Annotated in this window: 55 protein-coding genes (2 of these 55 running past the window's edge); 9 read left to right on the top strand and 46 right to left on the bottom strand. The window is 71.6% G+C overall.

The genetic code is table 11. The annotated features are described in order from the left end of the window. From N8I86_RS27235 to rpsB, 7 genes are all read right to left on the bottom strand, one after another. Positions 1-134, bottom strand: the 5' portion of a protein-coding gene (locus N8I86_RS27235) for a hypothetical protein (protein ID WP_073890046.1). 55 nt of this gene lie to the left of the window's left edge; 134 of the gene's 189 nt are visible here — the first part of the coding sequence; the start codon lies at positions 132-134; the stop codon falls past the left edge of the window. 89 nt (positions 135-223) lie between these two features. Beyond that, positions 224-1,456, bottom strand: a complete 1,233-nt coding sequence (locus tag N8I86_RS27230) for a cytochrome P450 (RefSeq protein ID WP_123436526.1) — start codon at positions 1,454-1,456, stop codon at positions 224-226. Positions 1,457-1,791: 335 nt separating this feature from the next. Then, the gene (locus tag N8I86_RS27225) at positions 1,792-2,922 is read right to left on the bottom strand and encodes a phosphatidate cytidylyltransferase (RefSeq protein WP_263278912.1); all 1,131 of its coding nucleotides are present in this window, start codon (positions 2,920-2,922) and stop codon (positions 1,792-1,794) included. Continuing rightward, on the bottom strand, positions 2,922-3,479 hold the full coding sequence (gene frr, locus N8I86_RS27220; RefSeq protein ID WP_073890041.1) for a ribosome recycling factor: 558 nt from the start codon (positions 3,477-3,479) through the stop codon (positions 2,922-2,924). The genes N8I86_RS27225 and frr overlap by 1 nt, the downstream gene beginning before the upstream one ends. Before the next feature lie 184 nt (positions 3,480-3,663). Beyond that, a complete protein-coding gene (gene pyrH / locus N8I86_RS27215) occupies positions 3,664-4,422 on the bottom strand; it encodes a UMP kinase (RefSeq protein WP_073890040.1) in 759 nt (252 codons plus the stop codon). Between the two features lie 203 nt (positions 4,423-4,625). Next, positions 4,626-5,462, bottom strand: coding sequence for a translation elongation factor Ts (tsf, locus tag N8I86_RS27210; protein WP_073890039.1), 837 nt, complete (start codon positions 5,460-5,462; stop codon positions 4,626-4,628). Between the two features lie 151 nt (positions 5,463-5,613). Next, on the bottom strand, positions 5,614-6,531 hold the full coding sequence (gene rpsB / locus N8I86_RS27205) for a 30S ribosomal protein S2 (protein ID WP_073890037.1): 918 nt from the start codon (positions 6,529-6,531) through the stop codon (positions 5,614-5,616). 273 nt (positions 6,532-6,804) lie between these two features. Between rpsB and N8I86_RS27200 the strand changes: the two genes are divergently transcribed. Next, positions 6,805-7,413, top strand: a complete 609-nt coding sequence (locus N8I86_RS27200) for a M23 family metallopeptidase (RefSeq protein WP_263278911.1) — start codon at positions 6,805-6,807, stop codon at positions 7,411-7,413. Positions 7,414-7,548: 135 nt separating this feature from the next. Here N8I86_RS27200 and N8I86_RS27195 read toward each other — a convergent pair whose 3' ends face one another. The 17 genes from N8I86_RS27195 to N8I86_RS27115 form a co-directional block, all read right to left on the bottom strand. Then, positions 7,549-8,106 carry a TetR/AcrR family transcriptional regulator gene (locus N8I86_RS27195; RefSeq protein ID WP_073890033.1) on the bottom strand — a complete coding sequence of 186 codons (558 nt, stop codon included), beginning with the start codon at positions 8,104-8,106 and terminating at the stop codon, positions 7,549-7,551. 84 nt (positions 8,107-8,190) lie between these two features. Beyond that, positions 8,191-9,033: an RNA polymerase sigma factor WhiG gene (whiG, locus tag N8I86_RS27190; protein ID WP_073890031.1), complete on the bottom strand. Its 843-nt coding sequence runs from the start codon at positions 9,031-9,033 to the stop codon at positions 8,191-8,193. A gap of 322 nt (positions 9,034-9,355) precedes the next feature. After that, positions 9,356-10,516 carry a DNA-processing protein DprA gene (dprA, locus tag N8I86_RS27185; protein WP_073890029.1) on the bottom strand — a complete coding sequence of 387 codons (1,161 nt, stop codon included), beginning with the start codon at positions 10,514-10,516 and terminating at the stop codon, positions 9,356-9,358. Further along, a complete protein-coding gene (locus N8I86_RS27180) occupies positions 10,513-12,138 on the bottom strand; it encodes a YifB family Mg chelatase-like AAA ATPase (protein WP_263278910.1) in 1,626 nt (541 codons plus the stop codon). The genes dprA and N8I86_RS27180 overlap by 4 nt, the downstream gene beginning before the upstream one ends. A gap of 1 nt (position 12,139) precedes the next feature. Further along, complete coding sequence (locus N8I86_RS27175) at positions 12,140-12,535, bottom strand: YraN family protein (protein ID WP_107423619.1); 396 nt, start codon at positions 12,533-12,535, stop codon at positions 12,140-12,142. A 58-nt stretch (positions 12,536-12,593) separates the two neighbouring features. After that, entirely contained in the window at positions 12,594-12,902 is a 309-nt protein-coding gene (locus N8I86_RS27170; RefSeq protein WP_003965949.1) for a DUF2469 domain-containing protein, read from the bottom strand. Between the two features lie 56 nt (positions 12,903-12,958). Further along, a complete protein-coding gene (locus N8I86_RS27165) occupies positions 12,959-13,477 on the bottom strand; it encodes an NUDIX hydrolase (RefSeq protein WP_073889965.1) in 519 nt (172 codons plus the stop codon). Beyond that, a complete protein-coding gene (gene lepB / locus N8I86_RS27160) occupies positions 13,467-14,249 on the bottom strand; it encodes a signal peptidase I (protein WP_073889964.1) in 783 nt (260 codons plus the stop codon). Before lepB (N8I86_RS27160) ends, N8I86_RS27165 begins: the two co-directional genes overlap by 11 nt. A gap of 120 nt (positions 14,250-14,369) precedes the next feature. Further along, on the bottom strand, positions 14,370-15,377 hold the full coding sequence (gene lepB, locus N8I86_RS27155) for a signal peptidase I (RefSeq protein ID WP_073889961.1): 1,008 nt from the start codon (positions 15,375-15,377) through the stop codon (positions 14,370-14,372). Continuing rightward, positions 15,265-16,359: a signal peptidase I gene (gene lepB / locus N8I86_RS27150; RefSeq protein ID WP_073889960.1), complete on the bottom strand. Its 1,095-nt coding sequence runs from the start codon at positions 16,357-16,359 to the stop codon at positions 15,265-15,267. Before lepB (N8I86_RS27150) ends, lepB (N8I86_RS27155) begins: the two co-directional genes overlap by 113 nt. Then, complete coding sequence (lepB, locus tag N8I86_RS27145) at positions 16,352-17,053, bottom strand: signal peptidase I (RefSeq protein WP_073889957.1); 702 nt, start codon at positions 17,051-17,053, stop codon at positions 16,352-16,354. The genes lepB (N8I86_RS27150) and lepB (N8I86_RS27145) overlap by 8 nt, the downstream gene beginning before the upstream one ends. A gap of 45 nt (positions 17,054-17,098) precedes the next feature. After that, the gene (rplS, locus tag N8I86_RS27140; protein WP_073889956.1) at positions 17,099-17,449 is read right to left on the bottom strand and encodes a 50S ribosomal protein L19; all 351 of its coding nucleotides are present in this window, start codon (positions 17,447-17,449) and stop codon (positions 17,099-17,101) included. Between the two features lie 134 nt (positions 17,450-17,583). After that, positions 17,584-18,417 carry a tRNA (guanosine(37)-N1)-methyltransferase TrmD gene (gene trmD / locus N8I86_RS27135; protein ID WP_073889954.1) on the bottom strand — a complete coding sequence of 278 codons (834 nt, stop codon included), beginning with the start codon at positions 18,415-18,417 and terminating at the stop codon, positions 17,584-17,586. Further along, the gene (gene rimM, locus N8I86_RS27130; protein WP_073889953.1) at positions 18,417-18,965 is read right to left on the bottom strand and encodes a ribosome maturation factor RimM; all 549 of its coding nucleotides are present in this window, start codon (positions 18,963-18,965) and stop codon (positions 18,417-18,419) included. The genes trmD and rimM overlap by 1 nt, the downstream gene beginning before the upstream one ends. Positions 18,966-19,047: 82 nt before the next feature. Continuing rightward, entirely contained in the window at positions 19,048-19,287 is a 240-nt protein-coding gene (locus tag N8I86_RS27125; protein ID WP_003973401.1) for an RNA-binding protein, read from the bottom strand. A 5-nt stretch (positions 19,288-19,292) separates the two neighbouring features. Beyond that, on the bottom strand, positions 19,293-19,712 hold the full coding sequence (gene rpsP, locus N8I86_RS27120) for a 30S ribosomal protein S16 (RefSeq protein WP_020942484.1): 420 nt from the start codon (positions 19,710-19,712) through the stop codon (positions 19,293-19,295). A 330-nt stretch (positions 19,713-20,042) separates the two neighbouring features. Then, a complete protein-coding gene (locus tag N8I86_RS27115; RefSeq protein ID WP_073889951.1) occupies positions 20,043-20,639 on the bottom strand; it encodes a hypothetical protein in 597 nt (198 codons plus the stop codon). 521 nt (positions 20,640-21,160) lie between these two features. Between N8I86_RS27115 and N8I86_RS27110 the strand changes: the two genes are divergently transcribed. Next, positions 21,161-22,048: a class I SAM-dependent methyltransferase gene (locus N8I86_RS27110; RefSeq protein WP_198960330.1), complete on the top strand. Its 888-nt coding sequence runs from the start codon at positions 21,161-21,163 to the stop codon at positions 22,046-22,048. Here the strand turns inward: N8I86_RS27110 and N8I86_RS27105 are convergent. The 7 genes from N8I86_RS27105 to nsdA all read right to left on the bottom strand — a co-directional run bounded on the left by N8I86_RS27105 (position 22,045) and on the right by nsdA (position 32,322). Continuing rightward, positions 22,045-22,539, bottom strand: a complete 495-nt coding sequence (locus N8I86_RS27105) for a hypothetical protein (protein ID WP_073889948.1) — start codon at positions 22,537-22,539, stop codon at positions 22,045-22,047. The genes N8I86_RS27110 and N8I86_RS27105 overlap by 4 nt on opposite strands. Before the next feature lie 129 nt (positions 22,540-22,668). Beyond that, complete coding sequence (gene ftsH, locus N8I86_RS27100) at positions 22,669-24,600, bottom strand: ATP-dependent zinc metalloprotease FtsH (RefSeq protein ID WP_073889947.1); 1,932 nt, start codon at positions 24,598-24,600, stop codon at positions 22,669-22,671. Between the two features lie 92 nt (positions 24,601-24,692). Next, positions 24,693-26,240 carry a signal recognition particle protein gene (gene ffh / locus N8I86_RS27095; RefSeq protein ID WP_263278909.1) on the bottom strand — a complete coding sequence of 516 codons (1,548 nt, stop codon included), beginning with the start codon at positions 26,238-26,240 and terminating at the stop codon, positions 24,693-24,695. Positions 26,241-26,324: 84 nt separating this feature from the next. After that, entirely contained in the window at positions 26,325-28,775 is a 2,451-nt protein-coding gene (locus N8I86_RS27090; RefSeq protein WP_263278908.1) for a [protein-PII] uridylyltransferase, read from the bottom strand. A gap of 45 nt (positions 28,776-28,820) precedes the next feature. Continuing rightward, entirely contained in the window at positions 28,821-29,159 is a 339-nt protein-coding gene (locus N8I86_RS27085; RefSeq protein WP_073889940.1) for a P-II family nitrogen regulator, read from the bottom strand. Further along, the gene (locus tag N8I86_RS27080) at positions 29,156-30,499 is read right to left on the bottom strand and encodes an ammonium transporter (RefSeq protein ID WP_073889939.1); all 1,344 of its coding nucleotides are present in this window, start codon (positions 30,497-30,499) and stop codon (positions 29,156-29,158) included. Before N8I86_RS27080 ends, N8I86_RS27085 begins: the two co-directional genes overlap by 4 nt. Before the next feature lie 344 nt (positions 30,500-30,843). Beyond that, positions 30,844-32,322, bottom strand: coding sequence for a transcriptional repressor NsdA (gene nsdA / locus N8I86_RS27075; RefSeq protein ID WP_123436540.1), 1,479 nt, complete (start codon positions 32,320-32,322; stop codon positions 30,844-30,846). A 457-nt stretch (positions 32,323-32,779) separates the two neighbouring features. Here nsdA and N8I86_RS27070 point away from each other — a divergent pair, with 457 nt between their 5' ends. Next, positions 32,780-33,442, top strand: a complete 663-nt coding sequence (locus tag N8I86_RS27070; RefSeq protein ID WP_073889935.1) for a bifunctional DNA primase/polymerase — start codon at positions 32,780-32,782, stop codon at positions 33,440-33,442. Positions 33,443-33,553: 111 nt separating this feature from the next. Here N8I86_RS27070 and ftsY read toward each other — a convergent pair whose 3' ends face one another. Next, complete coding sequence (gene ftsY, locus N8I86_RS27065; protein ID WP_073889932.1) at positions 33,554-34,765, bottom strand: signal recognition particle-docking protein FtsY; 1,212 nt, start codon at positions 34,763-34,765, stop codon at positions 33,554-33,556. 170 nt (positions 34,766-34,935) lie between these two features. Between ftsY and N8I86_RS27060 the strand changes: the two genes are divergently transcribed. Further along, a complete protein-coding gene (locus N8I86_RS27060; protein WP_073889931.1) occupies positions 34,936-36,387 on the top strand; it encodes a cytosine permease in 1,452 nt (483 codons plus the stop codon). Positions 36,388-36,534: 147 nt separating this feature from the next. After that, positions 36,535-37,506, top strand: a complete 972-nt coding sequence (locus tag N8I86_RS27055) for an LLM class flavin-dependent oxidoreductase (RefSeq protein ID WP_263278907.1) — start codon at positions 36,535-36,537, stop codon at positions 37,504-37,506. A gap of 277 nt (positions 37,507-37,783) precedes the next feature. Here N8I86_RS27055 and N8I86_RS27050 read toward each other — a convergent pair whose 3' ends face one another. From N8I86_RS27050 to N8I86_RS27035, 4 genes are all read right to left on the bottom strand, one after another. Next, entirely contained in the window at positions 37,784-39,202 is a 1,419-nt protein-coding gene (locus N8I86_RS27050) for a sugar porter family MFS transporter (RefSeq protein WP_073889928.1), read from the bottom strand. Between the two features lie 228 nt (positions 39,203-39,430). After that, positions 39,431-43,027, bottom strand: a complete 3,597-nt coding sequence (gene smc, locus N8I86_RS27045; RefSeq protein ID WP_263278906.1) for a chromosome segregation protein SMC — start codon at positions 43,025-43,027, stop codon at positions 39,431-39,433. 244 nt (positions 43,028-43,271) lie between these two features. After that, on the bottom strand, positions 43,272-43,475 hold the full coding sequence (locus tag N8I86_RS27040; protein ID WP_031167290.1) for a hypothetical protein: 204 nt from the start codon (positions 43,473-43,475) through the stop codon (positions 43,272-43,274). 393 nt (positions 43,476-43,868) lie between these two features. Continuing rightward, entirely contained in the window at positions 43,869-44,150 is a 282-nt protein-coding gene (locus N8I86_RS27035) for an acylphosphatase (RefSeq protein ID WP_073889923.1), read from the bottom strand. A gap of 180 nt (positions 44,151-44,330) precedes the next feature. On the opposite strand from N8I86_RS27035, the gene N8I86_RS27030 reads away from it, so the two are divergent. After that, complete coding sequence (locus tag N8I86_RS27030; RefSeq protein ID WP_263278905.1) at positions 44,331-45,494, top strand: CAP domain-containing protein; 1,164 nt, start codon at positions 44,331-44,333, stop codon at positions 45,492-45,494. A 151-nt stretch (positions 45,495-45,645) separates the two neighbouring features. Here N8I86_RS27030 and N8I86_RS27025 read toward each other — a convergent pair whose 3' ends face one another. Both N8I86_RS27025 and N8I86_RS27020 read right to left on the bottom strand, forming a co-directional pair. Continuing rightward, complete coding sequence (locus N8I86_RS27025; RefSeq protein ID WP_073889920.1) at positions 45,646-45,927, bottom strand: hypothetical protein; 282 nt, start codon at positions 45,925-45,927, stop codon at positions 45,646-45,648. A gap of 163 nt (positions 45,928-46,090) precedes the next feature. Then, complete coding sequence (locus N8I86_RS27020) at positions 46,091-46,675, bottom strand: flavodoxin family protein (protein ID WP_073889918.1); 585 nt, start codon at positions 46,673-46,675, stop codon at positions 46,091-46,093. Positions 46,676-46,781: 106 nt separating this feature from the next. On the opposite strand from N8I86_RS27020, the gene N8I86_RS27015 reads away from it, so the two are divergent. Beyond that, positions 46,782-47,177 (top strand): winged helix-turn-helix transcriptional regulator, encoded by a 396-nt coding sequence (locus tag N8I86_RS27015; RefSeq protein ID WP_123436548.1) that lies wholly within the window; start codon positions 46,782-46,784, stop codon positions 47,175-47,177. Here N8I86_RS27015 and mutM read toward each other — a convergent pair. From mutM to rsmD, 7 genes are all read right to left on the bottom strand, one after another. Then, a complete protein-coding gene (gene mutM, locus N8I86_RS27010) occupies positions 47,150-48,010 on the bottom strand; it encodes a bifunctional DNA-formamidopyrimidine glycosylase/DNA-(apurinic or apyrimidinic site) lyase (RefSeq protein WP_073889915.1) in 861 nt (286 codons plus the stop codon). The two genes, N8I86_RS27015 and mutM, sit on opposite strands and share 28 nt — an antisense overlap. 87 nt (positions 48,011-48,097) lie before the next feature. Beyond that, positions 48,098-48,928: a ribonuclease III gene (gene rnc / locus N8I86_RS27005; RefSeq protein ID WP_073889914.1), complete on the bottom strand. Its 831-nt coding sequence runs from the start codon at positions 48,926-48,928 to the stop codon at positions 48,098-48,100. Positions 48,929-48,936: 8 nt separating this feature from the next. Beyond that, on the bottom strand, positions 48,937-49,110 hold the full coding sequence (gene rpmF, locus N8I86_RS27000) for a 50S ribosomal protein L32 (RefSeq protein ID WP_003951102.1): 174 nt from the start codon (positions 49,108-49,110) through the stop codon (positions 48,937-48,939). A 2-nt stretch (positions 49,111-49,112) separates the two neighbouring features. Continuing rightward, positions 49,113-49,763 carry a YceD family protein gene (locus tag N8I86_RS26995; protein ID WP_073889912.1) on the bottom strand — a complete coding sequence of 217 codons (651 nt, stop codon included), beginning with the start codon at positions 49,761-49,763 and terminating at the stop codon, positions 49,113-49,115. Positions 49,764-49,902: 139 nt separating this feature from the next. Beyond that, on the bottom strand, positions 49,903-50,994 hold the full coding sequence (locus tag N8I86_RS26990; protein WP_073889910.1) for an ATP synthase F0 subunit B: 1,092 nt from the start codon (positions 50,992-50,994) through the stop codon (positions 49,903-49,905). Between the two features lie 57 nt (positions 50,995-51,051). After that, positions 51,052-51,531, bottom strand: coding sequence for a pantetheine-phosphate adenylyltransferase (gene coaD, locus N8I86_RS26985; RefSeq protein WP_073889907.1), 480 nt, complete (start codon positions 51,529-51,531; stop codon positions 51,052-51,054). Between the two features lie 26 nt (positions 51,532-51,557). Then, on the bottom strand, positions 51,558-52,145 hold the full coding sequence (gene rsmD, locus N8I86_RS26980) for a 16S rRNA (guanine(966)-N(2))-methyltransferase RsmD (RefSeq protein WP_073889905.1): 588 nt from the start codon (positions 52,143-52,145) through the stop codon (positions 51,558-51,560). A gap of 192 nt (positions 52,146-52,337) precedes the next feature. Here rsmD and N8I86_RS26975 point away from each other — a divergent pair, with 192 nt between their 5' ends. Further along, entirely contained in the window at positions 52,338-52,865 is a 528-nt protein-coding gene (locus N8I86_RS26975) for a hypothetical protein (RefSeq protein WP_263278904.1), read from the top strand. Between the two features lie 22 nt (positions 52,866-52,887). Here the strand turns inward: N8I86_RS26975 and recG are convergent, their stop codons facing one another. Continuing rightward, entirely contained in the window at positions 52,888-55,107 is a 2,220-nt protein-coding gene (gene recG, locus N8I86_RS26970) for an ATP-dependent DNA helicase RecG (protein ID WP_073889901.1), read from the bottom strand. A 210-nt stretch (positions 55,108-55,317) separates the two neighbouring features. On the opposite strand from recG, the gene N8I86_RS26965 reads away from it, so the two are divergent. After that, positions 55,318-56,165: the start of an HSP90 family protein gene (locus N8I86_RS26965; protein WP_263278903.1), read on the top strand. 988 nt of this gene lie beyond the right edge of the window; the window shows 848 of its 1,836 coding nt (coding positions 1-848); it begins with the start codon at positions 55,318-55,320; the stop codon falls past the right edge of the window.

Genomic DNA, 56,165 nt, shown 5'->3' with positions numbered 1-56,165 from the left:
CCGGCGATCTCGGCGGCCACGAGGGTCACCTTGGCCACGACGCGGGCCCAGCGTGGGCCGCCCCGCTCCGCCCACACCACGCAGACGCATCCGCCGATGACGAGCGCCAGGACGCCGAGCAGCACAACGATCATTTCTCCCCCACCTGTGCGATCAGGCTCGTGCTGTCATGCCGGAAGCCTTGGTCGTTCCGGCAGACGCCGCACGTGCGTGATCGGTTCCCTCACCAGGTCACGGGCAGGGTCCGGGGACCGCGGATCAGGCCCTGGCGCTGGAACTCGACCTCCTCGGGGGGCACGGCCAGCCGGATCGCCGGGAAGCGGGTGAGGACCGAGCCGATCATGACCTCGGCCTCCATGCGGGCCATGATGGCGGCCAGGCAGTGGTGCGGGCCGTGCCCGAAGGCCAGATGGGCGGCGGTCTCGCGGTCGAAGTCCAGGCTGTCGGGGTCGGCGAACACGTCCGGGTCCCGGTTGGCGGAGACGTACGCGTTGTAGACCACGTCGCCGGCCCGGATCAGCTGGCCGCCCACCTCCACGTCCTCGGTGGCGACCCGGGGGATGCCGACGCCGTTGCGGTGCGGGACGTAGCGGAACAGTTCGTCCACGGCCCGGGGCAGCAGTTCCGGCTCACGGCGCAGCCGGTCCATGTGCCCGGGGTGGGTGAGCAGCGCGTACATCATCGAGCCGCTGTTGTTGCGGACCGCGTGCCCACCGCTGACCTGGATCGCGGTGGCCAGGGAGATCGCCTCGTCGTCGGTGATCTCGCCCGAGGCCGCGGCCTGCGCCAGCACTCCCGCGAGGTCCTCGCGGGGATCCTCGCGGCGCTGCTGGAGCAGTTCGACGATCCGGGCCCGGGTGGCCTTCGCGGCCTCGGCGGCGCGTTCCTTGGACTCGACGCCCGCCGACAGCAGCGCCTCGCCCGTCTCCGCCCAGCGGTGCCAGTCCTTCTCGTCGACGCCGAGGAAGTCACGGATCACGGCGATCGGGAACGGCCCGTGCAGGTGCTCCATCAGGTCGGCCGGTGCGCCGGCGCGTTCCATCGCGTCCAGCAGTTCGGCGGCCCGGTGCTCGGCCAGCGGCCGCAGCCGCTGCATGCTCCTGCCGGTGAACGCACGCGCCACGACCCGGCGCAGCCGGTTGTGCCGGGGCGGGTCGATGTACTGCAGTCCCGCCGTCTGCGAGGCCACCGGCACCGGGCGCATGGTGGTGACGTCGCGGCCGACGACCTCCTCGCGGGAGAAGCGCGGGTCGGAGGTGACGAAGCGGACGTCCTCGTAGCGGGTGACCAGCCAGGCGTACCCGTCGCCGTGCGCGAGCCTGATCCGGGTGACCGGCTCCTCGCGCAGCACCTCGTCCAGGAAGGGGTCGGGGTCAAGCGCGGGCAGATCGTCGACGGGCCAGAACCTCACCGGCGGCGGAGGCGGGGCCGGGGCCGGAGCTGGGTCGAGAGGCATCGGGCACACTCCCTGCGGCGGGCTGCGGCGGCGGACACGCCGCCCTGCCAGGGAGTCTGCCGCGCACCGGCTCCGGTCGCCGACTTGTAATGCGGCATCCGGGTGCCGCCGGCTCCGCCCCGGGGAGCCCTCCGGTACGGCCCTGTGAGCGGCCGACCGCCGTGACCGTCGCCGGGGTGCGCGGCAGAAACAGGTGCCTCGGGGCCCCGGACGCGACGACGGGCCCCCGCCCTGTTCAGGACGGGGGCCCGGAAGCCGTACGACGTGCGGGTGGCAGTCTCGTGCCGGCTCAGGCGGAGCCGGTACGACGTGCGGGCCGGCAGCCTCGTGCCGGCTCAGGAGCCCACGAAGAGGACCATCAGCAGCCACACCACCGGCGCGGTCGGCAGCAGGGAGTCCAGCCGGTCCATGATGCCGCCGTGACCGGGGAGCAGGGTGCCCATGTCCTTGATGCCCAGGTCACGCTTGATCATGGACTCGCCCAGGTCGCCCAGGGTGGCGCTGGCCGCGACCGCGAGCCCCAGCAGCAGGCCCTGCCACCAGGCGCCATCGTCGATCAGGAACTGCATGCACAGCGCGCCCGCGACCATGGCGAAGGCCACCGCGCCGAGCAGACCCTCGCGGGTCTTGCCGGGGCTGATGCGCGGGGCGAGCTTGTGCTTGCCGAAACGCCAGCCGACCGCGTACGCACCCGTGTCGCTGACGACCGTCAGCAGCAGGAAGGTGAGGACCCGCCAGGGGCCGTCGTCGGCGGTGAGCATCATCGCGACGAAGGTGGCGAGGAACGGCACGTAGAACGCGGCGAAGACGCCGGCCGTGACGTCCTTGAGATAGCCCTCCGGCGGTTCGGTCATGCGCCAGACCAGGACCGCGAGGGCGGTCAGGGCCATGGCGACCCACGCCCCCTCGGCACCGCGCGCATAGCCGGCGACCACCATCGCCGCACCGCCGACCGCGAGCGGCACGAGCGGCGCCTTGATGCCCTTGCGCTCCTGCAGCCTGCTGGTCAGCTCCCACAGACCGACGACGACGGCGATCGCCACGACACCGACGAACACGGCCTTGACGACGAACAGGGACGCGACGATCACCACACCGAGCCCGACGCCGACGCCTATGGCCGCGCTCAGGTCACGGCCCGCGCTCTTCTTCTGCGGCGCTGGCGCCGGCTGCGGGGCGTCGGGCATGGGCTCCGGATTCTGGGTCTCGGCCGGGACGGGCCGGTCCTGGAAGGTCTCGTCTCGGAACAAGGGACCGCCCAGCCGAGCGGCCCCCCGGTCGTCGTCCTGGTCCCCGCCGAACTCGGGTACCTCGGGCACGATGGGCATGGGGCGAGTCTGGTGCGCCTCAGGCGCATCGTACGTGGGACCCGCCGGGGCGGCCCCCTGGACAGGTCCACCGTCGGTGGACCCCCAGTACCCGGCCTGCCCCGCGTACGGCGGTGCCCCCCAGGAAGAGTCGCTCATCAGACTTCGAGCAGCTCCGATTCCTTGTGCTTGAGGAGCTCGTCCACCTGGGCGACGTACTTCGCCGTCAGGTCGTCGAGTTCCTTCTCCGCACGGCGGCCCTCGTCCTCGCCGACCTCGCCGTCCTTGATCAGCTTGTCGATGGCGTCCTTGGCCTTGCGGCGCACGGAGCGGATGGAGACCTTCGCGTCCTCACCCTTGCCCTTGGCGACCTTGATGTACTCGCGGCGGCGCTCCTCGGTCAGCTCGGGGAACACCACTCGGATGATGTTGCCGTCGTTGCTGGGGTTGACGCCCAGGTCGGAGTCGCGGATCGCCTGCTCGATGTTGCGCAGCGCGCTCTTGTCGAACGGGGTCACGACCGCCATGCGCGGCTCCGGCACGGAGAACGAGGCCAGCTGGTTGATCGGCGTCGGGGCACCGTAGTAGTCGGCCACGATCTTGTTGAACATCGCCGGGTGCGCACGGCCGGTGCGGATCGCGGCGAAGTCCTCCTTGGCGACCACGACGGCCTTCTCCATCTTCTCCTCGGCCTCGAGGAGGGTCTCTTCGATCACCACTTGCTCCTGCGTGTCTTGAGTGAGGCCCGGCCGCGGTTCCTCGATCGGAGCGGCGGCCGGCTGCGTCGCGTCTTCTTCCTGCACGGTTCCCGACCGGCAGGACATTGTCCATCCCCCGGCCAGGGTGCGTCCCGTCCGTCCCTCGGACAGGTGGCGCTCCCGGGTGGCGGGGTCGTGCCGGTCAGTCCCGGCTGCCCTGCTCACCCACCAGCGTGCCGATCTTCTCACCCTTGACGGCGCGGGCGATATTGCCCTCCGCGAGAAGCTCGAACACGAGGATCGGGAGCTTGTTGTCGCGGCACAGGGTGATGGCCGTGGCGTCGGCGACCTTGAGGTCCCGGGTGATGACCTCGCCGTAGCCGAGGGCGTCGAACTTGACGGCGTCGGGGTTGGTCTTGGGGTCGGAGTCGTAGACCCCGTCCACGCCGTTCTTGCCCATGAGCAGCGCCTCGGCGTCGATCTCCAGGGCGCGCTGGGCGGCGGTGGTGTCGGTGGAGAAGTACGGCATGCCCATGCCGGCGCCGAAGATGACCACGCGGCCCTTCTCCAGGTGGCGCACGGCGCGCAGCGGGATGTACGGCTCGGCGACCTGCCCCATGGTGATGGCGGTCTGCACCCGGCTGTCGATGCCCTCCTTCTCCAGGAAGTCCTGGAGGGCGAGGCAGTTCATCACGGTGCCGAGCATGCCCATGTAGTCGGAGCGCGCACGGTCCATGCCGCGCTGCTGGAGTTCGGCGCCGCGGAAGAAGTTGCCGCCGCCGATGACGACCGCGACCTCCGCTCCGTCGCGGACGACGGCGGCGATCTCGCGGGCGATCTTGTGCACCACGTCGGGGTCGACGCCCAGGCCCCCGCCACCGGAGAAGGCCTCTCCGGACAGCTTCAGCAGAAACCGGCCGCGTACTTTGCCGTCGTCGCTCTTCTGGGCCTTCGTGGTCATGGAGATCCCGCCTCTTTCACGTGTTGCACATACGAAGAAGGCCATTGCCGATGGGTTCGCTTTTCGCTCCCATGCGCGGCAATGGCCTCCTCGTCAGATCTGCTGCCGTCCGCCGCACGCCCGGGTGTGGCGGTGTGCGCGGACGACTGCTGTCGACCCTATCGGGATTTCTCCGTGGGTCGCGCGTCGATCGCGGTACGGACTCAGATGCCGACCTTGATGCGCGAGAAGCGCTTCAGGGTGACACCGGCCTCGTCCAGCACCTTCTGGACCGACTTCTTGTTGTCGAGCGCGTACGGCTGGCCGAGCAGCGTGGCGTCCTTGAAGAAGCCGTTGACACGACCCTCGACGATCTTGGCGATCGCGGCCTCGGGCTTGCCCTCGGCGCGGGTGGTCTCCTCGGCGACGCGACGCTCGGTCTCGACGACCTCGGCCGGCACGTCCTCCTTGGAGAGGTACTTCGGCGCGAAGGCGGCGATGTGCTGGGCGACGCCCTTGGCGACCTCGGCGTTCGGCTTGTCGAGCTCGACCAGGACACCGATCTGCGGCGGCAGGTCGGGCATGGTGCGGTGCATGTAGGCCAGGACGTAGCCGTCGGAGAACTGCGCGAAGCGGTCCAGGACGATCTTCTCGCCGAGGTTGGCGTTGGCCTCGTCCACGAACGCCTGGACGGTCTTGCCGGCCTCGATCTCGGAGGCGAGGAGCGCCTCGATGTCGGCCGGGTTCGACTTGGCGACGTGCTCGGCGATGGCCTGGGCCACGGCCTGGAACTTCTCGCCCTTGGCGACGAAGTCCGTCTCGCACTTCAGCTCGACGATGACGCCGGAGGAGTTGTCGTCGGCGATGATGGAGACCACGGCGCCGTTCTCGGCGGAGCGGCCCTCGCGCTTGGCGACGCCCTTCTGGCCCTTGATGCGCAGGGCCTCGACGGCCTTGTCGACGTTGCCCTCGGCCTCGTCCAGCGCCTTCTTGCAGTCCATCATGCCGGCGCCCGTGAGCTCACGGAGCTTCTTGACGTCGGCGGCGGTGTAGTTCGCCATGAGTCTGTGAGTCTTTCTCGAAGTCTGGGAGATCTTCAGATCCGCACGGTCCGGGATCCACATGTAGCCGCGGATCCCGTACCCGGTGCCGACCTACGGGTGAACAGCGGGGGCGGACTTCATGTCGCCGCCCCCGCCGTCAACGCTGACGTCAGGCCTGCTCGCCCTCGGCGGCCTTCTCGCCCTCGGCCGGAGCGGCCTCGGCGGCGGGGGCAGCCTCGGTGGCCTCGGCGGCCGGAGCAGCCTCGGCGGCCGGAGCGGCCTCAGCAGCCTCGGCGGCCGGAGCCTCGTCCTTCTTCTCACCCTCGAGCAGGTCGCGCTCCCACTCGGCGAGCGGCTCGGCGGCGGCCTTCTCGCCCTTGTCGCCGGTGGCGACGCGGGAGCGGGAGATGAGACCCTCGGCGACGGCGTCGGCGATCACGCGGGTCAGCAGGGTGACGGAGCGGATCGCGTCGTCGTTGCCCGGGATCTTGTAGTCGACCTCGTCGGGGTCGCAGTTGGTGTCGAGGATCGCGACGACCGGGATGTTGAGCTTCCGGGCCTCACCGACCGCGATGTGCTCCTTCTTGGTGTCCACGATCCAGACGGCGCTGGGAACCTTGGACATCTCGCGGATACCGCCGAGGGTCTTCTCCAGCTTGGCCTTCTCGCGCGAGAGCACGAGAAGCTCCTTCTTGGTCAGACCCGAGGCCGCGACGTCCTCGAAGTCGATCTGCTCGAGCTCCTTGAGGCGCTGCAGACGCTTGTAGACGGTCGAGAAGTTGGTGAGCATGCCGCCCAGCCAGCGCTGGTTGACGAAGGGCATGCCGACGCGGGTGGCCTGCTCCGCGATGGCCTCCTGCGCCTGCTTCTTCGTGCCGACGAACATGACCGTGCCGCCGTGGGCGACGGTCTCCTTGACGAACTCGTAGGCGCGGTCGATGTACGACAGCGACTGGAGCAGGTCGATGATGTAGATGCCGTTGCGCTCGGTGAAGATGAAGCGCTTCATCTTCGGGTTCCAGCGACGGGTCTGGTGACCGAAGTGGACGCCGCTCTCCAGCAGCTCCCGCATCGTGACGACGGCCATGGCCGTATCTCCTTGAATTTCTCGGTTGTGCCGCGTCCGCCGGACGGCGGCCGCGCCTGACGCCCGCGATGCGCCGTGCCGCGAAGGACCGAGAGGCGCTTGGTACGAACCCTTGCCGGGTGCCGTACCGGGGCGTGCGAAGTCGACCCGGTGACCCGGATCGCCAGAAGAAGTGTACGGGACCGGGAAGGCGCCGGGTGACGCCGCTCTCCACAAGCGGGGGGTTGCCCACAGGCTCCGGCCGTGATCGGCGCCGTGCGGGACGGTTGCCGCATGCGACGAGCGATGCGACGGGTCCTGACGGGGGTGGCTGTGCTGCTCAGCTCGGCCGTGGCCGCCCTCACCCCTCCGGCCTGGGCGGATCCCCCGGTCCCTGGGCCGCCCTCCGCCCCGGCGGCCCCGGTGCCGGCCGTGGGCCGCGTCTGGCCGGTGGGCGTGCGCCCCTCGGTGCTGCGGGGCTGGGAGCCCCCGGCGACGGTGTACGGCGCCGGCCACCGGGGCGTCGACCTGGCCGCGCCCGCAGGTTCGGCGGTGCGGGCGGTCGCGGCGGGCCGGGTGTCCTTCGCGGGCCGGGTGGCCGGGCGGGGCGTGGTGTCCGTGGAGCTGACCGGAACGGATCTGCGCACCACGTACGAGCCGGTGACCGCGGCGGTGCGGAAGGGGGACGAGGTGGCGGCGGGCGGGGTGGTGGGGGCGGTCCAGGCGGGCGGTTCGCACTGCGGACCGGCGACCTGCGTGCACTGGGGTCTGCTGCGGGGCGAGACCTATCTGGATCCGCTCTCCCTGCTGCCGCCGTGGCTGCTGGCGAGGGGGCCGTCGAGGCTGCTCCCGGTACCGCCGGGCCGGCCACCGTCGGGGCAGGGGCCGATGGCGCGGCGGTGACCGCGGTGGCGCCGGGAAGGGTGCCGACCAGCGCCCACGGGCGCCACGACGAACCGACTCGGGGCAGCATGGGAGGCATCGGCACCAGGCAGGCGCCGCCCGGCGGGACCCGTCGCCGCGTCGCCGCCCGGACGCTCAGCCCCGTACGCCCCGCAGGGCCATGGCCACGGCCGCGTCGGTGATGGCGGTGGGATCCTCGGCCGCGCCGAGTTCGATGCGGCGGACCGCCGCGTCCACGACGCCCTGGAGCAGCATCGCCGCCAGCCGGGGCTGTGCGTGCCCCATCTCTCCGAGCGCCTCGACGATCATCGCGACCAGGCCGCCGTGGGCCGCCCGGATCTTCTCCCGGGCCCCCGCGTCCAGCTCGCTCGCGGAGATCGCGACGACCGCCCGGTGGCGCCGGTCCCCGACCAGCGACAGCTGCTGCCGTACGTACGCCTCGACCTTGCCCTCCGGTGAGTCCGTCCGCTCCATGGCTGAGGCCACCTCCGCCGCCCACAGCGGGAAGTCGGCCTCGCACAGCTCCTCGACCACGGCCGCGCGCGACCGGAAGTACTCGTAGACGGACGACCGCGCCAGCCCCGTGCGCTCGGCGAGCGCGGGAAAGGTCAGCGCGTCCGTCCCGCCCTCGGACAGCAGGGACCGCGCCGCGTCCAGCAGGGCGGCTCGCTGCATCGACCGGTGCTCGGCCACGGAGGCCGCTCGAATCCTTGGCACGCCACCACTTTACGGACGCGTCCCGGACAACGGGAGCCGACGCAGCGTGGCCGGGACGAGTCAGCGCCCGAAGCTCGCGAGCTTCGCCCGCAGCTGCAGTACCGACTTGGTGTGGATCTGGCTGACCCGGCTCTCGGTGACGCCGAGCACATTGCCGATCTCGGCGAGGGTGAGCCCCTCGTAGTAGTACAGCGTGACGACGGTCTTCTCCCGCTCGGGCAGCGTGTTGATCGCCCGCGCGAGGAACCGCCGCAGCTCCCGGTCCTCGGCCACCTCCACCGGGTTGTCGGCCGCGGTGTCCTCGAGGGTGTCCATCAGGCTGAGCCGGTCCCCGCCCTCGCCGCCGACGTGCAGCAGCTCCTCCAGGGCGACCACGTTGGCCAGCGACAACTGGCTGAAAACAGCGTGGAGTTCCTCGACCTCCATGCCCAGCTCGTCGGCGACCTCGCCCTCCGACGGGGTGCGGCGCAGCCGGGCCTCCAGGGTGGCGTAGGCACGCTCGACGTTGCGCGCCTTCTGCCGGACCGAGCGGGGGATCCAGTCCAGCGCCCGCAGCTCGTCGATCATCGCGCCGCGGATCCGGGTGATCGCGTACGTCTCGAACTTGATCTCCCGGTCGATGTCGAACTTCTCGATCGCGTCGATCAGCCCGAACACGCCGGAGGACACGAAGTCGGCCTGCTCCACGTTGGGCGGCAGCCCCACGCTCACCCGGCCGGCCACGTACTTGACCAGCGGCGAGTAGTGCAGGATCAGCTGCTCACGCAGCCGGTCGTCCCCCGTCGCCTTGTACGACCGCCACAGTTCGTCGAGCGTCGAGGGAGCGGGCGGCCGCACGCTGCCACCGTCGCGGGCGGCTGGGGGGATCGCCGCCCGGTCGGACCCGGAGGTGTGCTGGGGCATTCGTCGCCTTGTGCCGTTCTGCCGTGAAGTGCCGTGAAGTGCCGTGAAGTGGGCCGGTAGGAGTTCGTTCGGGTGAAGTGGTCCGCCTGCGTGAGCTGTCGGTCTGGTGTCGAGTTGGCGCAGTCTGTGTCGACGCCTTCGTGAGCGTAGCGTGACTGAGGTGTCGCGGTGTGCGAACACCAGGGCACCACTCGTGCGCGGGGCTCCTGGGCCGCCCCCGTGACCCCGCCGCCGGGATCGCTCTGCGTGACCGGCCGCAGTCGCCAACTCCGCCCATACACAAGGGCGTCGAGGATTCCCCCGGACGGCCGAACCCCGTCGGTCAACACGGTCGGTGACCGTCCCGGAGCGGGATCATCGACTGGCGTGTCAACTTCCAGCCATCGCCGTGTCGTTCGACGTAGCCAAGTGCTCGGAGTTCGTACAGTCTCGCGATCGCCTCGTCCCTGGTGGTCCGCGCGCCGAGCGCGATCTCGTCGGCGGGGGCCGCCCGGTCGCCGGGCAGGGCGGCGAGGACGGCCCGGGCGGCCGGTTCCAGCAGGTCGCGCGGCAGCACCGGGCCGCGCCGCGGCGGTGCCAGCTCTCCCATGTCGCCGACGAGTTCCACCACTTCCGCCGCGTCGGTGACCAGGGCGGCCTCGCCGCGCAGCAGTTCGTGCACACCGGCCGAGAGGGCGCTGGTGACCGGGCCGGGCACGCCCATGGTGAAGCGGCCGAGCCGCTGGGCGGCCCGCGCGGTGGCCAGGGACCCGCTGCGGCAGGCGGCCTCGACCACGACGGTTCCCCTGGTCAGCGCGGCGATGACCCGGTTGCGGAGGATGAACCGGCTCGGTGTCGGGTGGTCGCCCGGCGGCAACTCGCCGACGACGAGTCCCTGTTCCGCGATCCTGTCGATCAGCGCGGCGTGGCCGCGGGGGTAGGGCCGGTCGACACCGCACGCGAGGACGGCGACGGTGGCTCCGCGGGCGGCGAGGGCGCCGCGGTGGGCGGCACCGTCGATGCCGTAGGCGCCGCCGGACACGACGACCCAGCCCCGCTCGGCCAGCCCCGCGGCGAGCGTGGCCGCCGCATGGGTGCCGTACTCGGTGCAGGCACGCGCCCCCACCACGGCGACGGATCTGAGCGCCCACATCCGCAGGCCGGCCCGGCCGCGGACCCACAGCCCGACGGGCCGTGCGTCCGCGAGGTCGTCCAGCTGCCCGGGCCACTCGGCGTCCCCGGGGCACACGAACCGCGCCCCGGTGGCCCCGGCCGTCGCGAGATCCCGCTCCGGCTCTGCCCGCCCGGCCCGCGCGACGAGCCCGGCCCAGCGTGTCGCGCTCATCCCGGGCAGCGGTTCCCCGCCCTCGCGGAGCCGCCGCACCACCTCCCGCACGCCGAACCGGCGCACCGAGCGCCCGACGGTCTCGTCCCCCGGCTCGGCCACCCGGCAGAGGAACACCCTGCCGAGCCGGTCGCCGTCGGAGTCCTCGGCTCCGGTCACGTCAGCGCCCCGATGGCCATCGGCACCCCGCGGGGCACGCCGGTGCGCAGTTGCAGGGCGAGCGCCACGTCGGTGGCGTCCGGGCGTTCGTGCCCGACGAGGTCGGCGACCGTCCAGGCGACGCGCAGCACCCGGTCGATCCCCCGGGCGGTGAGCACGCCCCGCTCCAGGTTGCGTTCCGCCTCGTCCATGGCGCCGGTGACGGCCTGGTACCGGCCGCGCAGCTCCCGGCCGGGAACCTCGCTGTTGGTGCGCCAGGGCGTTCCGGCGAGGCGGGCGGCGGCCCGCTCCCGGGCCTGGCGGACCCGGGCGGCGACGGTCGCGGTGGACTCGCCGCGGGCGCCCGGCACGGTGAGCTGGGCCCGGCTGACGGGGTCCACCTCCACCCGCAGGTCCACCCGGTCCAGCAGCGGGCCGGACAGCCGGGACTGGTAGCGGCGGATCGCCGACGGCGGGCACTCGCACAACGTGTCGCGCTGCGAGAAGCGTCCGCACGGGCACGGGTTGGCGGCCAGCACCATGAGGAAGCGCGCCGGGAAGCGGACGACGCCGGCGCTGCGGGCGATCACGACGTGTCCCGACTCCAGGGGCTGCCGCAGGGCGTCGAGGGTCTGGCTGTGGAACTCGGGCGCCTCGTCGAGGAAGAGCACGCCGCGATGGGCGAGGGACACGGCCCCGGGGCGCGCGATGCCGGGGCCGCCGCCGACGAGGGACTGCATCGTCGCCGAGTGGTGCGGGGCGCAGTAGGGGGCGACGTCGATGAGGGGCTTGCCCGGCGGCAGGAGCCCGGCCACCGAGTGCACGGCGGTGACCTCCAGCGACTCCTCCCGGATGAGCCGGGGAAGCACGGCGGGCAGGCGCTCGGCGAGCATGGTCTTGCCCGCACCGGGCGGGCCTTCCAGGAACAGGTGGTGTCCGCCGGCGGCGGCCACCTCCACCGCCGTGCGGGCGGAGGTCTGGCCCACGACGTCGGCGAGGTCGTGATCGTGGTCGTGCTGCGCGGCGCCGAGGCTGTGTATACCGGTGGCGGCGCCGGTGCCGGGCACGCGCAGCCCGGCCAGGAGGGGGTCGGGCCGCCCCTGCTCGTCGGGCTGCTCCTCGGGGACGGGCTCGTCGGTCAGCACGGCGATCAGCTGGCGCAGGCTGCGCACCCCGAGCACCGAGACGCCGGGGACCAGCGAGGCCTCGGCGGCGGCGCACTCCGGCACCACGACCTGCTCGTAGCCCGCGTCGGCCGCGGCGAGGACGGCCGGCAGGATGCCCCGGACCGGTCGCACGCGGCCGTCCAGGCCCAGTTCGCCGATCATGACGATGTCGGCGAGGACCCGGGGATCGATCCGTTCGGCGGCGCCGAGCACGGCGCAGGCGACGGCCAGGTCGAAGCCGGAACCGGCCTTGGGCACCGACGCGGGGCTGAGTCCGACGGTGAGCTTCTTCTGCGGCCACTCGCCGCCCGAGTTCACCACCGCCGCGCGGACCCGGTCGCGGCTCTCCGTCAGGCTCTTGTCCGGCAGGCCGACCAGGGTGAAGGCGGCTACGCCGGGTTCGAGGTCGGCCTGGACCTCGACGACGACCCCCTCGACTCCGACCAGGGCCACCGAGCACGTACGGGCGAATCCCATCTCAGGCCACCCCCCGCGCGTGCTCGACGGACGGGGCGCCCCGGCGGGGCAGGAGCACGCCGATCAGGTCGATGCGGACGCCGCCCGGCGGTGCTCCTCCGTGGGCGTGGATCCAGCGTTCGGCCAGGCCCCGGAGCCGCTCGGCCTTCCGCGGGGTGACCGCGGCCATCGGATGCTCGTAGGAACCGCTCCTGCGGGTCTTCACCTCGCAGATGACGAGCGCGTCGCCGTCCCGCGCCACGATGTCGATCTCGCCGGACCTGCCCGAGCGCCAGTTGCGCTCCAGGACCGTCATCCCGGCGAGGACCAGCCGCCGCGCGGCCAGATCCTCGCCGTACCTGCCGAGTGCACTGCGTGCCCTGCTCATGTCGGCACCACCTCCGGCACCAACGGTCACGCAGCGGGCCCACCCGTGTTGATCTCGGTGGACGGGTCAGCGGTTGTGGAAAACCCCGTCACCCGCCCGGGAGCTCCAGGTCGCTCTTGTTCAGCTCCTCGATGTTCACGTCCTTGAATGTGAGGACGCGGACCTGCTTGACGAAGCGAGCCGGCCGGTACATGTCCCAGACCCAGGCGTCGGCCATGGACACCTCGAAGAAAACCTCACCCTGAACCGAGTGCACCTGCATCTCGTAGTCGTTGGTGAGATAGAAGCGTCGCTCGGTCTCGATCACGTATTTGAACAGACCGACGACGTCTCGGTACTCCCGGTAGAGCTTCAGCTCCATCTCGGTCTCGTACTTCTCGAGGTCCTCGGCGCTCATGGCATGTTCCCCTTCAGCCGTGCGATCCCCCCATTGTGCGCCAGTCCCGGGAGCCCTCAGACGATTTCCGTGTCGAGGGTCACGGGCCTGGCCGGGGGACCCTCGTCGAGCAGCCGCTGCAGCAGCCCGGCGAGTCTGGTCGGATACACCGTCTCATGTGACCGGGTCAGTTCCCGACACGTCCACCAGCGCGCTCCGGCGACGCTGCGCCGCTCCAGCTCCGTCAGCCCCGTCGCCACTCCGGCCGTCTGGGCCGTACGGGCCAGGTAGTACCACTCGTCCTGGTCCCAGCGGCGCCCCGCGAAGGGGAAGGAGCACCGCCGGCGCCACAGCACGGGACCGAGTTCGACATCGGTGATGCCGGTCTCCTCGGCGAGTTCCCGCAGCGCGGCCTCCTCGCGCGTCTCGGCGCCCTCCAGACCGCCGCCGGGGGTGAACCACCAGTCGTCCGCGGGATCGTCCGGCTCGTGACCGTGCAGCAGCAGGATGCGGTCCGCGGGGTCGAGGAGGACCACCCGGGCGACCTTGCGCAGCCCGCCCTCGCCGGAGAAGTCCGGCGGGGTCTCAGCGGGCACCGACGGGCTCCGGGCCGGTGCGGGCGCGGGAGCGGCCCAGACGCTTGGCGATCGGGCCGTACGCGCCGCCGCCGAGGACCAGGACGGCGCCGGCGACGATCATCAGCTCGATCGTGCGCAGCGGACCGGGCCGGGAGAGGGCGCCGAGCGACTCGAAGCCGGTGGGGCTCTTCAGGGAGCCCTTCCAGGGCCACACGACGGCTTCCACGCGGGCGGAGACGGCGTCGCGGGAGACGGTGCCCTTGGCGGTGTCGGTGAGGTGGGCGCTGGAGTCCAGGGAGCCCTGGCGCTCGTCACCGAGGAGGAAGAGCCGGCCCTTCGGGACGGTGACGGTGGGGATGTTCTTGATCTCGGCCAGGCTGCCCTCGGGCAGGTAGGGCTCGTCTATCTGCTTGCCGTTGACGGTGAGCTTGCCGTCGGTGCAGCAGGAGACGGTGTCACCGCCGACGGCGACGACACGCTTGACCACCTTCGCGTTGGTGACCCAGCTCTTGTCCTCGAAGACGACGACGTCACCGCGCCGCACCTCGGCGCCGTCGACCCGCTGGGCGAGCACCCGGTCACCGGCGTCGATGGTGGGGGTCATGGAGCTGGTCGGCACGGTGTACGGGCGGTAGGTGACCGCCGCCCACGCGAATCCGCCGAGGAACAGCACCAGGCCGAGCGCCACGGCCAGTCCGGACAGTCTCTGCCCGATCCTGCTGCCGCCGGCCCGTGCCGTGCCTGTGCCGCCGCCGTGCGGGGCCGTACGCGTCGTGCTCTCGCCACCCATGGACCCGCACCCTACCCGGCGGTACCGGGCGAGGTCAGCCCCCTGTTTCCCGGGCCGGGCCGACGGCGAACGAGGTCGGGAGGCGGGCCGGCCGGGCGGGTCCGCCCGGCCGGGGCGGGGTCAGCGCCGCCCGGCGGACCTCGTCGGCACGGCCTTGGACTCCGGCCGGTCCGAGCGCCGGCGCCGCCACATCGCCACCGGCAGCACCGCCACGAGGGCCACGCCCTGGGGGGCCACCGTCAGGGAGGCGGACGCGGAGGACTGCTCGTCGAGCCCGGGCTGGTCGAAGGTGTCCGGGATCGGCAGGGTGCCCCAGCGGTTGATCGGCCAGGCCTTGACGATGGCACGGCCGACGACCTCGTCGACGGGGACCATGCCGTGGTGCTTGTCGGACTGGTTGTAGCGGGAGTCGCGGGAGTTCTGGCGGTGGTCGCCCATCACCCAGAGGTAGCCCTTGGGCACCTTCACCTTGAACTGGCCGCCCAGGTCGTCGTCGGTGCACGGCGTGTTGCCGGGGTAGACGTACGGCTCGTTCAGCGCCTTGCCGTTGACCACCAGCGGGCCGGTGCCCTTGCACTGCACCGTGTCGCCGCCGACGCCGATCACGCGCTTGATGAGGTCCTTCTCCTCGGCGGACGGCATCAGGCCGATCCAGCTGAGCACCTTCTGCACGGCGTTCGGGTTGGGCGCCGGTTCGCCGGCCAGCCAGTTGTCCGGGTCGTGGAAGACGACGACCTCGCCGCGCTCGGGCTCGGAGCCGAACCAGGGGGTGAGCTTGTCGACCAGGACGCGGTCACCCTGCTGGAGGGTGTTCTGCATCGAGTCGGACGGGATCGAGAACGCCTGCACCAGGAACGTCTTGATCAGCAGCGCCAGCACCAGCGCGATGACCACCAGGATCGGCAGCTCCTTCCAGAAGGAGCGCTGCTTCGCCGGCCGGTGCGTGGTCTCGCCCGTGCCCGCGTCCTGGGTGCGGGGCCCGTCCGCCGACGCGCCGTCGTCACCGGCGGCCGGGTCATTCCTGGGGGTCATGGCGCCGTCCGGCACGGGACCGTTCGCCGCCACGGGGTGCCCGCGGTGCTCCTCGCCGTCGTGTCCCGAACGTGCGCCAACCGCCACATCCCCCACGCCAACTCCTCACTCTGTGCCGCCGCCCGCGCCGGATACGGTGCAGGCCCACCACTCCCATAACGAGCGGGAGTTCCGCAGGGGTCGGGAGCCGGGTCGATCCGTTCTGGTTCTCTGAGGCAACCCTATGCGACTGCCGGGTACCGGCGGTCGCCCCCGACACGGAGTCGGCGACGCTTGCGAAGGTTTTAGGTTCCTGAAGGCGCGTCCAGTGGCCGATCGGCCAGCCGATGGCCATGGCCCGGCCGACCACCGAGTCCTCGGAGACCGTGCCGCCGTACGGGGTGTCCTGGTGGAAGCGGGAGTCGGCGGAGTTGCCCCGGTGGTCGCCCATCACCCACAGCCGGCCCTTGGGCACGGTGATGTCGAAGGGGGTGGCGGAGGGGGCGTCCCCCGGATAGATGTAGTCGCCCTCGGTCAGCGGTACGCCGTTGACGGTGAGGCGGCCCTGGGCGTCGCAGCACTTGACGTGGTCGCCGCCGACCCCGATGACCCGCTTGATCAGGTCCTTCTCGTTGTCGGAGGGCAGCAGGCCGATGAAGGTGAGGCCCTCCTTGAGCTGCTTGACGACGATGGGGTCGTTCTTCTTGGCGGTCTGCTCGTCCGCGAGCCAGCCGCCGGGGTCGTGGAAGACGACGACGTCCCCGCGCTGCGGCTTGGAACCGAACCAGGGGGTGAACTTGTCGACCAGCACGCGGTCGCCGATGCGGATCGTCTGCTCCATGGAGCCGGACGGGATCACGAACGCCTGGACGAGGAAGGTCTTCAGGACGAGCGCGATGAGGACCGCGACACCGACCAGAAGGGGGATCTCCCGAACGGCTGAACGACGGCGCTTGCGTTTGACCTTGCGCTGCAGTTTGCGGCGCTCCGCGCGCGTGCGGCCACCGCCCCCGGACGCGACGGTGCGGCGGGTCCCGGTGGGCAGCAGGTCCTCGGCGGGCGTCGCGGGCACCCCGCGCGGTTTGCCGCGGTTACCCATGGGCGCCCTCCGCCGGGGCCGCGGGCACGCGCGCGTAGGCCTGCGGACGCCTGAGGTGCGCCCAGTGGCCGTACGGCCAGACGATCCAGTCGGCGCGGCCGACGACGTCGTCCACGGGGATCATGCCGCCGCCGGGCGAGCCCAGGTGGTCGCGGGAGTCGCTGGAGCGGCTGCGGTGGTCGCCGAGGACGAAGAGGCGGCCCGCGGGCACGGCGACGTCGAAGGGGACGCTGGAGGCGCTGTTCCCCGGATAGAGGAACGACGACTCGTCGACCGGCCGGTCGTTCACCTCGATCCTGCCCTCCTTGTCGCAGCAGACCACGTGGTCTCCCCCCACCCCGACAACGCGTTTGACGTAGTCCGCGTCTCCGAAATACCCGGTGCCGTCGAACACAATCACGTCGCCGCGGCGCGGCTGGGCACCGAAACGGTACGCCAACTTGTTTACGAGAACGCGGTCCCCGATCCTCAAACCCCGCTCCATGGATCCGCTGGGAATCTCGAACGGCTGCGCCACGAAGGTGTTCAGCAGCAGGACGAACGCCAGGCAGGCGAAGACGGTGACGGTGATCCGTCCCCCCGGCAGCCACGCGGTCATCCGCGGCGCCAACGCGGAACGCGACCGCCCCTCCGGCCCCGGAGTACCGGGGTGGGAGGAGCGGTCGCGTTCCGTCTGCTGAGCTTCGGTGTCCATCGGAGCCAGATGTTATCCGGCCCCGCTGTGACGCCGGGGAAGCGCTCAGTTCTCGCGCTTCTCCTTGATCTTCGCGGCCTTGCCGCGCAGGTCACGGAGGTAGTACAGCTTGGCGCGGCGCACGTCACCACGGGTGACGAGCTCGATCTTCTCGACGATCGGGGTGTGCACCGGGAAGGTGCGCTCGACGCCGACGGAGAACGAGACCTTGCGGACCGTGAAGGTCTCGCGGACACCGGCGCCCTGGCGGCGGATGACGACGCCCTTGAACTGCTGCACACGGGAGCGGTTGCCCTCGATGACGCGCACGTGGACGTTGACGGTGTCACCCGGACGGAAGGCCGGGATGTCGCTGCGCAGCGACGACGCGTCGACGGTGTCGAGCAGGTGAGACATTTCGTCTGCTTTCTTCGCTGATGCCACAGGTCATCAACGGGAGATGGAGGTACAGGAGACTGCCGTGCGGGTCGGGGCGGGCGTCGTGTCCCCCTGTGGCAGGGGCGCACACCGGACGGACGCACAACAGCGGTCTATTGTTCCACGCCCCCGGCCCGGCGCCAAAATCGGCCGTACCGCTCGCCCTCGGGATCCGGTTCCCAGCCGAGGATGGAGAGCATCTCGCGGTCCTTCTTGTCGAAGGCCTCGGGCTCGCAGTGCTCGATCAGGTCGGGCCGGTTGGCCGTGGTGCGCCGCAGTGCCTCGTCCCTGCGCCAGCGGGCGATCTTCCCGTGGTGGCCGCTGAGCAGCACGTCGGGGATCCCCCGGCCGCGCCAGACGGGCGGCTTGGTGTGGACGGGGCCTTCCAGGAGGTTCGCCATCGCGCCGGGCGCGAAGGAGTCGTCCCGGTGGGACTCGGCGTTGCCGAGGACGCCGGGCAGCAGCCGGGCGACGGCCTCGGTGACGACCAGGACGGCCGCTTCGCCGCCGGCGAGGACGTAGTCACCGATGGAGACCTCGTACACGGGCATGCGGGTCGCGTACTCGTCCACCACGCGCCGGTCGATGCCCTCGTAGCGGGCCGGGGTGAAGATCAGCCAGGGGCGCTCGGAGAGTTCCACGGCCAGTTCCTGGGTGAAGGGACGGCCGCTCGGGGTGGGCACGATCAGCGCGGGGGCGCGGCCGCCGGCCTCGTAGCCGTCGGCGAGGACCGTGTCCAGGGCGTCGCCCCAGGGCTCGGTCTTCATGACCATGCCGGGGCCGCCGCCGTAGGGCGTGTCGTCGACGGTGTTGTGCCGGTCGTACGTCCAGGACCGCAGGTCGTGCACGTGCACGCCGAGCCGGCCGCGCGCGCGTGCCTTGCCGACGAGGGAGACGTTCAGGGGCTCCAGGTACTCGGGGAAGATCGTGACGACGTCGAGGCGCATCAGGACTCGTCCTCGTCACGGGAGGAGTCGATCTCGGCGCGGTCGTCGATCAGGCCCGGCGGAGGCGTGATGACGGCCCGCTGCGCCTCCAGGTCGATCTCGGCGACGATCTCCTCCACGAACGGGATCATCACCTCGGTGCCGTCCGGACGCTCCACGATGAACAGGTCCTGGGACGGCAGGTGCGAGATCTCGGTGATCCGGCCGACCTCGGTGCCGTCCTCGGTGACCACGTCGAGGTCCATCAGCTGGTGGTCGTAGTACTCGTCCTCGCCCTCGGGGAGTTCCTCGGGGTCGATCTCGGCGATCAGGAGGGTGTTGCGCAGGGCCTCGGCACCGGTGCGGTCGCGCACGCCCTCGAAGCGCAGGAGCAGCCGGCCGCTGTGCACCCGGCCCGTCTCGATGGTGAGCGGCCCCGCGGAGGCGGGGTCGGTGGCGAGTACGGCGCCGGGCGCGAGCCTGAGTTCGGGCTCGTCGGTACGCACCTCGACGGTGACCTCGCCCTTGATGCCATGGGCACGGCCGATCCGTGCGACTACCAGCTGCACTGTGCTTGCTCTCCTGTCATACGACTGCGGGCCGGGGACGGCCCAGTGGCCCTCCCCGGCCCGAGCCGGTTGCGATGAAGCGTCAGCGGACGTGGTCCACGTCGACGAGGTCGACGCGGACACCGCGACCGCCGATGGCGCCCACGACGGTACGCAGAGCGCGCGCGGTGCGGCCGTTGCGGCCGATCACCTTGCCGAGGTCGTCGGGGTGCACCCGGACCTCCAGCACACGCCCGCGGCGCAGGTTGCGCGAGGCGACCTGCACATCGTCAGGGTTGTCGACGATGCCCTTCACGAGGTGCTCAAGCGCCTCTTCGAGCATGCTGCTCAGGCCTCGGTCGACTCGGACTCGGCAGCGGCCTCGTCCTTCTTCTCAGCCTTCTTCTTCTGGGTGATCGCCTCACCCTTGCCCTCGTCGTCACCGCCGAGCGCCTCGAACGACGGACGCGTGGCCTTCGGCTCGGCGACGAGCAGCGGCGCCGGGGCGGGCTCGCCCTTGAACTTCTGCCAGTCGCCGGTCTTCTTCAGGATGGCGAGGACGGGCTCGGTCGGCTGCGCGCCGACACCCAGCCAGTACGCCACACGGTCGGCGTCCACCTCGATGACCGACGGGTTGTAGGTCGGGTGGTACTTGCCGATCTCCTCGATCGCACGGCCGTCACGGCGGGTGCGGGAGTCGGCGACGACGATGCGGTAGTGAGGCGAACGGATCTTGCCCAGACGCTTCAGCTTGATCTTGACTGCCACGGGAGTGAACTCTCCTGGTTTTGACGTGGTTGGGCACGGCAGGTTGCCGCGTGGGGTTGCGGTACCCGAGTGCCCGATGGACGCGTCAGCCGGAGGAGAGAGGGGTCCTGTGCGACTGTCGAGTACAGCTAGACATTGTGCCACACGCCGGGGACCGCTCTCGGCCGAGGTGGTTCCGGGCGCCCGGGCATGCCGGAGGGGCACCCGGCGCGGAGGTGAGGTACGTCGGGTGCGCCGCTCGGCGCCACGAGGTGCGGCCGTCTGCGCGGCAGCACCCCGATCGCTCGGCCCCACCGGCACCCACGAGATGCCGGTACGCGCGGCCGGCGGTTACGCCGCTCCCACGACCTCCGGGATCCGGAACGGCTTGCCGCAGCCGCCGCAGACGATCGGGGCCTGGGCCAGGACCGACGGGACCACCCGGACGTTGCGCCCGCAGTCGCAGACCGCCTTGACCCGGACGCCGCCGCCGGACGAGCCGTGCCGGGCGGCCGGACCGCGGAACGTGCGGGAGGTGTCGGAGGAGGTGGCCGCCGTGTGGGCCCGCAGCGCGCGCTGGAGCCGTTCCATCGTCGGGCGGTAGCGCCGCTTCGCCTCGGGGTTGAGCGTGACCAGGGAGAAGCCGCTGCTCGGGTGCGGCTCCTCGGGGTGGTCGAGGCCCAGCTCCTCGGCGATCGCGAGGAAGCGGCGGTTGTGGTAGCGGCCGGCCCGGGAGGTGTCGCGGATCCCGCGGGCGGCGGCGATGCCGTGGACTGCCTCGTGGAGCAGTCGCTCGAAGGAGAGCTCGTGACCGCACGCGGACGACGACTCCCCGATCAGGGACTCTGGCGCGGCAAGGTCCGGCAGCTCGGGGTGGTACCGCTGAATGTCGGCCCACGCCTGCGCCAGCTCTGCGGCGAGAACAGGTGGTGTCTGTGTCGTGCTCACGTAATGACAACGAGCGGGGGTGCCGCTGTGTTCCTATTCCGGGCCATCCCAAATAATTTGCACGTACCCGTCAGTTGCCGCTGATGCGTGCTGACGAGGGCGGGTGCGCTGATCTGCGGAGAAGCCTCACAGCTCGTACCAAGCTGGTGCGTAGGGAGTGATACGACCGGCGGGTAGTACGCGAGTGCGACGCCGGCCGGCGGCTGCGCAAGACGGGTTTCGGCCGCTCTGCCGACGGTGCCTCGTCCTGATCAGCGTCTGTGACGGCCGTGACGTTACCGCGCGCGCCCGGACCCCCGGCACCGGCGCGTACCTCGGGGCGGACACCGTACGGTCACCCGGGTTGCCGGGATGTGAAATCTCGCCACACTCGCCTCCGGACGGCAAGCCGGGCCCTACGACCCCTGGACGGGGCCGCGAGCCGGGAGTTACCTGGCATACGTGGGAAGTGCGCGCGCACGGCACGGGGGCCACGCAACCGGGCACAGCGGCGACTTGTCGGCGGATTGGGGCGCTTACCTATGACACCTACGCTCGTGCGGCAGCACCGGTCGCACGCGGATTCCACATCCCGCGTGGACCCGTGGGCACGCGCGCGTGACTGGTCGGAGATCCAGGAACGGATGCTGGTCCCGCTCTACGAGGCGGTCCACGAGCGGCTCGAAGTGGGCCCGGCCACCCGGCTGCTGGGCCTGCGCTGCGGCTCCGGGCTCGCGCTGCTGATGGCGGCCTCCCGAGGAGCGGCGGTGACCGGCGTGGACACCTCGCCGGAGCGGCTCGCCCTCGCCCGCGAACGCCTGCTGCCGGAGACGGCGCGCGGCCGGGACGCCGGGCGGGGCGGGAACGGCGGCACGCGCGCGCGTACGGCTCCAAGGCTGCTCGCCGCCGTGGACGCGGACGCGGCCGGAAAGGAGACGGCCGGGTTCGACGTGGTGACCGTCTTCGAGCCGGCCGGCTGTCCGGCGGGTGACTCCGAGGGGCTCGGCGAGCAGCTGGCGGCCGCGCTGCCGGCGGCCCGCCGGGGTGCCGCGGTGGTGCTGGTGGGCTGGGGTCCGCCGGAGCGCTGCGCCACCTCCTCCGTGCTGCGGGTGGCGACGAAGCCGGCGGATCCGCTGCCCAGCGCGCGCGGCTGGCGGCCGGCCCGCCGGGACGACCTGGAGGAGGTCGCCCAGCGGGCGGGGCTGAAGCCGGACGGCTCGGGGCGGGTCTCCTGCCCGTTCGGGTACGCCGGCCTGGACAGCGCCGTACGCGGGCTGCTGTCGACCGGCCTGTTCGACGCGGCGATCGCGGCGACGGACGCCAAGCAGGTCGACAAGGAGCTGACGGAGGCGCTGCACCCGCACCGGCGGCAGGACGGGACCGTGTGGATGCCGAACGTCTTCCGCTACCTCGTGGCCCGGGTGCCCTAGGCGGCGGGCGCGTCCTCGGCCGGGCGTCCCTCCCCCGCCATGAACCGCCAGACCAGGGCGTGTCCCAGGACGACGAGGACGATCAGCATGACGGCCTCGGCCTGGATGGGGGTCAGTCCCAGCGGCCGGGCCAGTTCCGGGAAGGCGCCGACGACGGCGATCAGGGCGTACATCAGGGCGGCACCGGCCTGCTGCCGGGTGACGAAGCGGTCGCCGCGGGCGCGGGCCAGCAGCCGCAGGGTGCAGCCGCAGCCGACCACGGCGAGGACGATGAAGGCGACCCGCCAGACCTGCGGCTGCTGCGCGCCGCCGACCTGGGCGAACAGGCCCATCAGGGCGGGCAGCAGGAACGACAGGTAGATCCCGCCGACGACGCGGCGCAGGGCCGGTTCGCGCATCCAGTCGGTGTGGCTCTGGACGACGTTCCACCAGAGGCCGACCAGGGTGAAGCAGGTGGCGGAGAACAGGGCGTAGAAGGTGCTGACATCCATGGACGACGAGGGTGGCAGCGCTGCCGCACCGGAGCACCGCCACACGCCCTGCACCCGCCTCGCCCCGCCGGTACGGACTATCGGCCGGCCCGGTCCCCGGAAGGGCGCCGGGTGCCGAGGGGCTGCGCGCTACGCCTCGCCGTTCTTGGTCAGGCGGGTGATTCCGGCGATCCGGTACGCGTCCGCCTCCTCCAGCGTCTCGTTCTCCAGGAGTGCCTGGGCGAGGGCGTCCAACTGGCCGCGGTGGTCGCGGAGTTTGTGCAGCGCCTCCTCGTAGCAGGCGTCCACGATGCGCCGCATCTCCGAGTCGATCACGTCCAGGGTCTGCGGCGCGGCCGACAGCCCGTACGCCTGCTGGGCGTCGCTGGGGAGGGCGGAGAGCCGGCCGACGCGTTCGCTCATGCCCCAGCGGGCCACCATGCCGCGCGCGATGTTGGTGACCTGTTCGAGGTCGTTCTCCGCGCCGGTGGTGACGACCCCGTAGACGACCTCCTCGGCGGCCATGCCGCCCAGGGCGCCGATGATGCGGCCGCGCAGGTACTCCTCCGAGTGCGCGTACCGCTCGACCTCGGGCGTGGACATGGTCACGCCGAGCGCCCGGCCGCGCGGCACGATGGTGATCTTGCGGACGGGGTCCGCGCCGGGCTGGAGCATGCCGAGGAGCGCGTGGCCGCTCTCGTGGTAGGCGGTGCGCCGTCGGTCCTCCTCGGGCATGACGAGGGTCCGCTCGGCGCCGAGCTGCACCTTCTCCAGGGCCTCGGACAGGTCCGCCCGGGTCACCCGCTCCTGCTTGCGCTTGACGGCGAGCAGGGCGGCCTCGTTGGCGAGATTGGCCAGATCCGCACCCGTCATGCCGGGGGTCACGCGCGCCAGCTGGGTGAGGTCCACATCGGGGTCGAGGGGCATCTCCCGGGTGTGGATCGCGAGGATCGCCTCGCGCCCCGCGCGGTCCGGCGGGGCCACGTTGACCACCCGGTCGAAGCGGCCGGGCCGGGTCAGCGCCGGGTCCAGGATGTCGGCCCGGTTGGTCGCGGCGATGACGATGACGCCCTCCCACCCCGAGAAGCCGTCCATCTCGGTGAGGATCTGGTTCAGCGTCTGCTCGCGCTCGTCGTGGCCGCTCACCGAGGCACCGCCGCCGCGCACCCGTCCGATGGTGTCGATCTCGTCGATGAAGATGATGGACGGCGCGACCTTGCGCGCCTCGCCGAACAGTTCGCGGACCCGGGAGGCGCCGACGCCGACGATCATCTCGATGAACTCGGACGCCGAGGCGGAGAAGAACGGCACCCCCGCCTCTCCCGCGACCGCCCGGGCCAGCAGGGTCTTGCCGGTTCCGGGCGAGCCGGCGAGGAGGACGCCGCGCGGCAGCTTCGCGCCCATCCGACGGTAGGTGTCGGGGTACTTGAGGAAGTCGACGACGTCGTCCAGTTCGCCCTTGACCTCGTCGATGCCCGCCACGTCCGCGAACGTCGTACGTCCGGTGCCGGGCCGCAGCTCGACCGGCTTGGGCGGTGGCTTGCGGCCGAACATGCCGCCCGGCCCGCCCATGCCCGCACGGATCCGCCGGGCGAAGAAGATCCACACCGCGGCCAGGATCACGATGGGGATGAGCGACAGCAGCAGGTTGGACAGGTAGCTGCGTTCCTGGACGACCGGTCGCGCGGTCACCGTGACGCCGTGGCTGCTCAGGCTCTGCCACAGCTTGTCGTCCGCGAAGGCGGGCCGCTGGGTCCGGAACTCCTTGTAGTCGCCACCGCCCTCGGGGTTGGCGCGGGGGCTCTTGAGCCGGCCCTGGATCGCGTCGCCCTTGGAGTAGATCTCGGCGACGTTGCCGGCGCCGACCTCCTTGCTGAACTCCGTGTAGGAGATCGTCGGCTCGTTGCCCTGGCCCAGGTAGTTCAGTCCGACGTAGGCCAGTACGAACACCATCACCGCGGTGGCGAAGAGCCCCCACCATCGGCCGCCCCGCCATCCGCCGCGCCGGGGCGGCTCGTCCGGTGTGCCCTCGGCTCGCCACGGCTGGTCAGGGGCTTTGCGGGGTGGCGCCGCATTGCTCATATCTGGACGTTACGACACGCGGCGGACCTCGGCATGCGCTGAGGGCGCCCCCTTGCGGAAGGGGGCGCCCTCGGCGGACGTACGCGCGGGACTCAGCCCATGAACTTCTTGAACTCGTCCGGCAGCTCGAAGTCCTGGGCGCCCTGCTGCGGCAGGCCGAGGGCGCCGCCCTGCGCGGCGGCCTCGCGGCGCTGGGCCTCCTCCAGCTCCTGCTGCCTGCGCTTCATCGGGTTGCCCGAGCGCTGCTTGCCCTTGGCCTTCTTCGGCTGCTTCTTGGTGCGGCCCGGCCCGCCGCCCATGCCCGGCATCCCGGGCAGGCCCGGCATGCCGCCGCCCTGGGCCATGCGGGACATCATCTTGCGGGCCTCGAAGAAGCGCTCGACGAGCCCCTTGACGGCGCTGACGTCGACGCCGGAACCCTTGGCGATACGGGCGCGGCGCGAACCGTTGATGATCGTCGGGTCCTGGCGCTCGCCCGGGGTCATCGACTTGATGATCGCCCCTACGCGGTCGACTTCCCGCTCGTCCAGGTTGTTGATCTGGTCCTTGATCTGGCCCATGCCGGGGAGCATGCCGAGCAGCTTGCTGATGCTGCCCATCTTGCGGACCTGCTCCATCTGGGACAGGAAGTCGTCGAGGGTGAAGTCCTGCCCCTTCTTGGACGCCAGCTTGGAGGCCATCTTCTGGGCCTCTTCCTGGCTGAAGGTCTTCTCCGCCTGCTCGATCAGGGTGAGCAGGTCACCCATGTCGAGGATGCGGGAGGCCATCCGGTCCGGGTGGAACGCGTCGAACTCGTCGAGCTTCTCGCCGTTGGAGGCGAACATGATCGGCTTGCCGGTGATCTGCCGGATGGACAGGGCCGCGCCACCGCGGGCGTCACCGTCGAGCTTGGAGAGGACCACGCCGTCGAAACCGACGCCGTCGCGGAAGGCCTCGGCGGTGTTGACCGCGTCCTGGCCGATCATCGCGTCGACGACGAAGAGAATCTCGTCCGGGGAGACGGCGTCCCGGATGTCCGCGGCCTGCTGCATCATCTCCTGGTCGATGCCGAGCCGGCCGGCGGTGTCCACGATCACGATGTCGTGGACCTTGGACCGCGCGTGGTCGATGGAGTCCTTGGCGACCTTGACCGGGTCGCCCACGCCGTTGCCCGGCTCGGGGGCGTAGACGGAGACGCCGGCGCGCTCGGCGACGACGCTCAGCTGGTTGACGGCGTTCGGACGCTGGAGGTCGGCGGCGACCAGCAGGGGTGAGTGGCCCTGCTCCTTCAGCCAGCGGCCGAGCTTGCCCGCGAGGGTGGTCTTACCGGCACCCTGCAGACCCGCGAGCATGATCACGGTCGGCGGCTGCTTGGCGAACCGCAGCCGGCGGGTCTCCCCGCCGAGGATCGTGACGAGCTCGTCGTTGACGATCTTGAGGACCTGCTGGGCCGGGTTCAGGGCGCGGGAGACCTCGGCGCCGAGCGCACGCTCCTTGACGTTCTTGATGAACGTGCGGACGACCGGCAGGGCCACGTCCGCCTCGAGGAGCGCGATGCGGATCTCGCGTGCCGTGGCGTCGATGTCCGCCTCGGAAAGCCGTCCCTTGCCGCGCAGGTTCTTGAAAGTCGCTGACAGGCGGTCGGAGAGAGTGTCGAACACGGCGCTCGCGGTCCTCGGGGTCGGTGACGGTCTTCAGGGAATCGCCCTCCAGGGTATCCCGGAGCAGGAGCCACCGGAGCAGGGTCACCCGCGCAGGGTCTCCTCCAGCACTCCGGCCGTGGCCGCGGCGTCCTGCGCGGGCAGCGGGGCGCCCGTGCCGGACGTGACGTAGAACGCGTCGACGGCGTTCGAGCCGAGCGTGCTGACGTGCATGCTGCGCACCCGCACCCCCGCCTTCTCCAGGGCCGAGCCGATCCGGTGCAGCAGTCCGGGGGCGTCCTGGGCGCGGACCTCGATCACGGTGGCGAGGTGGGAGGCCGCCGGGGCCACCGTCACCCTCGGTGGCGGGGCGCTCCAGCCGCGCCGGCGCGGATAGGCGGCGTCGCGCTCGGCGAGGCGCCCGGCGATGTCCAGGGAGCCGTCCAGGGCACGGACCAGGTCGGCGCGCAGCCGGGCCGCCTGGGGCAGCGAGCCGTACTCGGCCGCCACCCGCCAGTTGAGCAGCAGCACCGAGCCGTCGTCGACGCCGTCCGGCAGGCTCAGGGTGCGCAGCTCCGCGGTGCGGACGGTGAGGCGGTGCACGGCGAGGACGCCGGCGACCGCGGGCAGCACGCCGGGCTGGTCGGGTACGGCGATGAGCAGTTCGACGCCGAGGGGTTCCGGCTCGCCGGAGGGCTCCTCGCCGGTGACCGGTTCGGGCTGCGCGCGCAGGGCGAGGACCGGGCCGCCGGTGCGGTGGGCCTCGACGGCGAGGCGTTCCTGCTCGGCCGTGGGCGCGGCGGGCTCGGGCTCCTCGACGGCGTCCCCGGCGAGGACGGCCGCGACGCGGCCGACCAGGTCGACGACGAGCGAGCCGCGCCAGGACGACCAGGCGGCCGGTCCGGTCGCGAGCGCGTCGGCCTCCGTCAGGGCGTGCAGCAGTTCCAGGGTGCTCTGGGTGCCGACCGCGTCGGCGACCGAGCGGAGGGTGGCCGGGTCGTCCAGGTCGCGCCGGGTGGCGGACTCGATCAGCAGCAGGTGGTGCCGGACGAGGGTGGCGAGGACGCCCGCGTCGGCGCGGTCGAAGCCGATCCGGGCGGCCACGTCCTTGGTGATGATCTCGCCCGCCAGCGAGTGGTCGCCGGGCCAGCCCTTGCCGATGTCGTGCAGCAGGGCGGCGACCAGGAGCAGGTCGGGGCGGCTGACCCGGCGCGTCAGCTCGGAGGCGCGGACCGCCGTCTCGATCAGGTGCCGGTCGACCGTCCAGACGTGGACGGCGTTGCGCTGCGGACGGCAGCGGACCCGCTCCCAGTCCGGCAGGATGCGGGTGATCAGCCTTTCGGCCTCCAGCGCCTCCCAGACCTCGACCGTCGGGCGGCCGGACCCCAGGAGGGTCACCAGCTGCTCGCGCGCCTCGGCGGGCCAGGGCGTGGGCAGGGGCCGTGCGGTGGCGGCCATGCGCCGTACGGCGTGCAGGGACAGCGGGAGTCCGGCCTGGGCGGCGGCGGCCGCGGCGCGCAGGGGCAGCACGGGGTCGCGTTCGGGCCGGGCGGTGCGGGCGAGCACCACCTCGCCGTCCTGCTCGACCACGCCCTCGGCGAGCGGGGAGCGCTCGGCGACCGGCTTGCCGCCGCCGAGCATGGCGCGCAGACGCGGCCGGACGGCGCGCGAGCGCAGGACGCGCCCCACCTCGCGCCAGGTGACGTCGCTGGCGTACGACACGATCCGCGCCGCCTCGTACACCTGGCGCAGCAGCGTGTCGGCGTCCAGCAGGCCGAGCTCGGCCGCGACCTGGTCCTGCTCCTGGAGGGCGAGCCGGTCGGTGGCGCGGCCGGTGGCCAGATGGAGTGCGTCGCGCACGTCGAGCAGGCGCCGGCGGGCGTCGGCGAGCCCTTCGCGGGGCGCGTCGGCGAGCCAGGAGGCGGCCACGGCACGCAGCGCGGTGGCGTCGCGGAGTCCGCCGCGGGCCTCCTTGAGGTCGGGTTCCAGCAGGTACTGCAGTTCGCCCTGGCGTTCGGCCCGCTCGGCGCAGAGCGCCTGGAGCTCGGGGAGGCGCTTGGGGGCCTGGTTCCGCCAGTCGGCGAGGACGGCGGTGCGCAGGCCCGCGGTGAGCCCGAGGTCGCCGGCGAGATGGCGGGCGTCCAGCAGGCCCAGGTGGACCTTCAGGTCGTCCGCGGCCGTCTTGCGGGCCTCCACCGGGGTGCGCACGGAGTGGTCGAGGGCGATGCCGAGGTCCCAGACGGGATACCAGAGGCGGTCGGCGAGGGCGGCGACCGCGCCCGGGTCGGAGCCGTCGTGGAGCAGCAGCAGGTCGAGGTCGCTGCGCGGGGACAGCTCACCGCGCCCGTAGCCGCCCACGGCGACGAGGGAGGCGCCCCTGAAGCCGCCGGCCGCCGCCGTGAACAGGCCGGTGAGCCAGTCGTCGGTCAGTTCCGCGAGGGCGGCACGGCGCGGCGGCCCGGACCGCGCCCCCTCGGTGAGGAGGCGCAGCCGGGCCGCCGCGTAGCCGCCGGGTCCCGAGTCTTCCGCTTCTGTCCGCACATCCGTACCCGTCACCCGGCGACTCCCGTCCTTGTGCTGTGTCAGAGCCCTACCGCCGCGTCAGAGCGCGTCCGGGCCGCGCTCACCCGTGCGGACCCGTACGGCCGTCTCGACCGGCACGGACCAGACCTTGCCGTCACCGATCTTGCCGGTGCGGGCGGCCTTGACGACGACCTCTACCAGCTGGTCGGCCTCGTCGTCCTCGGCCAGCACCTCGATGCGGATCTTGGGAACCAGGTCGACGGTGTACTCGGCCCCGCGGTAGACCTCGGTGTGGCCCCGCTGCCGACCGTAGCCGCTGGCCTCGGTGACCGTCAGCCCGTGGACGCCGAAGGCCTGAAGGGCCTCCTTGATCTCGTCCAGCCGGTGGGGCTTGACCACGGCGGTGATGAGCTTCATGCGTCCACCTTCTTGTTCTGCGTGGCGGTGAGGGCCGAAGCGGCTGCGGCGGAGCCGAGGACACCGCCGCCTGCGCCGCTGAAGTCGTACGCGGTCTCGGCGTGCTCGGCCTGGTCGATGCCGGAGACCTCCTCGTCCTCGGAGACCCGCATCCCGATGGTCCGGTCGAGCAGGAAGGCGAGGACGGCGGAGACGATCAGGGAGTAGGCGAGGACCGCGAAGACACCGGCGCACTGCTTCCACAGCTGGGTGAAGGAGTGGTCGCCGTAGAAGACACCCGTGGCGGCGGACTGGCCCTTGCCGGTGGCGAAGAAGCCGATGAGCAGGGAGCCGATGATGCCGCCGACCATGTGGACGCCGACGACGTCGAGGGAGTCGTCGTAGCCGAACCGGAACTTCAGGCCGACGGCGGCGGCGCAGGCGACACCGGCGACGGCGCCGACGGCGATCGCGCCGAGCGGGGAGACCGCGCCGCCGGACGGGGTGATCGCGACCAGGCCGGCGACCGCGCCGGAGGCGGCGCCCAGGGTGGTGAACGCGCCGTGCCGGATCTTCTCGTAGGCGAGCCAGGCCAGCATGGCCGCGGCCGTCGCGACCTGCGTGTTCACGAACATCAGCGCGCCCACGCCGTCGTCGTTGCCGAGCCAGGAGCCCGCGTTGAAGCCGAACCAGCCGAACCACAGCAGGCCCGCGCCGAGCATGACCAGCGGAAGGCTGTGCGGGCGCATCGGGTCCTTCTTGAAGCCGACGCGCCTGCCGATGACGAGGATGACACCGAGGGCCGCGGCACCGGCGTTGATGTGGACCGCCGTGCCACCCGCGAAGTCGATCACACCGAGCTTGTAGGCCCAGCCGTCGGCGCCCCAGACCCAGTGGGCGACCGGGACGTAGACGACCGTGACCCACAGGGCGACGAACAGGGCCCACGCCGAGAACTTCACGCGGTCCGCGAGGGCGCCGCTTATCAGGGCCGGCGTGATGATGGCGAACATCAGCTGGAAGACCATGAAGACGAAGATCGGGATGGTGTAGCCGTCCCACAGCTCGGTCAGGCCGATGTTGCTCAGGCCGAGCCAGTCGGCGTTCCAGCCGAGGAGGCTGTTGCCCGTGCCGAAGGCGAGGGAGAAGCCGTAGAGCACCCAGAGAATGGTGACGATGCCCATGCTGATGAAGCTCATCATCAGCATGTTGAGAGTGCTCTTGACGCGGACCATGCCTCCGTAGAAGAAGGCCAGGCCCGGGGTCATGAGCAGCACCAGGGCGGAACAGATGAGCATGAAGCCTGTGTTCGCGGAGGAAAGCTTGGGTGCCTCCGCGGCAAGCGTGATGGCCGGTGCCATCGGCGTCTCCTCGTCGGTTGGTACGGCCCCGTGCGGGCGGTGCCTGAGCGGTCCGGTCGGGGTGAGGGGTGGGCCGGTTATGCGCCATGAGACTGGCGCAGCGCGGTTTCGGCGGAGGCCCCTCGTTGTTTCGCCGGGGTGACGAAGACGCCGTGCGTGTTACGCGTCGGTGAAGTGCGGGAGACCCGGCCGCGCCATCGTTATCGTGGCGCAACCTTCTCCGGCAGGCATGCGGAGGAGACGGGCCGGCCGCGGGCGGCCTCTCGATGACCTGGCATGGGGGAGCCGAGTCGGGCAGTTCGGGAGGACCGGCCGCGGCCGGGGCTCGGGGGATCCGGGGTGGGTCAGACCGCCTCGGCGGTCTCGGGCAGGTCGACGGCGAGCTGGTCGCTGAGGTCGACGACGGCGGTGAGGTCGCCGTGGTCGCGCACGGCCGTGTCGACCGTCTTGCGGATCCGCGTGTTCACCCGCTCCGAGCGGACCTTCTTGGCGATCGCCATGGCCCGCGAGGCGTAGTCCGTGCTGCGCTCGGGCTCGCGCTGGAGCAGGTGCACGGTCGCCATGCCGATCAGGTTGAGCGCGTACGACCGCTGATGCTCGCTGTCCTTGGCGAACAGGTCCACCGCGCGCTGCATGAGCGGCTCGGCGAGGGACGCGTAGGTGGGGCTGCGGCCGGCGACATAGGCGAGGTCGCGGAAGGAGTGGGAGTTCTCGCCGTACAGCTCGGCCTCGGAGAAGAAGCGGATCCAGTCGGGGTCCGGCTCGTCCCACTCGTCGGCCTCGGCGAAGGTGTCCTCGGCCATCCGGACGGCACGCTTGGTCTTGCCGGGCTGGCCCATGTTGGCGTAGGCGCGGGCCTCCATCGCATACAGCATCGACTGGGTGCGCGGACTGGCGCAGTCGCGGCTGCCGTACTGGGCGAGGTGGATGAGTTCCAGGGCGTCGTCGGGCCGGCCGAGGTGGATCATCTGGCGGCTCATGCTGGACAGCACGTACGAGCCGAGCGGCTTGTCGCCGGCCTCCTTGGCCGCGTGCAGGGCGAGGACGAAGTACTTCTGCGCGGTGGGCTGGAGGCCCACGTCGTACGACATCCAGCCCGCGAGTTCGGCGAGTTCCGCGGCGACCTTGAAGAGCTTGCGGGTGGTGGCCTCGGGCTGGGGTTCCTGGAGGAGGTCGGTGACCTCGTGCAGCTGGCCGACGACCGCCTTGCGGCGTAGGCCGCCACCGCACTGGGCGTCCCACTGGCGGAACATCCGCGTCGTGGACTCCAGCAGGTCCAGCTCGGGCCTGGACAGCCGGCCCGGCCTGCGGGCGTCGAGCCCGCTCTCCGGCTCGGGCGGGGCCGCGGAGCCCGGGGTGGGCACGAGCCAGCGCTGCATGGGCTCGATGAGCGAGGGGCCCGCGGACAGCGCCAGCGAGGTGCCGAGGAAGCCCCGGCGGGCCAGCATCAGGTCGCTGCGCGAGAACTCGCTGAGCAGGGCGACGGTCTGCGGGCCCGTCCACGGCAGGTCGACGCCGGACGCGGAGGGTGACTGGCGGGCGGCACGCAGGCCGAGGTCCTCGATGGAGACCACGCAGCCGAAGCGCTCGGAGAACAGCTCCGAGAGGATCCGCGGGATCGGCTCGCGCGGATTCTCCCCGTCCAGCCAGCGCCGTACGCGCGAGGTGTCGGTGGAGATGTGGTTGGCACCCAACTGGCGTGCTCTGCGGTTCACTTGGCGGGCCAGCTCGCCCTTGGACCAGCCGCTGCGCACGAACCACGAGCCGAGCAGCTCGTTGGGGCGCTTGTCAGCGTTCGCACCGCTACCGCCGTTGCCGCCCACTGGAACGCCCCCATCCCTGAGACCACTTGCCGCCGATTGCGCCAAGCCCTATCAGAATGCCGGTAAATACGGCTTCCCGTCCGCCGGTTCTCACCCTTCGAACGAGATGACGACTCGCCTCCGGCATACCCACTGATGCATATGCCTCCTGGACTCGCACACTCACCGTAATCCTACGATCACCGGTGCAGCCACGTGGATCCCTGAAACGCCACCATTCGCCACCCCTTCGAATGAACTCACGGTCGCCCAGGCGCGATTCACTTGACATAGGACGACTGGAAGTCGGCGGAGTGATGCACCCGGGGGCGCATGGTCACCGGCGCGCCACCCGAAGCGCTCCGATGCGCCGCCTTGGCCTCACGGGACCGAGGGCAGGCGGAGCCGTAGCGTTACGTTCCGCTTCCGTCTCGTTCCGTGTCGTAACCACCGGCGCGCAGGACCCGTTGGAGGGGGCATGGGCTTCACGATCGGCGGCATTCGCGAGATCCGTTCCGGCACACGTCGGCGCGGCCGTTCGTCGGAGTGCACCGCCGTCGCCGAGTTCACCGGGCTGTGGGGCTGGGACGCGGTCCCCGGCGCACGGGCCGCGGCGGGCGTCTGCTCGTGCGGGCGCACCGGCTGCCCGGCGCCCGGCGCGCATCCGCTGGACTTCGCCCCGCAGGTGCCGGCCGGGGCCACGCTGGACGAGGTGACCAAGACCTGGTCCGAGTTCCCGGGCGCCGCGGTGATGCTGCCGGTCGGCCAGGCGTTCGACGTCATCGAGGTCTCCGAGGCCGCCGGGCGCCGCGCCCTGGTCCGCCTGGAACGCATGGGCCTCCCCCTCGGCCCGGTGACCGCGACACCGGACGGCCGCGCCCACTTCTTCGTGGCCCCCGGCGCCGCCGCCGGGCTCCCCCGGCTGCTGTACCGCATGGGCTGGGACGATCCCTCGGCGCTGGACCTGCGCGGTCTCGGCCCGGGGTCCCACATCACCGCGCCGCCCTCCGACCGCGGGGGCCTCGGCCCGGTGCGCTGGCTGCGGCCGCCCGCGCTGGACTCGGCGACGCGGCCGCCGGCGGCCCGGCTGCTGCTGGGCACCCTGGCGTACGTGGCGCACCGGTCGCGCGCGCGGGCGTAGCGCGCCGGACAGAGCGAAGCGCCCGTCCCCAACTGCACCTTGGGGGCGGGCGCTTCTTGCCTGTCCGGAGCCGCGGCCGGGAGTGCTCCGCGGACGGTGGGCGGACGGTGGTCAGTCGCCGATCAGGGCGTCCACGAACGCCTCCGGCTCGAACGGCGCGAGGTCGTCCGCGCCCTCGCCGAGCCCGATCAGCTTGACCGGGACGCCCAGCTCGCGCTGGACGGCGACGACGATGCCGCCCTTGGCCGTACCGTCGAGCTTGGTCAGCACGATGCCGGTGATGTCCACGACCTCGGCGAAGACCCGCGCCTGCACCAGGCCGTTCTGGCCGGTGGTGGCGTCGAGGACCAGCAGCACCTCGTCCAGCGGCGCGTGCTTCTCCACGACGCGCTTGACCTTGCCCAGCTCGTCCATGAGACCGGTCTTGGTGTGCAGGCGGCCGGCGGTGTCGATGAGGACCACGTCGACCCCCATCTCCTTGCCCTCCTTCACCGCGTCGAAGGCGACGGAGGCGGGGTCGCCCGCCTCCGGCCCGCGCACGGTGTGGGCGCCGACGCGCTCGCCCCAGGTCTGGAGCTGGTCGGCGGCGGCGGCGCGGAAGGTGTCGGCGGCGCCGAGCACGACCGTGCGGCCGTCGGCCACGAGCACGCGGGCGAGCTTGCCGGTGGTGGTGGTCTTGCCGGTGCCGTTGACGCCGACGACCATCACGATGCCCGGCTTGCGGTCCTCGGGCTCGGTCCTGACCGTGCGGTCGACGTCGGTGCCGACCAGCTTGAGCAGCTCCTCGCGGAGCAGGCCGCGCAGCTCCGCCGGGGTGCGGGTGCCGAGCACCTTCACCCGCTCGCGCAGGCTGTCGACCAGTTCCTGGGTGGGCTGCACGCCGACGTCGGCGGTGAGCAGGGTGTCCTCGATCTCCTCCCAGGTGTCGTCGTCCAGGTGCTCGCGCGAGAGCAGCGTGAGCAGACCCTTGCCGAGGGCGGTCTGGGAACGGGACAGGCGGGCGCGCAGCCGGACCAGCCGGCCCGCGGTGGGCTCCGGGATCTCGAGCTGCGGGACCTCGAGTTCGGGGCCGGTGGGAGGCTCCTCTACGACGACCGGTGCGGGGCCGCCGGGGAGATCCACCTCCTCGATCGTCCGGCGCGGCTCGTCGCGCGGCGTCTCGGCCTCGTCGCCGACGTGCGGCTCGGCCGGGGGCGCGGTGATGTCGGGCGTCTTCGGGGGCGGCGGTGGCAGCGGCTTCCGGCGCCGGCTGCCCACGATCAGCCCGCCGAGCGCACCGAGCACGACCACGGCGATGACTACAGCAAGGATGATGGTTTCCATAACCCGTCCAGTATCAGCCATGGGTTACCGCCGGCCCTCGTTTGTGGCTTCCTCCGAGAGACAAACGCCACGTATGGCGAGGAGTGGGATCAAAGTACGATGGTGGCGGCGCTGTTGACGCGCGTAGAGTCCCCTAGTCCCTGTCCCCCCACGTCTGGGCACCCTCTTCCATGAGCAAAACAGTCGAGACCGAAGGCGCTCTCGAGACCCGAGGCATCGAACAGGTCCCCGACCACGAGCGCACCGCGAAGACCCGTGAGCTGTTCCCCACCTGGGTCGGAGCGAACATCAGCGTGCTGCTGCTGACGATGGGCGCGAGCCTCGTCGTGGCGTACCACCTGAACATCTGGCAGGCCCTCGTCGTCGCGGTGTCCGCGCCGATCGTGTCGTACGGCCTGGTCGGGCTGATCGGCATCGCGGGCAAGCGGGGCGGAGCGCCCGGCATGGCGCTCTCGCGCGCCGTCTTCGGACAGCGCGGCAACCTGCTGCCGGGTTCGCTGATCTGGGTGGCCCGCTGGGGCTGGGAGACGATCAACGCGGTGACCGGCGCCTACGCGATGCTCACCATCCTGGACATCCTGTTCGGCATCCGGGCGAACAGCGTGCTGGACATGGTCACGCTGCTGGTGTTCGTCGTCGCGACCTTCGCGATCTCGGGGCTCGGCATCAGCGCCGTGCAGAAGTGCAACAAGTACGCCACCTATCTGTTCGGCGTGTTCTCGGTGCTGGTCCTCGGCTACCTGGTGGCGAACACCGACTGGTCGAAGGTCATGGACCACAGCGCCGGCTCGACGGCCGCGGTGATCACCGGTATCGGCATGATCGCCGCCGGCGGTGTCAGCTGGATCCCGTCCGCGCCGGACTTCACCCGCTACCTGCCGCGCACGGCCTCGTCGAAGGCGATCGTGGGCACGGCGGTGGGCGGCGCGGGTGTCGTCGTCCTGCCGATGGTGCTGATGGGCGCGGTCATGGCGGTCTCCACGCCGGACCTGGCGTCGGCGAGCGACCCGGTGTCCTTCCTCGGCGAGATCCTGCCGACGTGGATCGCGGTGCCGTACCTGTGCATCGCGCTGATCGGCATGCTGCTGATCAACTCGATGTCGATGTACTCGGCCGGCTTCACCGCGCAGACCCTCGGCTTCAAGGTGCCGCGTCACTGGGCGGTCTCGGTCAACGCGGTGATCTCGCTGATCTTCGGCGGGGTGCTGATGCTGGTGGCGACGAGCTTCATGGGCTCGTTCATCGCCTTCCTGTCCCTGCTGGCGGTCGCCTTCTCCGCGTGGGTGGGCGTCTTCGGCGCGGACATGCTGCGCCGCACGGAGTACGACGCCGGGGCGATGGCCGACACCACCCGCACCAGTGCCTACTGGTACCGGGGCGGCTTCTCCCCCGCGGCCGTGGCCGCCTGGGCGATCGGCCTGGTCTCGGGCCTGATGTTCACCACCTCGGACTGGTTCACCGGCCCGCTCGCGAAGAACAACGTCATCGGCGAGTACGGCCTCGGCTGGGTCGCCACGATCGTGATCTCGGGCCTGCTGTACCTCGCCCTGCCGAAGCCGGCCGTGACCACCCCGGCACGGGCCGAGGAGCCGGCCGAGGAGCCCGTGACCGCGGGCGTCTGACGGCGGGCGTCCGGCCGGGGTGGGCCGGAGGCGGCCGCCCTGTGAGGGCGCAGGCCGTCCACGAGCCGCCTTCCCCTTCATAGCAATCTGACGCTGCGTCAGCTACCGTCCCCCTCCACCGCTCTTCGCACCGGAGGGGGACTTCGCATGCCCGTCACGGTCGTACGTTTCAATCTCGTCGAGCCCGGCGCCACGTCCGCCTCCCTGGCCGCCCGGTACCGGACCGCCCTGGAGATGGCCGCTTACGCGGACGAGCACGGGGTCACCACCGTGCAGACCGAGGAGCACCACGGCGCGGACAACAACTGGCTGCCGTCGCCGTTCGCCTTCGCGGGCGCGGTGTTCGGGGCCACCCGCCGGATCGCGGTGACGGTGTCGGCGGTGATCGGCCCGCTGCACGACCCGCTGCGGCTGGCCGAGGACATCGCCGTACTGGACCTGCTCAGCGGCGGCCGCCTGGTGACCGTGGCCGGGATCGGCTACCGGCCCGAGGAGTACGAGCTGTTCGGCGTCGACTGGAAACGGCGCGGCCGGCTCCAGGACGAGCTGCTGGAGACGCTGCTGAAGGCGTGGTCGGGCGCGGAGTTCGCGTACCGGGGCCGCCGGGTGCGGGTCACTCCGCGTCCGTTCACCGATCCGCATCCGCTGCTGCTGGTCGGCGGCTCCTCCAGGGCCGCCGCCCGCAGGGCCGCCCGGCTGGGCCTGCCGTTCTTCCCGAGCGCGCACCTGCCGGAGCTGGAGGCGTACTACAAGGAGCAGCTCACCGCGTCGGGAACCGAGGGCTGGACGATGATGCCGGCCGCCGAGACCCCGCTCCTGCACCTCGCCGAGGACCCGGACCGGGCGTGGGCCGAGTACGGCGAGCACTTCCTGCACGAGGCCCGGACGTACGCCTCCTGGCAGTCGGACCAGATCCGCTCGGCGGTGAAGTCCGCGGCGACCTCGGTCGAGGAACTGCGCGCGGAGGGCGTGTACCGGATCCTCACCCCGCAGGAGTGCGTCGCTCAGCGCCTGGACAGCCTGGTCCTCCACCCGCTGGCGGGCGGCATGCCCCTGGAGGAGGGCTGGCGAAGCCTGCGCCTGTTCGCCGAGCGGGTGATCCCGGCGCTGGAGGGGTGAGGAGCGCGCGGCCCGGCGTCGCCGCGCGAGTGAACTCGAAGCGCTCGTCGCCTTCGGACCCGCACGGATGCCGGACGGGGCGGGCTCGCTGATCGAACGAGCCGGGGGCCAGGACCGGGACTCCCCTCGGGCGACAGGGTCGGCAGCGGTCCCGGCCGCGCCGGGAATACGACACCGCCGCCCCCGATCCGGGCGGTGGCCGGGATCGGGGGCGGCGGACGGTACGGGGAGAGGGGCAGCGGGGACTTGGCCCTTCTCCCCGAGTACGGGGGGCCGGTCAGCCCATCTCCTCCAGCGCCTTGCCCTTCGTCTCCTTGACGAACTTGAGGACGAACGGGATGGAGAGCGCGGCGAAGATCGTGTAGATCACGTACGTGCCGGAGAGGTTCCAGTCGGCCAGCGACGGGAAGCTCGCGGTGATGGCCCAGTTGGCGATCCACTGCGCGGAGGCGGCGACGCCGAGGGCGGCGGCGCGGATCCGGTTCGGGAACATCTCGCCGAGGAAGACCCAGACCACCACGCCCCAGGACAGGGCGAAGAAGAGGACGAAGATGTGGGCGGCGATCAGGGCGACCCAGCCCTGCGTGGCCGGGAGCTTGCCGTCGACCAGGTTGTAGGAGAACGCCCAGGCCTCGAGGCCGAGACCGATGACCATGCCGACCGAGCCGATGAGGGCGAGCGGCTTGCGGCCGATACGGTCCACGAAGATCATCGCGATCACGGTGCCGACGATGTTGATGATCGACGTCGTGAAGGAGTAGAAGAACGACTCCGTCGGGTCGACACCGACCGACTGCCACAGCGTCGAGGAGTAGTAGAACGCGACGTTGATGCCGACGAACTGCTGGAAGACCGACAGGCCGATACCGACCCAGACGATCGGCTTGAAGAAGAAGGAGCCGCCGAGCAGGTCCTTGAAGGTCGACTTGTGCTCGCGCTTCATGGCGCGCTCGATCTCGGTGACGCGGGCGTCCAGGTCGATCTTGTCGCCCTCGACCTCCTTGAGCACCTCACGGGCGCGCTCCTTGCGGCCGACCTCGATCAGGAAGCGCGGCGACTCGGGGATCGCGAAGGAGAGCAGACCGTACAGGACCGCCGGGATCACCATGACGCCGAGCATGACCTGCCAGGCCTCGAGGCCCATCAGCGTGCCGCGCTGGTTGCCGCCCGCCGCGTTCAGGATGGCCCAGTTGACGAGCTGGGAGACGGCGATGCCGACCACGATCGCGGCCTGCTGGAAGGACCCGAGACGGCCGCGGTACGCGGGCGGGGCGACCTCGGCGATGTAGGCGGGGCCGATGACCGAGGCCATGCCGATGGCGAAGCCGCCGATGATGCGCCAGAAGGCGAGGTCCCACAGGGCGAACGGCAGCGCGGAGCCGACGGCGCTGATGGTGAAGAGGACCGCGGCGATCTGCATGCAGCGGATGCGGCCGATGCGGTCGGCTATGCGGCCGGCCGTGGCGGCGCCGATGGCACAGCCGATCAGGGCGATCGCGATGACCTGCGCGAGGGCCGCCGAGCCGATGTCGTAGCGGTCCCGGATGGCCTCGACGGCGCCGTTGATGACGGAGCTGTCGTAGCCGAACAGGAAACCGCCCATGGCGGCAGCCGCCGCGATGAAGATGACGTGCCCGAGATGTTCGGGATGAGCCGTGTTGGCTCCTGGCTGTGGTGCCTGCGCAGTGCTGGTCACGAAAGACTCCTCGGGCCGCGGCAACGCTGCCGGGTGGGGTGATCCCCTCCTGGTATCCAGTGGGGCACAACTTCACACCACTGACACCTGAAGGTAAAAGCAACGTTGCAGAGACTATGCCTTCAAGTTTCGAAGTCAATAGTCAGATTGCTGTGAGTTTCGAGACGCGCCTGAGGGTTCCGTGTTCAAGTAGTGAACATCGAGTGAGTCGATCTTGAAAAGGGCGGTTCAGCGCAGCCGCTGGGAGATCACCTTGGACACGCCGTCGCCCTGCATCGAGACGCCGTAGAGCGCGTCCGCGACCTCCATCGTGCGTTTCTGGTGCGTGATCACGATGAGCTGCGAGGCCTCCTGCAGCTCCTGCATGATCCGGATCAGCCGCTGCAGGTTGGTGTCGTCGAGTGCGGCCTCGACCTCGTCCATGACGTAGAAGGGGCTGGGCCGGGCCTTGAAGATCGACACCAGCAGCGCCACGGCCGTCAGCGAGCGTTCACCACCCGAAAGCAGCGAAAGCCGTTTGACCTTCTTGCCCGGCGGGCGCGCCTCGACGTCCACGCCCGTGGTGAGCATGTTGTCGGGGTCGGTCAGGATCAGCCGTCCCTCGCCGCCCGGGAACAGCCGGCTGAAGACGCCCTCGAACTCGCGTGCCGTGTCCCGGTAGGCCTCCGTGAACACCTGCTCGACGCGCTCGTCGACCTCCTTCACCACCTGGAGCAGGTCGGCGCGGGTCTTCTTCAGGTCCTCCAGCTGCTCGCTGAGGAACTTGTGCCGCTCCTCCAGCGCCGCGAACTCCTCCAGCGCCAGCGGATTGACCTTGCCCAGCTGCTGGTACGCGCGCTCCGCCGCCTTCAGCCGCTTCTCCTGCTCGGCGCGCACGAACGGCCGGGGCTGGTTGCGCGGGTCCTCGGGGTCCTCGGGCAGCTGCTCGCCGTCGGCGGGGGGTGAGGGCGGCACGGGCTGGTCCGGCCCGTACTCCGACACCAGTCCGGCCGGTTCGACGCCCAGTTCCTCCAGCGCCTTGGTCTCCAGCTGCTCCATCCGCATCCGCTTCTCGGCGCCGAGCACCTCCCCGCGGTGCACCGAGTCCGTCAGTTTGTCGAGTTCGGACTTCAGTTCGCGGCCGGCCGTGCGGGCGGCGGTCAGCTCCTGCTCCCGCCGCGCCTTGGCGGCCTCGGCCGCGGCGCGCTCCCGCTCGGCACGGGCGAGCGACACCTCGACGTGCGCCAGCAGCTGCCGGGCGCCGGAGGCGACGGCCTGCGCCACTTCCGCCTCGTGCCGCAGCCGGGCCCGGCGCTGCTCGGCACGCGCGCGTGCCTCGCGTTCGGTGCGGGCCGCCCGGTCGAGCGAGTCGGCCCGGCCCGAGAGCCCCTTGACCCGCTCCTCGTGGGTACGGACCTGGAGCCGGGCCTCCATCTCGGTCTGACGGGCGTTGGCGCCGTCGGCGGCGAGCCGGTCCCGCGCCGAGGTGTCCGGCTCCTCGTCGACCGGCATCTCCTCAGCCACGGCCAACCGCTCGGCCAGCTCCTCGGCGTCCTCTACGGCCTTGTCCAGCGCCTCCTGCGCCCGCGCGGCCGCCGCCGCGGACCGCTCCGCCTCACCGGCCGCGCCACGTGCCTGTCCGGCGAGCCTGCCGAGCTGCTGGGCCACGGCTGACTTCTCCCGGTCGGCGGCCCGGCGCCGCTCCCCCACCTCCTCGACGAGGGCCGCCGCCCGCGTCCGCCGCTCGGCCGCCGCCTCCTGCTCCTCGGCGAGCGCCTCGCAGCGCACCGCCAGCTCGGCGAGCTCGGCGGCGGCCTCGTCCACGGAGGCCTGTACCTCCAGCAGGCTGGGCGCGCCGGCCGACCCGCCGTGCGCGAAGTGGGCGCCCAGCAGATCGCCGTCGGCGGTCACCGCGGTCAGCTCCGGGTGGGCGTAGACCAGGTCCTCGGCGTCCTCCAGGGTGGCGACGACGACGATGCCGCGCAGCAGACGGCGGACGGCGGGCAGGAGTTCGGCGGGGCCCCGGACGAGCTGTGCGGCGGGGGTCGCCGAGCCGGGCGCCCGGCCGGCCGCGGGGTCGTCGTGGCCGGCCGCGTCGTGTCCCGCGTCCCCGCGGGACGGTTCCGGGTCGCCCGCGAGCAGCAGGGCCGCCCGGCCGCCGTCCTGTTTGCGGAGCAGACGGATCGCGTCCGCCGCCGCGGCCGGGGACGTCACGGCGATGGCGTCGGCCGCCGCGCCGAAGGCGGCGGCGAGGGCCACCTCGTGGCCGGGGGTCACCGTCAGCAGTTCGGCGGCCGGACCGAGGACGCCGGTGAGGCGATCGCGGGCGCCGAGCAGTATGCCGGTGCCGTCCTTGCGGCGCAGGCCGAGCGCCAGCGCCTCGTGGCGGGCCCGGGTCGCGGCGCGTCGGCGTTCCGCCGCGGTGGCCGCCTCGCGTGCCGCGCCGAGCGCCGCCTCGGCGTCGGTGAGCTGCCTCCGGGCCGCCTCGTGCCGCTCGGCGAGGTCCGCGTCGTCGGCGTCCAGGCCGTCGACCTCGGCCTGCAGGGCCTCGTACTCCTCCTGCGCCCGTACGGCCCGCTCCTGGGCCTCGTCCCGGGCCGTGGCCAGCCGGTCGATCTCGGCCTGGGCCGAGGCGGCGCGCGAACGGGCCGCGTTGACCTGCCCGGACAGCCGGGCCAGTCCCTCACGGCGGTCGGCGATGGCGCGGGCCGCGTCCTTGAGCCGGCGCTCCTCGACGGCCAGCTCCCGTTCCAGTTCGGCGCGGTGGGCGACCGTGTCGTCCAGGGCGTGCTGGGCGGCCTCCAGGGCGGCTTCCAGTTCCGCCTCCTGCTCACGGATGCGGGCGGCCTCGCGCTCCAGGTCCTCGGGGTCGCGGCCGCGCCGCTCCTCGGGGGGCGCGGAGGTGGCGCTCTTCATCCGGGCGTCGGCCAGCGAGACGGTACCGCGGACCCGTTCGGCCAGCTGGGACAGCTCGTACCAGGTCTGCTGGGCGCGCTGGAGCCGGGGCGTGAGCTGCCGTACCTCGTCCTCCAGCAGGGACTCGCGGTGCAGCGCCTTCCTCAGCTCCTGTTCGGCGCTCTCCTTGCGCTCCTTCAGGGCGGCCTCGTCGGCGATCTCGGCCTTGAGCGCCCGGCGCAGCCGTACGAGGTCGTCGGCGAGCAGGCGCAGCCGGGCGTCGCGGAGATCCGCCTGGATGACGGCGGCCCTCCTCGCCACCGCCGCCTGGCGTCCGAGGGGCTTGAGCTGGCGGCGCAGTTCGTCGGTGAGGTCCTGCACGCGCGCGAGGTTGGCCTGCATCGCGTCGAGCTTGCGGAGCGCCTTCTCCTTGCGCTTGCGGTGCTTGAGGACGCCGGCGGCCTCCTCGATGAAGGCGCGGCGGCCCATGGGGTCGGCGTGCAGCACGGAGTCGAGCTGGCCCTGGCCGACGATGACGTGCATCTCGCGGCCGATGCCGGAGTCGGAGAGGAGTTCCTGGATGTCGAGCAGCCGGCAAGTGTCGCCGTTGATCTGATACTCGCTGCCGCCGTTGCGGAACATGATCCGCGTGATGGTGACCTCGGCGTACTCGATGGGCAGCGCCCCGTCGGAGTTGTCGATCGTCAGGGACACCTCGGCGCGGCCCAGCGGCGGGCGGCCGGTGGTGCCGGCGAAGATGACGTCCTCCATCTTGCCGCCGCGCAGGGACTTGGCGCCCTGTTCGCCCATGACCCAGCTGAGCGCGTCCACGACGTTGGACTTGCCCGAGCCGTTCGGGCCGACGACACACGTGATCCCCGGCTCGAACCGGAGGGTGGTCGCCGAGGCGAACGACTTGAACCCGCGGAGGGTCAGGGCCTTGAGGTGCACGCCGCCGGACTCTACCGGGCGCCGCTATCTCACTCCATGAACCCTCGCAACCGCGCGGTTTCGCCCATGAACACGAAGGGCACACCGTACGTTAAAGAAGGTGAGAGGATGCGGGGGAAGAAAGAAGGGACGCCGAAGCGTCCCTTTGCAACTCTGACGGCCGGGTTGCGGTCGTCGGATCAACTGAGCGGTTGATACGGGCCGCCCGATCGACTGCGACTGCTGTCGTGGAGCGATGCAGTGATCAGGTGAGCGCAGGCTCCGCCTGGTGTGCGTCGATGCTCTCCATGATCCTGTCCTGAGAGGCGGCAGCCGACAGTGCTTCGTTCTCCGCCTGGATCCGTACGAGCTCGGACTCCAGGTCCTGAACGCGCTGCTGCAGCCGTCGCATCTCGGCGAGGAGTCGAGGGTCGGAGCCGCCGACGTAACCGAGAAGCGCCTTTGCCATGATGGATGGTCCTCCACACTGAGTGACCGACCGATGCGGTGTGGGTCGTGAGGGAATCGCACCCGCGGTGCTTGGCACATCGTGGTCTTGCTCTGCTGTTGCTTCATGCCAAACAGCTAAGGTGCGCGGGGCTTTCAGCGTCTCACCAAAAAGTTTGACGGTCAACACGATCACACCCTGTATTGGCGGGCGGACCGGGGCGCGCGGCCGGGAAACGGCGGCGCTGCGACTCTTCCGGTGCCCTCAGGGCGTGGTGATCAGCCGGGGTTCAGCTGTACCAGCGGAGCCTGCCACGCCACGCCCCATCTGGCAACCACCAGGTCGTTCCTGCTCCGCGCATGTGCCGTTGGCAGCTCACCACGCCCCGGCCTGCGGCTCTGTACAGATATCGGGTCAGCGGATGGCGAAGCCGTCGTAGCCGCCGCGGGGTGTGTCCCAGATCTCGGTGACTCCCTCTACGCGTCCGGGCGTGTCGTCACCCTGGAGCCAGTCGAGCAGACCTTCGCAGCCGTCCCTCGATCCTTCGGCGACCACCTGGACCCGGCCGTCGGCCAGATTGAGAGCAAAACCACTCAGGCCGCCGATCTCCAGCGCCTTGGCACGCGTGAACCAGCGGAAACCCACACCCTGCACGCGTCCGCGGACCCAGGCGACCAGTCGTACATCCTCGCTCATGGGTGCAACCTAACCGGCCGATGTCGCTCGGCACACGTCGCGCCCCCAGAGGATGCGGTAGCGTCCGCACCCCATACATCTCATATGAAACTCACTCGATCGAGTGGGTTTGGTCGGCCAGGGGGGTCACTCGGCACGCCGGCACCGGTCGACCGCGGGCACGAGGAAGAGGGCAAGGACATGGGACGCCACCGACGCTCAGCCGCCGGCCGCGCATCCGAGGGCCGCGCCGCGGGATCCGCGTACCCGCACTCCGCCCAGGGGGGCGACGGTCCCCCGCACCCGTCGGGCGGGCGGGCGCCGATGGGCATCGCCCCCTATCTCAACCCGGAGGCCTACGCCGAGGCGAACGCCCGGGCTCACGCCTACCTGTTCTCGGCCGACGGCGACGGCGACAGTCACTATGCGGCCGGATCCGCGCCTGCGGGCGGCGGATTCGGATTCACCCCCGCCGGTGGCCGGGCGCCGGGTCACCGGCACCGGAAGAAGGCCGCGCGGCCGGTGCGGACCGGGCTGCTCGGGGTGTCCGCGGCCGTCGCCCTCGGCACGGTCGCCGTGGCCACCGGGGTGGTGCCGGGTCTCCAGGACTACCGGCTCGGCGGCGGCACGCACACCACGGGCGGTGACCGAATACAGGCGGCCGACTCCCCCAGCAACACCGCGAGCGAGCAGGGCGGCACCTCGGGCAGCGCCGACAGCCGCGACGGCTCGGCCGCGGGCGGCACCACCGGGCGATCGCGGCCCGGCGCCCCGTCCGCCCCCGCTTCCCCGTCCCCCTCCTCTTCCCCTTCCTCTCCTTCCTCTCCTTCCTCCTCGTCGCCCTCCGCCTCGAAACCGGAGGCGCGCGAGACCTCCCCGTCGCGCACGGCTCCCGGAAAGCCGGCACCGTCCAAGCCGAAGACCACCCCGCCGCGTACGGCGACCAGGGCGCCCAGCGCCTCCACCGCACCGGGCCCGGTGTCGACGGAGGCCGCCGCCGAGGCGGAGGTGCTGAAGCTGGTCAACGAGGAGCGGGCGAAGGTCGGCTGCAGCGCCCTGGCGGCGAACTCCTCGCTGGCGCGACTGGCCGGCGCCTTCAGTGACGACATGGCCGCGCGGGACTTCTTCGACCACACGGACCCGGACGGCGCCACCCCGTGGGACCGGGCCGCGAAGGCGGGCATCACCGACCTCGGCGGCGAGAACATAGCCCGCGGCCAGGCGACGGCGGCGGCCGTGATGGAGGCCTGGATGAACAGCCCGGGCCACCGCGCCAACATCCTCAACTGCGACTACAAGACCCTCGGCGTCGGCGTCCACCTCGGCCCGGGCGGCCCTTGGTGGACACAGGATTTCGGCTTCTGAGACTCCCGGAACTCCCGTCGGACCTCACGGCGTAGTGCCGTTCAGGTCTCGGTGCGCCGTCGAGGATCCCCCCGCCCGGCGCAAAAGGGCCGCCGCATGGCATGCGGCGGCCCTTTTGGGGGTCCGTCTCGGTGGTCGTCGGCGTGACGCGTCAGCGGATGATGATCACCACGGGGACGCTGCTGTAGGGATAGCCGGCGAACGGATAGAACCCCGTGGCTCCGAGCGTGCCGAAACCGCAGTTGTTGAAGCCGCGGTTGAAGCCCGCACCGAAGCGGCATCCGCCGTGCGTCTGGACGGTTGGTGACAGCGACCGGACGCCGTCCGTGGTCACCGCGGCTGACGCCGGGCTCGCGACCGCGACCGTTCCGGCGACGGCGCCGCCCGCGAGGACGGCGGCGGCCAGGGTTCGCATGACCGGGTTGCTGCGCATATGTCGGCCTCCTTCACCCCGAGATATCCACACCCCTCCGGTATCTCCGCTCACACCAGGTAACACCCGTTCGACGGAACGTACCACCCAGGCGGTCCCGAGCCCCGGAATTCCGGGGCTCGGGACCGGGGCGCCCGGGCCCGTCACCGGGCCCGGCGCGGTCCTACGCGGCGGCGCGCCCGAGCGCGAACAGCCGCGCGGTCTCCGCCACGCGGCGGCCGAGGTGCTCGGCCGTGGCGATGTCGGCCTTGTGGACGCCCTCGGGGCCCTGGTCGTTGTTGCTCTGCGCGGCCGCGCCGGCGAAGAAGCCGAGGCGGTTGAGGTCGTTCTCCGAGGCGGTGCTGCTGTTCCAGCCGGGGAGCAGGCCGAGGTTGACCCAGTGCATGCCGTGCTGGGCGGCGAGCGTCTGGAAGAACTGCAGGGTGTGCAGCTTGTCGCCGCTCTTCGAGGCCGAGTTCGTGAAGCCGGCCGCCAGCTTGTCCTTCCAGTCCTGGCCGAACCAGCGCCGGGAGCTCGCCTCGGCGAAGACGTGGAAGGCGCCGGAGGCGGTGCCCATGTAGGTGGGCGAACCGAAGACGATCGCGTCCGAGCGGTCCAGCGTCTCCCACTGCTCGTCGGTGATGTCGTCGACCTTGATCAGGTGCACTTCGGCGCCGGCGTCCACCGCGCCCGCGCGGACGGCCTCGGCGAGGACGGCGGTGTGGCCGTAGCCGGAGTGATAGGCGACGGAAACGACAGGGTTGGACATGACACTCCTTGGAAAGGGCAGCACGAAAGCAATAACCAAAGGAAAGCACTAACCCGAAGTTAGTGCAACCTGGCAGGTGGCGCTGTGCGCGCGTACCCTTGCCGGTATGACCGCCATCGCCCAGGACCACGACGACCTCGCCTACAACGTCTTCGCCAAGGCCTGCCCGTCACGCGGCACGCTGGAGCACGTCACGGGCCGCTGGGGCGGACTGACGCTCGGCGCGCTGTACGAGGGCTCGCTGCGCTTCAACGAGCTGCGCCGCCGCGTGGACGGGGTGAGCGAGAAGATGCTGTCGCAGACGCTGCACGCGCTGGAGCGCGACGGACTGGTGCACCGCGAGGCGCAGCCGACGAACCCGCCCCGCGTGGACTACGAACTCACCCCCCTGGGCCGCCAGGTCGCCGAGCGCCTGCTGGCGCTCATCCACTGCGTGGAGGGTTCGATGGACGACGTGCTCGCGTCCCGTGCGCGTTACGACGAGACGCGCGGCGGCCTCTGACACTTCGGGCAGAAGTAGCTGGAGCGGTTCATCCAGGGCCGGCGGCGGATGGGGGTGCCGCACCGCCTGCAGGGCAGTCCCTCACGGCCGTACGCGTCCAGGGAGCGGTCGAAGTAGCCCGACTCGCCGTTGACGTTGACGTACAGGCTGTCGAAGCTCGTGCCGCCGACGGCGAGGGCCGCGTTCATCACGTCCCGTACGTGGCCCAGGAGTTCGGTGACGACCGGACGGGTGAGGTTGGCCGTCGGCCGCTCGTAGTGGACGCGGGCGCGCCAGAGGGCCTCGTCCGCGTAGATGTTGCCGACCCCGCTGATCAACGACTGGTCCAGCAGGGCCCGTTTGACGGTCGTGCGCTTGCGGCGCAGGGCCTGCCCGAACGCCTCCTCGTCGAACAGCTCGTCGAGGGGGTCACGGGCGATGTGCGCGATGACGTCGGGCAGCCCGTCGGGGGTGTTCTCGTGCAACGACAGTCCGCCGAAGGTGCGTTGGTCGACGAAGCGCAGTTCCGTGCCGAGGGAGTCGGCGAACCGGAGCCGGATGCGCAGGTGCTTCTCGTCCGGCGCCTCGTGCGGCTGCACCAGCAACTGGCCGCTCATGCCGAGGTGCGCGAGGACGGACTCGTTCGTCTCCTCCAGCGGCAGCCACAGGTACTTGCCGCGACGGCTGGGGGTGCCGATGTGCTTGCCCTTGAGCCGGTGCGCGAAGTCGTCGGCGCCCGCCACGTGCCGGCGGACGGCGCGCGGGTGCAGCACCTCGACCTCGGCGACGGTGCGATGGGCGGCCCATCGCTCCAGACCGCGCCGGACCACCTCGACCTCGGGCAACTCGGGCATCGGGACCCCCGTACACAGCGGTGGATGAGCCGAACGCCCGCCCCGTCGGGAACGGTGGGGCGGGCGTTTCGGATACTGCTCTCTTCGTCAGGCGGAGGCGGACGACGGGTTGCCGTCCTTCGCGGCGGCCTCGTCGGCCGCCTTGGCGCGCTCGTCCGCGGCTGCCCGGATGGACCGCCAGGCGGACTCGGCGGCCTGCTGCTCCGCCTCCTTCTTGCTGCGGCCGGTGCCGGTGCCGTACGAGACGCCTCCGACGCGGGCAGCAGCAGTGAAGGTCTTCTCGTGATCGGGACCGGTCTCCGTGACCAGGTACTCGGGCACGCCGAGCCCCTCGATCGCGGTGAGCTCCTGGAGACTGGTCTTCCAGTCCAGGCCGGCTCCGAGGTTCGAGGACTTCTCGATCAGCGGGTCGAAGAGCCGGTGCACCAGCTCCGAGGCCGCGTCGAGGCCCTGGTCGAGATAGACCGCGCCGATCACCGCTTCCAGGGTGTCGGCGAGAATGGACGCCTTGTCCCGGCCGCCCGTGCCCTCTTCACCACGGCCGAGCCGGATGAAGGAGCCCAGGTCGAGCCCACGGCTGACCTCCGCCAGCGCACGCGAGTTGACCACCGCGGCCCGCAGCTTGGCCAGCTGGCCTTCGGGCAGGTCGGGGTGGGTGCGGTACAGCGTGTCCGTGACGACGAGGCCGAGCACGGAGTCCCCGAGGAACTCCAGTCGCTCGTTCGTCGGCAGACCGCCGTTCTCGTACGCGTACGAGCGGTGGGTCAGCGCACGCACCAGAAGGGCGGACTCGAGCTGATAGCCGAGCCGCCCTTCCAGAAGCGTGTGGGACGAGGCCTGGTTGTCCACTTTCTTCTTGGCGGGTACATCCGCCTGGGCGTCTTCCACCCTCTTGGGACTGGACACAGTGCCTCTCACCAGCCCGCTCAGACTTCGAGGACCTGGCGCTTGTTGTAGGTGCCACAAGACGGGCACGCGATGTGCTGCTGCTTGGGCTCGTGGCAGCGCTCGCACGCAACCAGGGTGGGGACCGCAGCCTTCCACTGCGACCGGCGGTGGCGCGTGTTGCTGCGCGACATCTTCCGCTTCGGAACAGCCACGGCTACTTCTCCTGCTTCTCGTCGACGCCCGCTTCCGCGTCAGCGCCGCTCATCTCGTCCTTCTCGCCGTCTTCAGGTGAACCGGCGAGTCCCTGCAAAGCCGCCCAACGGATGTCGACGGCGTCGTGATGGTGGTCCGGGTCGTCCGCCAGCCGCACTCCGCACTCGGAGCACAGGCCCGGGCAGTCTTCCTGGCACACCGGCTGCATCGGCAGTGCGAGCACCACCGCATCGCGCAGCAGAGGTTCGAGGTCGAACAAGCCGTCCTCGAGGTAGAACCTGTCCTCGTCGTCCTCGGCGTCGTCGCCCGGTTCCGCGATCACGCGGCCCCGGTCGTCGGCGTCAGGGTACGAGAACAGCTCCTGGAAGTCCGTTTCGAGCTCCAGCCCGACCGGCTCCAGACACCTTACGCACTCCCCCTCGGCCTGTGCACGGGCGGTGCCTGTGACGAGCACCCCTTCCATGACCGACTCGAGTCGGAGTTCGAGCTCCACCGGGGCGCCCTGCGGCACTCCGATGACTCCCGGGAGGCCGAGATCGGCCGGGGCGTCGATCGTGCGGGTCAGGCGCTGCAGCGCGCCAGGACGCCGACCCAGCTCGTGCGTGTCGAACACGAGGGGGTTGCGGTGGTCGAGGCGGGCGTTGGAGGCCATTCCTGCTTTCGATCTTCTGAACTCGAGGGGACGCCACCCGACGGTGTTCCGGGCAGCGGTGATCGCGGACATACGCGCGACCGAAGAGCCAGGATACTGGACCTTTCGCTCAGGGCCCAATCCGGTACGGCTCCGGCCCCTACTGGAGGCCCCGGCCCTGTTCGTACGCCCTCAGCTGCTCCGCGCTGATCATGCTCGTGTCGAAGAGGCTGGCCTCGTCGAGGTCGTAGCCCTGCGGGGACTGCTGGTGGGCCTGCTGCTGCGCCTGGTGGGGGTCGTAGGCGGCCTGCTGGGCGTCGTACCCCTGGTAGGCGTAGGGGTCGGCCTGCTGGTAGCCGTACGGGTCCTGCTGCTGGGCGTAGTCCGGCTGCTGCGGGAAGCCCGCGTACGGGTCCGGCTGCTGCGGGACGGGGTCGCCTCCCGCCGGGCCGTAGCCGGGGGTGGGGGCGTAGCCCGGCTGCGGCTCGTACGACGGCTCCGGCCGGCGCGGCGCGGGGCGCTCGGCCGGGGTATCGGCGAGGGCCGCGAGGTCGGCGAGGTAGTCGGCGTCGCTGGAGTGCTGGAACGTCGTGGTGTCGTCGGCGAGCGCGCCGAGGTCGTCCGTGGCGATCCGGCCGTGCAGCTTCTGCCGGCCCCGCCCGACGGCCTCCAGGGTCTTGGCGAGGACCGCCTCGAAGGCGCCGAGCTTGGCGTCGACGTACGCGTCGGCGTTGTGCCGCAGGGTCTCGGGGTCCTGGCTGCGCTCGGGGGCGTCCTCGTCCTCGTAGCCGTTCTCGTCCAGGCCGGGGCCGGTGCCGAGCAGCTTCTCGCGGCCGCGGCCGACCGAGCCGAGCGTCTTGGTGAGGACGACCTCGAAGTTGGCGAGCTTGGAGTCGACGTAGTCGTCGGCCTCGGCGCGGACCTCGTCGGCCTCCTTGCGGGCCTCGTCGAGGATCCGGTCGCCCTCGGCCTGGGAGCGGCGGGCGATCTCGGTGTCGGAGATCAGCGAGCCGCGGTGGGCGTGCGCGTCGGAGATGATCCGGTCGGCCTCGGCGCGGGCCTGCTCGACCATCTGCTCACGGCCGCCGATCAGTTCCTGCGCCTGGGCGAGGGAGCCGGGCAGGGCCTGGCGCACCTCGTCCAGCATCGCGAGCAGCTCGGCACGGTTGATCACGCAGGACGCCGACATGGGCATGCCCCGGGCGCCTTCCACCGCGGAGACGATCTCGTCGAGCTTCTTCTGCACGTCCACCTGTGCTCGCCACTCTCTACAGCCGGGTTGGAGACGGACGGGACGACTGTAGCCCCATCAGTCCTTGCGCAGGCGCGTGTTCAGGGCGTCCAGGATCTGGGCGGGCACCAGGTGGGAGACGTCTCCGCCCCAGGCCGCGACCTCCTTGACCAGGGAGGAGGACAGGAAGCTGTAGGTGGGGTTGGTGGGCACGAACAGCGTTTCGACGCCCGTGAGGCCGTTGTTCATCTGGGCCATCTGCAGCTCGTAGTCGAAGTCGCTGACCGCGCGCAGGCCCTTGACGATGGCCGGGATGTCGCGCTGCTTGCAGAAGTCGACGAGGAGGCCGTGGAAGGCCTCGACGCGGACGTTGCCGTACTCGGCGGTGACCTCGCGGATCAGCTCGATCCGCTCCTCGATCTCGAACAGGCCCTTCTTGGACTGGTTGATCATCACCGCCACGTAGACCTCGTCGTACAGACGGGAGGCTCGGGCAATGATGTCGAGGTGTCCGTTGGTGATCGGGTCGAACGACCCGGGACAGACGGCGCGGCGCACTTGTGATCCCTCGCTCTCCGGTCCGGTCATCGTGCGTCTTCGCACGTAGAGGCGGCGCGACCGTACCAAAACGTTCCCTCGCCGTAGCGACGGGACCGGATCGCCTCGAAGCCGTCCGGCCAGTGGAATTCGCCGCCTCTGGTGCTGCGCTCCACGGTGACGAGGGCTTCCCCGGCGAGCCAGCCCTCCGTGCGGAGTGTGAGCAGGATCTCGCGAAGATCGTCGTCGGTGACGGCGTACGGAGGGTCGAGGAAGACGAGGTCGTACGGATCGGCCGGGGGTGCGGTTCTGATGATCTGTTCCGCTTTGCCCGCCCGCACCTCCGCGCCCGGCAGACCGAGGGCGCGGACGTTCTCCCGGACGATGCGGGCCGCGCGTGCGTCGGCCTCCACCAGGAGGGTGTGGCCGGCGCCCCGGGACAGGGCCTCCAGGCCCACGGCTCCGGAACCGGCGTAGAGGTCCAGGACCCGCTCGCCCTCCAGGGGGCCGCCCAGCAGGGACTGCCAGGTGGAGAAGAGGCCCTCGCGCGCTCGGTCCGAGGTCGGCCGGGTGCCGGTGCCTGGCGGAACGGCCAGCCGGCGTCCACCGGCTGCGCCGGCGATCACGCGGGTCATTTCGGGTCCTTCGTCCTGGGTGGCTTCAGCGGCTGTACGCGCCAAGTCTGGCAGGCGCACACCGGACACGCGCCCTGCCCCGGCTACGGGTGCCGGGGCGGCGCGGAGCGCGGCGCGCGGGAAACGCGTGGTCGGCCCGGCCCGGAGCTGACAGCATCACCGTCCGCCCGGCCGAAGATCCAGGGGGAGTCCGTGTCCGGCGAAGTCGTCACCGTCTGCCTGCCGCCCGAGGCCGGCGCCGATCTGCACGCCGCCCTCGCCGCGGCTCTCGCGCCCCTCGACATGAACGGACGTCATGAGCCCTACCAGGGGGAATGGGACCACTGGCGGCTCGGGCAGCCGGACCACGCATTCATGGTGGTGCCCCGACACGAGGCCCGCCCCCGGCTGTTCCGGGACCTCACGCCCCGCAGGGGCCGGGAGCGGCGGGCGGTCCTGGGGCTGTGCGACGGCGGCCCGCGCGCGTTGCTGGACTTCGCGGCCATGGGGGCCGGGGCACCCGCGAACGCCGAGCGGCACTGGGCGTCCTTGAGCGACGAGGACCGCAGAGGTCACGTCTTCGAGTTCGCCGACACCTGGGTGGTGGCGACGGACCATCTGCTCACCGTGGGCGGGACGTGGGTCTCCGGCGGCTTCCTGGACGACTCGGTGACCACCCACGCGTACCTCGACCAGCTGGCCGCCGACACCCTCGTCGTCCGGGTCGAGATCCACTGCTGAGGTCCCCTCGCGGGCCGGCGTGTCAGCCCTTCTCCAGGTACTGCTCCCGTTCCTCGTCCAGGAGGGCGGTCAGGGCAGTGCGCAGGCCGGGGAGGTGCTCCAGGTCGGGGTCCGCCGCCACGAGGGACGCCGCCTCCTCCCGTGCCTCGGCGATGACCTCCTCGTCCTCGATGACCGCGAGGACCCGGAGGCTGGAGCGGGCGCCGGACTGGGCCTGGCCGAGGACGTCGCCCTCGCGGCGCTGTTCCAGGTCGATGCGGGAGAGCTCGAAGCCGTCGAGGGTGGAGGCGACGGCGTTCAGGCGCTGGCGGGCCGCGCTCGCCTCGGGCATCTCGGTGACCAGGAGGCACAGGCCGGGCGCCGCGCCACGGCCGACCCGGCCGCGCAGCTGGTGGAGCTGGGAGACGCCGAAGCGGTCCGCGTCCATGATCACCATGGCGGTGGCGTTGGGGACGTTGACGCCCACCTCGATGACGGTCGTGGCGACCAGGACGTCGGTCTCGCCCGCGGCGAAGCGGCGCATCACCGCGTCCTTGTCGTCGGGGTGCATACGGCCGTGCAGCACCTCGACCCGCAGGCCCTGCAGGGGGCCGCCGCTCAGCTGGCCGGCGACGTCGAGGACGGCGAGCGGGGGCCGCTTCTCCGCCTCGTCCTCGGCGGACTTCTTCCGCCCGGCCTTCTTGGGGTCGTCCTCCTCGTCACCGATGCGGGGGCAGACGACGTACGCCTGATGGCCGCCTGTGACCTCCTCGCGGACCCTCTCCCAGGCGCGGGCGAGGAAGTGCGGCTTGTCGGCGGCGGGCACGACATGGCTGGCGATCGGGGAGCGGCCGGCCGGGAGCTGGTCGAGGACGGAGGTCTCCAGGTCCCCGAAGACCGTCATGGCGACCGTGCGCGGGATGGGCGTGGCCGTCATGACGAGCAGGTGCGGGGGCTGCTTGCCCTTGCCCCGGAGGGCGTCGCGCTGCTCGACGCCGAAGCGGTGCTGCTCGTCGACGACGACCAGGCCGAGGTCGTGGAACTGGATCCTGTCCTCGATGAGGGCGTGCGTGCCGATGACCAGGCCGGCCTCACCGGTGGCCAGGTCGAGCAGGGCGCGGCGGCGGGCGGCGGCGCCCATGGAGCCGGTGAGCAGGACCACCTTGGTGGCGTGCTCGGCGCCGCCCAGCATGCCGCCCTCGGCGAGCTCGCCCATCATCTCGGTGATCGAGCGGTGGTGCTGCTGGGCGAGCACCTCGGTGGGCGCGAGCATGGCCGCCTGGCCGCCGGCGTCGACCACGGCGAGCATGGCCCGCAGGGCGACCATGGTCTTCCCGCTTCCGACCTCCCCCTGCAGCAGCCGGTGCATCGGGTGGTCGGTGGCCAGGTCGTCGAAGATCTCCTTGGAGACCTTCCGCTGGCCCTCGGTGAGGGTGAAGGGGAGGCGGTCGTCGAAGGCCGCGAGGATGCCGTCCGGCCGGGGGGTGCGGGGTACGGCCGGGAGTTGCGTGTCGGCGTGACGGCGGCGGGCCAGGGCGACCTGGAGGACGAAGGCCTCGTCCCACTTCAGGCGGTCGCGGGCACCGGCGATGTCCGCCTTGGTGTGCGGCCGGTGGATCTTGAGCAGGGCCTCCGGCAGCGGGAGCAGACCCCGGCCCTCCCGGAGGGTCTCCGGGAGCGGGTCCAGGGCCTCCTGCGCGCTGGGCAGCACGGTCTGGACCGCCTTGCCGATCTTCCACGACTCCAGCTTGGCGGTGGCCGGGTAGATCGGGATGAGGGCGCCGGCCCAGGTCTCGACCGTCTCCTCGCTGTCGCCGTGCAGCAACTCGTAAGCGGGGTGGGCCAGTTGGAGGCGGCGGTTGAAGACGGAGACCTTGCCGGCGAACATCGCGCGGGTGCCCGGCAGCAGCTCCTTGTGCGGCTTGTGCACGCCGTGGCCGAAGAACACCAGCTGGAGCCGGCCGCTGCCGTCGGTGATCGTGACCTCGAGGCGCTGGCCCTTGCCACGGGGGGCCTTGGCCGAGGCGAAGGTGTGCAGCCGGGCGTCGGCGACCTGGGCGACCACCGTGACGTGCTCGTCCATCGGGAGGTCGGCGAGGTGGGTGAGCTGCCCCCGCTCCTCGTATCTGCGCGGATAGTGGTGCAGGAGGTCGCCGACGCTGTGCAGGCCGAGGTGCTCGGCCATCACCTTCGCGGTGGCGGGGCCGAGCACTGACTTCAGGGGTTGTTTCAGCGGTTCTTCCAGTGCGGGCACGAGATCCATTGCACACCACCGCACTGACAAAGCCGTAGACGCTGCCCTGCGATTTCGTCCCGCGGGGCCTCCGCTTCGTCGGAGAGATCCGGGAAACCCCTGGTCAGGGCGGCTGTTCCGGGCCTAGGATGACGCGCTCCGGCCATCCTTCGCGGTCACCGCCCACCCGGGACCGCCCGACCCCGCGCCGAACGCGCTCCCCCCTCCGGCGCAGTGACGATGGACTCCCAGACCTCACAGTCATCCCAGGCATCCCGGTCACCCCACCAACCTCATACGTTTCAGGTCGACCTGCGCGGACTGGTGGACCTGCTCTCCCACCACCTCTACTCCAGCCCCAAGGTCTACCTGCGGGAGCTGCTGCAGAACGCCGTGGACGCCGTCACCGCCCGGCGGGCCGAGGAGCCGGACGCCCCGGCGCTGGTCCGGCTGCACGCGGCGGACGGCGGCCTGCGCGTGGAGGACAGCGGCGTCGGGCTCACCGAGTCGGACGTGCACACCCTCCTCGCGACCATCGGCCGCAGCTCCAAACGGGCCCAGGGGCTGCAGGAGGTCCGGTCCGACTTCCTCGGCCAGTTCGGCATCGGGCTGCTCGCCTGCTTCGTGGTCGCCGAGCGGATCCGCGTCGTCAGCCGCAGCGCCAGGGCGCCCGAGGCGCCGCCGGTGGAGTGGACGGCCCACGACGACGGGTCGTACACCGTGCGCACGCTGCCGCACGCGGAGCGGCCCGAGCCCGGCACGACCGTGCACCTGACCCCGCGCGCCGGAGCGGCCGAGTGGCTGTCGCCCGAGCGGGTCCTCACCCTGGCCCGGGACTTCGGCGCGCTGCTGCCGTACGACGTCCGGGTGGACGGGGAGCCGATCAGCGACCTGCCCGCGCCCTGGGACCGCCCGTACCCGAGCCCCGCCACGAGGCGGGGGGCGCTGGCCCGGCACTGCCACGAGCTGTTCGGCTTCACCCCGCTGGACTCGATCGGCCTGGACGTGCCGGTGGCCGGTGTCCGCGGGGTGGCGTACGTGCTGCCGTCGGCGGTCAGCCCGGCCCAGCGGGCGACGCACCGGGTGCA

The organism is Streptomyces albidicamelliae, assembly GCF_025642175.1.
GTDB lineage: Bacteria > Actinomycetota > Actinomycetes > Streptomycetales > Streptomycetaceae > Streptomyces > Streptomyces albidocamelliae.
Note: the sequence above shows the minus strand (reverse complement) of the source record. Positions and strands in the feature narration are given on the sequence as shown.

Bases quoted from the DNA above. Each gene is read 5' to 3' on its own strand.
- N8I86_RS27230 (WP_123436526.1), bottom strand. From the start codon at position 1,456: ATGCCTCTCGACCCAGCTCCGGCCCCGGCCCCGCCTCCGCCGCCGGTG.
- N8I86_RS27225 (WP_263278912.1), bottom strand. From the start codon at position 2,922: ATGAGCGACTCTTCCTGGGGGGCACCGCCGTACGCGGGGCAGGCCGGG.
- pyrH (WP_073890040.1), bottom strand. From the start codon at position 4,422: ATGACCACGAAGGCCCAGAAGAGCGACGACGGCAAAGTACGCGGCCGG.
- tsf (WP_073890039.1), bottom strand. From the start codon at position 5,462: ATGGCGAACTACACCGCCGCCGACGTCAAGAAGCTCCGTGAGCTCACG.
- rpsB (WP_073890037.1), bottom strand. From the start codon at position 6,531: ATGGCCGTCGTCACGATGCGGGAGCTGCTGGAGAGCGGCGTCCACTTC.
- N8I86_RS27200 (WP_263278911.1), top strand. From the start codon at position 6,805: ATGCGACGAGCGATGCGACGGGTCCTGACGGGGGTGGCTGTGCTGCTC.
- whiG (WP_073890031.1), bottom strand. From the start codon at position 9,033: ATGCCCCAGCACACCTCCGGGTCCGACCGGGCGGCGATCCCCCCAGCC.
- N8I86_RS27180 (WP_263278910.1), bottom strand. From the start codon at position 12,138: ATGGGATTCGCCCGTACGTGCTCGGTGGCCCTGGTCGGAGTCGAGGGG.
- N8I86_RS27170 (WP_003965949.1), bottom strand. From the start codon at position 12,902: ATGAGCGCCGAGGACCTCGAGAAGTACGAGACCGAGATGGAGCTGAAG.
- lepB (WP_073889964.1), bottom strand. From the start codon at position 14,249: ATGGGTGGCGAGAGCACGACGCGTACGGCCCCGCACGGCGGCGGCACA.
- lepB (WP_073889960.1), bottom strand. From the start codon at position 16,359: ATGGGTAACCGCGGCAAACCGCGCGGGGTGCCCGCGACGCCCGCCGAG.
- lepB (WP_073889957.1), bottom strand. From the start codon at position 17,053: ATGGACACCGAAGCTCAGCAGACGGAACGCGACCGCTCCTCCCACCCC.
- rplS (WP_073889956.1), bottom strand. From the start codon at position 17,449: ATGTCTCACCTGCTCGACACCGTCGACGCGTCGTCGCTGCGCAGCGAC.
- trmD (WP_073889954.1), bottom strand. From the start codon at position 18,417: ATGCGCCTCGACGTCGTCACGATCTTCCCCGAGTACCTGGAGCCCCTG.
- N8I86_RS27125 (WP_003973401.1), bottom strand. From the start codon at position 19,287: ATGCTCGAAGAGGCGCTTGAGCACCTCGTGAAGGGCATCGTCGACAAC.
- N8I86_RS27110 (WP_198960330.1), top strand. From the start codon at position 21,161: ATGACACCTACGCTCGTGCGGCAGCACCGGTCGCACGCGGATTCCACA.
- N8I86_RS27105 (WP_073889948.1), bottom strand. From the start codon at position 22,539: ATGGATGTCAGCACCTTCTACGCCCTGTTCTCCGCCACCTGCTTCACC.
- ftsH (WP_073889947.1), bottom strand. From the start codon at position 24,600: ATGAGCAATGCGGCGCCACCCCGCAAAGCCCCTGACCAGCCGTGGCGA.
- N8I86_RS27085 (WP_073889940.1), bottom strand. From the start codon at position 29,159: ATGAAGCTCATCACCGCCGTGGTCAAGCCCCACCGGCTGGACGAGATC.
- N8I86_RS27080 (WP_073889939.1), bottom strand. From the start codon at position 30,499: ATGGCACCGGCCATCACGCTTGCCGCGGAGGCACCCAAGCTTTCCTCC.
- N8I86_RS27070 (WP_073889935.1), top strand. From the start codon at position 32,780: ATGGGCTTCACGATCGGCGGCATTCGCGAGATCCGTTCCGGCACACGT.
- ftsY (WP_073889932.1), bottom strand. From the start codon at position 34,765: ATGGAAACCATCATCCTTGCTGTAGTCATCGCCGTGGTCGTGCTCGGT.
- N8I86_RS27060 (WP_073889931.1), top strand. From the start codon at position 34,936: ATGAGCAAAACAGTCGAGACCGAAGGCGCTCTCGAGACCCGAGGCATC.
- N8I86_RS27055 (WP_263278907.1), top strand. From the start codon at position 36,535: ATGCCCGTCACGGTCGTACGTTTCAATCTCGTCGAGCCCGGCGCCACG.
- N8I86_RS27040 (WP_031167290.1), bottom strand. From the start codon at position 43,475: ATGGCAAAGGCGCTTCTCGGTTACGTCGGCGGCTCCGACCCTCGACTC.
- N8I86_RS27035 (WP_073889923.1), bottom strand. From the start codon at position 44,150: ATGAGCGAGGATGTACGACTGGTCGCCTGGGTCCGCGGACGCGTGCAG.
- N8I86_RS27030 (WP_263278905.1), top strand. From the start codon at position 44,331: ATGGGACGCCACCGACGCTCAGCCGCCGGCCGCGCATCCGAGGGCCGC.
- N8I86_RS27025 (WP_073889920.1), bottom strand. From the start codon at position 45,927: ATGCGCAGCAACCCGGTCATGCGAACCCTGGCCGCCGCCGTCCTCGCG.
- N8I86_RS27020 (WP_073889918.1), bottom strand. From the start codon at position 46,675: ATGTCCAACCCTGTCGTTTCCGTCGCCTATCACTCCGGCTACGGCCAC.
- N8I86_RS27015 (WP_123436548.1), top strand. From the start codon at position 46,782: ATGACCGCCATCGCCCAGGACCACGACGACCTCGCCTACAACGTCTTC.
- mutM (WP_073889915.1), bottom strand. From the start codon at position 48,010: ATGCCCGAGTTGCCCGAGGTCGAGGTGGTCCGGCGCGGTCTGGAGCGA.
- N8I86_RS26995 (WP_073889912.1), bottom strand. From the start codon at position 49,763: ATGGCCTCCAACGCCCGCCTCGACCACCGCAACCCCCTCGTGTTCGAC.
- rsmD (WP_073889905.1), bottom strand. From the start codon at position 52,145: ATGACCCGCGTGATCGCCGGCGCAGCCGGTGGACGCCGGCTGGCCGTT.
- recG (WP_073889901.1), bottom strand. From the start codon at position 55,107: ATGGATCTCGTGCCCGCACTGGAAGAACCGCTGAAACAACCCCTGAAG.